The organism is Nostoc sp. PA-18-2419 (genome assembly GCF_005869855.1).
GTDB lineage: Bacteria > Cyanobacteriota > Cyanobacteriia > Cyanobacteriales > Nostocaceae > Nostoc.
Genome location: NZ_SZNH01000002.1, coordinates 346,027 through 403,697 on the forward strand (window position 1 = coordinate 346,027; position 57,671 = coordinate 403,697).

Genomic DNA, 57,671 nt, shown 5'->3' on the forward strand with positions numbered 1-57,671 from the left:
AATCTTGAGCAAAATCTGGCTCGGTTTCTAATAGTTCAGAGCGACCGAGAAGAATAAATTTGCAAGGTTGTTGCTGGGCTAATTTGATAGTACACTCAGCCGTAATCCCTTTTGCACCGCCGCTAACGACAAAAACAGATGATGGACTAAGCTGGGCTGTTTGGGTCATAAATCCTCTGATATTAATTCGTAATTCGTAATGACGCTCTCTACGAGATGCTCTTGCTAGCTTGCTTCTCTGTAAGAGTACGAAGACTCGCTAACGTAATTCGTAATTGAGAGATGCTGTAGAAACCTGGTTAAAAGTTGTTTTTTAGCTTTTCTGCGGTTGTTAAAAAAACGAACCGCAGAGAAAAGGGATGGAGGGATTAGACTACTTTTGGGTTGGCAATTAAAGTGACTCGTCCTTGGGAGCCGTAGGCAACTTCACCAATGTAAAGATTGGGGTCGTGAAGTTCGGCGATAATGTGGTTTACTGACTGTTGGGCGTCAATTCTCGGACTGAGGTCGATCGCCCGTGTAAATACTTTTGGCCATTCCCATCTCAGGGTTTTGGTTAATCCAAATAAACCAGCGCCGATCGCTCCGAAGTTGACTTTACGATCAAAACCGAAGGCGCCATCAAGATGAGCTACTGTACAGAAATAACTACGTCCATGACGTGCGGTTTCGTTGAGGGAGGGTTTGAGGTGTTTGGCTATCAAAAATACGTGCTTGACGATCGCCTTTTCCTGTTCGATGTAGGGAATTTTTCCAGTATTATTTGCGACAAAAATCGGATGTAGGTGGATGAAAGCCCCAATCGTACCGCAGTGAGTGGCGATCGCTTGTAGTTGTTGTTGGAGATGTTCTTCACTCAAGTTTGCCAAGGTGACGCGGGTTACTCCTGCGGGTAAGGGTGATTGTTGGGAAATCACCGATTGGGGAAAACTGATAACTACTACTTTGGAGCCTTGGGCGATTAGGGATTCAGTTAATTTGGCAGTAGTGAGGGAACCATCATCGGTGATTAAGGTGATGTGTCCCTCTGGTAACGTGAAATCCAAATAATCTGGTTTTGGTAAGGTTCTGAGTTTGGCGGGATAGCGCTGGATACTATACTCTAGTTCGGGTGGCTGTTGGACAAACTCAAACTCATACTTTTTTTTTTCACCTCCAGCTAGCTGCTGTAGGTAATCTACTATTTGACCGATAGTGCGGAGTTCTCCCAGTTCTTCGATATTCGGTTTGGGTAAGTTGGGGTACATTTCCTGCATCGCCCCTAAGATTTCTACCCGTTTGATGGAGTCAATCCCTAAGTCGGCTTCCATGTCCATTTCTAGTTCCAGCATCTCTACCGGGTAGCCGGTTTTATCGCTGGTGATGGCTAGTAGGGTTTGACCTAAGTCGGGAAATTCATTAGTTATTGCGGGTTCTAGTTGTGGGGTGAATGCAACAACTATGCTGACTTCCGGTGTAACTTCTGCTGGAGTCTCTGCTGCTTGTTGGACTTCCTGTACTGGAGTCTCTACTGGTTGTACTTCGTGAATTGCAATTTCTACACAAACACTTTTAGAAGCAAAGGATTGCAGATATTCTACAACTTGACCGATGGTGCGTTTTTCTGCCAGTTCTTCTAAGTTGGGCTTGGGTAAGTTGGGGTACATTTCTTGTAGCGCCCCCAGGATTTCTACCCGTTTGATGGAATCAATCCCTAAGTCCGCTTCCATGTCCATATCCATTTCCAGCATTTCGACTGGGTAACCAGTCTTGTCGCTGGTGATGACTAGGAGGTTTTTATCTAAGTCAACAATATCAATGGTTGCATTGGCGACTGGGGATAAGGGGTAATGGGGACTGAGGACTAAATCAACTACAGGTTCTACTACCTCGGGGGTGGAAACTACAAGGGCTTCGACTACAGGCTGTACTATCTGGGGAAGTAGTGGAGTTTCGACTACAGACTCTACAATTTGGGGAAGTACTGGAGTTTCGACTACAGACTCTACAATTTGGGGAAGTACTGGAGTTTCGACTACAGGCTCTACTACTTTGGGAGTGGAGAGGGGTGTTTGGATAAGTGTTGAGCCGTTTTTCGCTACTGGCTCAGTTACAGGTGAGGGTAAAGCTTCTACTATTTTGGTAGTAGGAGGTACTGGCGCCTCTTCGGTGACAGTTGTTTCTGTGGTGAAGGGAATAAAATCATGTCCTACCACGTTGCTCAACTTCTGTGTCAGTAGAGCCGCTCCGTCATCTGAGATGATTTGAGAATACTCTTGCTGTATGAGTTGAAAAAAGTTTTTAGTATATTCCAGTTGCTCTTGGAGATATTGCTCATGGATGCGTAGGGTTTCACCTTGTTGGGAGTGAAACTGCATCATGCTGCGCTCTAAGCTTTCCATGACAACTTGCTTGAGCTTGGTGGTTTCGGCTGTGGATTTACTTTCACTCAACAGAGAATTTTGTTGCTGCATCAGTTGGAAAAACGCTTTGGCGTATTCCATTTGATGGTTGAGATAAGTTCCGTGAACTTGTAAATTCTCAGATTGATTTTGCTGAAACTGTGTCAGGAGATATTCTAAACTTTTTAAAAGTTCTTGGTAATTTGTCAGTTTTTCAGGTGTTGATTGCATCTTAGATTCCTGGGCTGGTTGACTTAAAAGGGTCACAGGATTCATTTGTTGCTCTGGTTGGGTAGCGATCTCAGAAGTCACACCGTTCATTGATGGGGTGGTAATGGGTGTTTTTTTATGTCCGTTAGTCTCTGTAACTGGCAGAGTTAGAGCCACATCTAGGCTGGTAAATAAAGGAGCCGCTGTTTGAGAATATTCGGGGATGGGCTGATTTGGTTTGACTGAATTCTCAGATAAAACAGTAGGTAATGTAACCTTGTGCCCATTTTCCAAAGCTTGAGCGAAGGCGTTTTTCGTTTTTTCGGATCTGTAGTTGATGCCGTTTAAACGTACATTTAAAGCCTTCTTCTGCTCAGTTGCAGGTACGGTTTGGGGAAGATGGTAGGGGTCGAGGTCACTCAAAGCCATACCGATTACCCGTAACTGCACAACTGCTTCCCGCAAGGAGCGATCGCTATTCTTTTGGGTGCTAGGGTTCAAAGATACGGTAAGATGCGGGCGATCGCCAAGAATTTCTTTAACTAAGTTGGTCAAAATTCTCCGAGGGCCAAATTCTACAAAGCAAGTACCGCCAGCTGCATAGATGTTTTCAATTTCCTGTTTGAACAGCACGGAATTGGAAAGGTGCGTTTCCAGGACTTTTTGAATCGCTTGGGGTTCTTTGGGATACTGTTTACTGGTGACGTTGCTATAAACCGGGAGTTTCGGATTTTGGAATTTGACGGACTTGGTAGCGATGGCAAAGGATTTTTGAGCAAAGGCAATCAAGGGTGTGTGGAATGCTGCCGATACAGGCAACAATACAGCCGTATATCCTTTGTCTTGTAATGCTTGACGGACTTTGGCGATTTCTGCGGTGGGGCCAGCCAAGACAACTTGAGTCGGAGAATTTTGATTGGCGATGGTAACTTGCGGAAAATGTCTCACCACTGCTTCAACTTTGCTAATGTCTTCTTTGACAGCCAGCATACTACCTGCATCGTGGTCTGGATCTTCCGGTGCCGCCATTGCTTGACCCCTAGCTTTCACCAGAAACAAGTAATCTTCGGTACTCAAAACTCCCGCAGCCCACAAGGCTGTCAGTTCGCCAAAGCTGTGTCCAGCCACAAAATCTGACCGAAATCCAGCTTGTTGCAGTATAGTGTACATCCCTGCACTCAACACCCCGATGGCTGGTTGAGCGTATTCTGTGCGTTGTAGGGCAGCAATTTGGACATTTTTTTCTGCTTCCTCAAACACAGGATGCGGAAAAACAATTTCCGATAGCGGCTGCAAATTATCTTTGAGTAACAAGCTATCCATATAGCCATGCAAACGCTGCATGAGTGGGAAATTCATCGCTAATTCCCGTCCCATTTCCAAGTATTGGGAACCTTGACCGGAAAATAAGGCGACAACTTTACCAGCCAATTCCATACCAGAAGCGCGGTAATAAATCCCTTGGGGATGTTCCCAACCTGCTGCTGACCCTTTGTTTTTCAGCCAGTCAATGCTAATTTGCAGGAATTTGCAAGCTTCTTCGAGATTCTGGGCCACAAATCCAAATCTGGCAGCAGAGAGGGGAATCTCTAAAGTTTTGCACTCATTGACTAATTCTGCATAATGTCTGATCGCTTGGGGCGATTGCAATTTTGCTAAAATCTCTTCGGATTTTGCCAGCAATTCCGACGGCGTAGCAGCAAACACTAGCACTTCATGAGCGCCACTGTGTAAGCGATAGGCATGATTTTGGTCGGCTTGATGTTCTTCTAAGACGACGTGATAGTTGGTGCCACCGAAGCCAAAGGAACTCACACCTGCGCGTCTAGGTGCTTCGCCTTCAGCACGAATCCAAGGTCTGGTTTCGGTATTCAAATAAAAAGCAGAATTTTTAATGTTGAGTTTGGGGTTCGGCTGGGTAATGTTAATTGTCGGCGGTAATACTTTGTGATGTAGCGCCAAAGCTGTTTTAATCAAACTCGCTGCACCCGCAGCTGCTTTAGTGTGTCCGATTTGAGATTTCACACTACCCAAAGCGATATGCTGCTTTTTCAAGTCATGCAGAGCAAAGAAGTCCTGTAAAGAACCGAATTCTGTCGGATCTCCAGCCATTGTGCCGGTGCCATGTGCTTCCATCAAACCAACGGTAGCGGGAGAAAAGCCTGCATCTTCATAAGCACGTTCTAAGGCTTTGACTTGGCCTTCCTTGCGGGGAGCATATATGCTCTTGTAACGTCCATCGCTGGAGGTACCAATACCTTTAATCACGGCATAGATTTTATCGTTGTCCCGTTGGGCATCTTCTAGGCGTTTGAGGACAATCATGCAGATACCTTCACCCAGCATCATCCCATCAGATTGAGCATCGAAAGGTTTGACTTTTTCACTGGGAGAAACGGCTGGTGTTTTGCTGAAGGAGATGTAAGCCATGATGGTGTTATCGGTGTCAACACCACCAGTCAGCATCATGTCAGAACGATGCTCGACTAGTTCGCTGATTGCCATTTTTAAAGCACCAAAGGAACTCGCACAAGCAGCATCAACTACACAGTTCATCCCACCAAAGTTGAGACGATTGGCAATTCTACCCGCGACTACGTTAGCTAACATGCCGGGGAAGGCGTTTTCGTCCCATTTGACGTATGCACTTTTGATTTTCTCAACGATTTTTTGTGTATCTTCGTCAGATAAACCGCTACTTTTGAGGGCTTTTTCCCAAATCGGATATTCTAATCTGGCAGAAAGTGGCATTCCTAACTGCTTGGCCATAGCTACGCCTAAAATTACCCCAACCATCTCGCGGTTAAATTCGCGTTGTTCGCCATAGCCAGCATCTTCCATCGCCTCTTTTGCAACCACTAAACTTAATAGTTGCGATACATCTGTAACTTCTAAAATACTGGGGGGAATGCCGAATTCCATTGGGTTAAAATCTACCTCTGGAATAAATCCACCTCTTTTACAGTAAGTTTTATCTTCAGGAGTTCTGGGATTTGGATCGTAATAATCTTCGACGCTCCAGTGGGTGGCAGGAACATCAGTAATACAGTCAATTTTATTTACTATATTTTGCCAATATTCACGTAAATTCCTGGCTTGGGGTAATAGAGAAGCCATGCCAACAATGGCTATAGGATTGTGTTGTAATTGTCTGTTAATCTTGTGGATAGAAATTGATTTGTCTGAGTTCATTTTTTTTTCCTCTATAGACCTAATTACAGCCTGTTCGCAATTGTTAATCAGGCTCTCTAACTCTGCTAAGGCAGTATCAATTTGAGCAGACATAGGGCATAGTGAGTACTGTGGATTGTGTAGATACAGTAATTTCTGTTGCCTACTAATTAATCAAAATGTCTTGTTTTGTTAGCAGTTAGCTATCTTATCTGCGCTAAATGCTTTTCTCCAAATCAACACCACACGATATATACTGCCCTAATAAAGCCTTAGGTTTATAGGCAATTTTGGCACACAGCGATCGTGTAAAAATGTTATGCAGCGCTTGAGTTTTGAGATTGTAGCAATCGCTCAACTAATTTTGGATTTTAGATTTACAATTTGAGATTTATTTCTTTCATGAGAAGTCAGTCAAAATTCCAAATCCAAAATTGCCTTTGTAGAAATTGGTAAAATACTCTTGGAGTGTAATAGCTGCTTGAACAGGAAATTCAAACCATTGGTAATGGTTAATATTTTGAACAATAGAAACTGAAGAGTAGCTAAGAGAACAGAAACGCTTTTTTTGTCAACAAGAGTTTGATTATCTAGCCTTACAGCAGCAATGTAGCTAATATTAATGACAACGTTCTGTGTGTTGATAAATGTCATAGCCAGTTTCAACGTCCAGGATAATACATTCTATGGGATTCGACCCAGAAAAGTTGACAACTTCGTTACAGAAATCACCTTTAATCTGAATTTATCCAATGTAAAAAAGTAATAAAACTTTCAGAAGGTGATTGCCAAGCAGTTAGATTTAGTTATTTTTCCTCGAAATCTTAATTAAATAACTAATTTACCTCACAGTTTTTAAACATTGAATTAATAAAAACAATAGCATACTTTATATAAACTAAATGATTACTTTAAACTTTTTTTATAAACAAACAGGTTATTTTTGATATGTATTTTGCCGAATATACTGTAATTTAGTATAATTAAATATATTAAAAATATTTAAATACTTAAATTATCTACGATTGAAAGAAAAATTGCCTCTATGAATAACAGTATTAATTTGTTTTTTATCAAGTAAAAATTATTTAAATCCATCGAACAATGAAATAAATACAAATAATTTTTAGTAAAGTATCATAATTTAACCAATAGTTTTGATATTTTATAATATAAATGTAAATAAAAAACAAAATAGTTATTTATAGAGCAATTGTTAATTTTGAATATGTTGCACTGTAAACATAATTATGGCTGCACCAGATGGAAGTTAACAGCTTATTTAAATCAAAGAGAGGATAATCGTAGGTAGGGGTCGAATTCTTTGCTGGCTTTTTGTAGGGAAGGAGTAAAAGTCAGGAAACCGTAAAGGTGTAGTGGCTCACCAATCTATGCAGCTATTAACTAGACACACTATGATATAAGCGATCGCCTCATATAACTGATTACTACAATCAAATTAGAATATTATTAGCAAAATTGACAATAATGTTTGATATTACACAACATTACTAACAATAATTTATTAATAGTTTTGTAGCCTTATTACTATTTACTGATGCACAAAAGCTTTCTCTTGCAGCTTATTGTCATGTATACCTATGATGAGAAGAACTTAAGATGAGAAATATTATAGTGATAGAATCAAGATTTATTCCCAGTCAAATGGTTGACAAATAAAAAAGTATTAGGCATACTTAAAAGCAAGGTTATGCAAGTTTTTTGACTTTATTTATCAGCGCTTCATTATTCTTGAAATTGAAATTGTCTGGTTAGCGCTATTGTATTTTACGCTACTAGATTTGAGGAAAAATGACGATATAACTAAAGAAGCTTTCAAGTAACACAACCATAATAATTCAGAATTCAGAAGGAGCCAGTGTAGTTTTGGGTCTCTCCAAGTAAAGCAACTGCTGTTGAGAATAGTTAAATAATCAGGAAAGTATTTGATTAATCAATATATCAATCAGATTAAACTCTTTCTAAATTCTCAATTCTGACTCCTGAGTTTTAAATTCATCTTCCTAAAACAATTCATATAAAACCACTTAGACTTATCCGTCTACTTAGGGTAACAGCATCAACAACAACAAAGAAAAGCCGTCTGAAGTTAATTGGTGGAAGAGTCTATTGTTATCGACTGAATATAGCCATCAGAGCTATCCCCTAGTAAGAATTGGAAGGAAAATATGGCAGTAAATAAAGAAAGCCGATTATTCACAAAACCCGCAGGTCGATCGCAAGTAATCTTAGCAACTTCACTGGCGTTAGCAGCCGGATTAATCAGTTTATATAGTTTGGCAGCATTTTGGCCGAAAGCTAAAGTTGAAACGCAAGTAGCGAATACTCCGAAAGTTACTACCCCGACAAAACTTGCTGTCACCGCCTTAGGACGTTTGCAACCAGACGGTGAAGTTACCTCCTTGAATGCTCCCAACGCTAATAATGGTGTGCGAGTCGAAAAACTGTTAGTTAAAGAAGGAGATACAGTTAAGGCTGGGCAAATATTGGCATATCTAGAAACCTATGGCCGCGCTAAAACAGCTTTGCAACAGGCTGTAGACCAACTGCAAGTTAGTAAAGCTAAATTCGCACAGGTGAGGTCTGGAGGGAAAACCGGAGACATCGATGCTCAAAAAGCAGCAATCGCCGGTTTAGAGTCACAATATAAAGGAGACATTGCTACTCAAGACGCGTCAATTGCCCGCGTGCAGGCTCAGGTAAACAATGCTCAAGCCGAGAACGATCGCTATCAGCAGTTATATAAACAAGGTGCGATCGCAGCTTCGGTAGCAGATAGTAAAACGTTACAACTCAACACTACACAACAGCAACTCACAGAAGCCCAAGCCACCAAGCAACGTACCCAAGACACATACCAACAACAACTCAAGCAAGCACAAGCCCAACTTAAAAGTATTAGCGAAGTCCGTAGCGTAGATGTTCAAGTCGCCCAAACTGAAATCAACAGTGCAACGACTTCTGTTCAACAAGCAAAAGCAGACTTGGATTTAAGTTACATTAAATCTCCCATCAATGGCAAAATATTGAAAATTCATGCCAAAACCGGAGAAGTAATCAGCACTAACACAGGATTTGCTGAGATAGGTAAGACATCGCAAATGTATGTGATTGCAGAGGTGTATCAAACCGATGTTCAAAAAGTGCGTGTCGGACAAAAAGCCACTATCACTAGCACTGCATTTCCTGGAACATTAAAGGGAACCGTCAAAGAAATTGGTTGGCAAGTTGACAAACAAAGCATCTTTAGCCTCAACCCAGGCTCAGATACAGACCGCAGAATAGTTGAAGTAAAAATCTCCATTGATAATCCCGCAGACAGCGAACGAGTGGCTCGTTTTACTAACTTACAAGTGGATGTTGCCATTCATATTTAGTCAAAGCATTAGGCATTGGGAATTATGTTAATGACTAATAACTAATGACTAACAACAAATAACAAATAAATCCATGAATTTTAAAATTCCTTTAGCATGGCTACAGCTAGCCCAGCAAAAAGTTCGTTTATTAGTAGCTGTTGCTGGGATTGCTTTCATTGTACTGCTAATGTTTGTGCAACTTGGCTTTCAAGATGCTCTTTATTCTAGTGCAACCGCAGTGCATCAAAATCTCAAAGGAGATTTATTTTTAGTTAGTTCGCAATATAAATCTTTAACCTCAAATCAAAGCTTTTCGCGAACTCGTTTGTATCAAGCTTTGGGGTTTAATGGCGTAGAGTCAGTTAGCCCAATGTATTTACAATTTGCCAAACTAAAAAATCCGGTTACTGGTGAGAAATATTCAATATATGTTATTGGTTTCGACCCAGGTAAACCTGTAATGAATATTGCAGAAATTGAGCAAAATTTAGATAAACTCAAAATACCGGATGTCATGCTTTTTGACAGAAGTTCTCGCCCAGAGTTTGGTCCCATAGCTCAAAAATTTGATGCTGGAGATACAGACCAAACTATTGAAATATTTCCCTTTAATTCATTAATTGGCTATAAAGTAAGGATTGGTGGCTTATTCAGCTTGGGACCTTCCTTTGGGGTCGATGGTAACTTAGTTGTCAGTGACTCAACTTTCCTGAGGATAAATCCCAATACTCGTCCAGCAGATATGATAGATGTTGGTTTGATTACCCTTAAACCTGGAACTGATGCACAAGCAGTGCTAAAAGATTTGCAAGCAAGTTTGCCAAATGATGTGCAGATTTTTACACGCCAAGGGTTTATTGATTTTGAGAAGAAATATTGGTCTGCCAGAACACCTATTGGTTTTATACTTAACCTGATGTTGACAATGGCTTCTGTTGTTGGTGTAGTGATTGTCTATCAAATTCTTTACAGCAATATTGCTACACAGTTCGTTGCTTATGCCACATTAAAAGCTATAGGTTATCCCAATATATATCTATTAAATGTGGTATTTCAACAAGCTTTAATCTTAGCAGTTTTAGGTTATATTCCAGGCTTTATAACTTCTATCTTGTTATATGATTTTGCAATGGAAGCGACTAAATTGCCAATAGTTATGACAACTAACAATGCATTACTGGTCTTAACTTCAACAATTTTAATGTGTATAACTTCCGGAGCACTCGCTATCAATAAACTCCGCTTGGCAGACCCAGGAGATATTTTCTAAACAATTACTTTCTTCGGGGTCTGTCCGTAGCAGTTGCTCATGGGAGAGACACCCAAAAAAGACCGCACTGCCTTACTTTTGCGTCTACCGTATCTTTAGGAGGAAGCTACGCGTTGGCGCAGCCTAAGAAGAGAAACATCTCCTTTAGAAGAAGTTTTTATCAGCAAAAGCCGCTGCTCAAACTTTTCTCTATGTGAAATCGAACTAAGCCTTGAATCTAAAATCTCAAATCCAAAATTGGTATAACTTTTACTTTATGAACCTGAAAAATAAAACTCTCCTGATTACCGGAATTAATGAATTTGTTGGCTTGCGTGCAGCTGAGTTAGCCATAGCCCAGGGGATGAAAGTTCGTGGTTTGCAAAGTTCTACAGAGAACCAAAAAGCACAAAATTTAGGTGTTGAAGTGATTACTGGCAGTATCACTGATTCTACTGTTGGTCAAAAAGCTTGTCAGGGAATAGACATCGTTTTACATACAGAACAAATTGCTCAAGAAGCTGGTTCAATTAATCATTTTCGTGATGTCAATGTTGGTGGTGCTGTTAATATCGCTAAAGCCGCTAAACAGGCAGGTATTAAGACTTTTGTACATCTCTCCAGTGTAATGGTCTATGGTTTCAACTATCCTGATGCTGTTACAGAAACCGGGCTGCTTTCGGGCGAAAATAATCCTTATTGTCAAACGAAAATAGAAGCAGAAACAGCACTTTTAGAATTAAATACTCCGCCAGATTTTGGCATTATTATCATTCGAGCCGGTGATATTTACGGCCCTGGAAGTATTCCTTGGATTGTCAAACCAATTCTGATGATGCGCCAAAAATTATTCGCCTATGCCAATGATGGTAAAGGGGTAATTAATCATGTATATGTAGATAACTTAATTGATGGCATCTTTCTAGCGATAGAAAAACAGACTTACGGAGAAATATTTAATATCACCGACGGACAACAAACGTCTTGGAAAGAGTATTTTATGCGCTTAGCAGCAATGGAAAGTTTGCCAGCACCTCTTTCATTACCAAAGGATGAAATCAAATTATTTCTCAAGCTACGTGCTCAAGGACAAAAACTTTTTCGCAAAAAAGCTGATATTTTACCGGAATCTGTAGATTTTATGACTCGTCCTTACGCTTGTTCTATTGCTAAAGCCCAAAGTCTGTTAAATTACAAGCCAACAATTGACTTAGAAGAAGGTATGCAGCGTACACATGAATGGCTGCAAAAAACGGATATCCAAAATTTGATGAAATAATCGAGTAGGCAGTAAGTAGAGACGCGATTAATCGCGTCTGTACAAGAGTTACAAGAGATGCGATTAATTGCGTCTGTACAAAAGTTATAAGAGATGCAATTAATTGCATCTGTACAGGAGTTAGAAGTAGAGAAAATTAAGTAAGTACAATATGGCTTCTTGATTTGCTTAAAATTCTTCAGTTTTGGTATCAAATTATTCTGAATTTTGACTTTTGATTTTTTAATTTTGACTTTTAATGTTGCATTTGACTAACAATTAACTGCAACTTAACCTAAGATAATTTACAGATTGTGTAAATACTTGTTTGATATGAGTAGCAATCAACCACGATTGAGCATTGGATTACCTGTATACAATGGGGAAAAATTTCTTCAGGAAGCCATAGATTCACTCTTGGCTCAAACCTTTGAAGATTTTGAACTAATTATTTCAGATAATGCTTCTACAGATAAAACAGAAGAAATTTGTAGAGCATACGCCAAGCAAGACCAACGTATTCGTTACTACCGCAATGACCATAATATTGGTTGCGCTCGTAACTTTAATCGTGTTTTTGAATTGTCTTCAGGTGAGTATTTTAAATGGGCAGCTTATGATGACCTACACGCTCCTGATTTTATCAGTAAATGCGTTGAGGTACTGGATAAAGACCCTACAATTATTTTGTGCCACACTCAGGTATATTTTATTGATGAACAGGGAAAATTTCTCAAAAATTATGATATCAAACTCAAGGCAGATTCTCTCAAACCACAGGCTCGCTTTGACGAATTATTGACTAAACATTTATGTTATCAGTGCTATGGAGTAATTCGCGCTAACGTTCTGAAAAAGATACCGCCTATGGGTGGTTACGGTAATGCAGATGGAATTTTATTGCTAAGACTTGGTCTTCTGGGTAGGTTTTATGAAATTCCAGAATACTTGTTCTTTGCTAGAAGCCATCCGCAACAATCAATGAGTATGTTCTTTCCTAATTATTTATTGTTGACAAACAATAATCAAGCATCCTCATTGAGAGTGTTACCTGATTTTTATGCATACACAGTGTGGTTTGATTCAGCAAAGCAAGGAAAGATTTTATTACCACATTGGAGAATCTTATGGGAATATATCCTCTCAATCTGGCATAATTCCCTAAGTTTGTATGAGCGGTTATGTTGTCATAGAAGTTTATACCAGAAGTTAAAAGGTACAGAATATCTGTTAGTCAAAGATTTGCTAAAAGTGTTGCAAATGCTTGCAATAAATTGGCAACAAGCATCCTTTTAAAAACAGAAAGCTACACTGGGAAATTCTCAGTTATGATACCTGACTTCTGCTGTCAAAACTCACTGATAATGTTTACGAAGGGCTACACTTACACAGTTTTCTCTCACTGTCCAAATTCAATGCAGTTCAAGACTTATTGGTATTGATTTTGGCATGAATAAACATGAAAGTTTTGCATCTATCCATCTGGACTGAACGATATTGTCTCAAAATTACCTATTTCATTGCAAAATTATGCTGAAACTATCTCATTTACCTTACTTTTTGCTTGCTAGTTTACTAAGCATTAGCTTTGTAAAAACAGTGAACGCTGAGCCAACTGCAAAACTTACTGTTGTAGTTAATGGAATCGATCACCAAAAAGGCGAGATTTGCTTCCGAGTTTTCGGAGGTGAAAAAGGATTTCCCATGAGTAATACTAGTGAAGTTCAAAGTGGCTGCACTAAGATTACAGGCACTTCTGTAAAAAAAGAATTTTCTGGTTTAAAACCAGGAACTTATGCTGTTGCCGTAGTTGACGATCAAAATGGCGATCACAAACTCAATAAAGACTTTTTCGGTATTCCCACAGAAGGTTTTGGTATTTCTGAAAATCCAACTGTGTCAATACAAACAGGCACACCCAAGTTTCGTGATGCCAGTTTTGTAGTCAACAAAAATACCACTGTCAACATTAAGATGAAATACTCGCTGGATTCTTAAAAGGGATTGGGGACTGGGGACTAGGGACTACGGAATAATTATCCAATCCCCGATACCCAATCCCCAATCACTAATATCCATTCCCCTATTCCTGGAGAATTTAATGGAAGATTTGGCAATATTTCTGTCTAAGTCTTTGATGGGTTGGCTAGTTATTCAGGTGTGTTTAACGCTAATCTTTATTTGGTATCTGCGCTCATCTCCAAAAACTTTATTGTCAGATGAGCAGTTGCCTAAAACAGCAGTAATTCTTTGCTTGCGGGGAGCCGATCCGTTTTTACCTAGCTGTTTGCGATCGCTCATAAATCAGAACTACCCACATTATGATTTAAAGTTAATAATTGATAGTCAAGAAGATCCTGCTTGGAAAATTGCTAGTGAAACTATTATCGAGCAGGAAGCGACCAATGTTCAAATCAGTCCTTTGAGAATAGTACGCAATAATTGTAGTCTCAAAAGCAGTTCTTTAGTGCAGGGTGTCCGTGAGTTGGACGATTCCTATAAGGTGGTTGCTTTGGTAGATGCTGATACTATAGTTCATCGCAATTGGCTGCGAGAATTAGTCAGTCCTTTAGGCGATGCTAACGTCGGTGCAACAACTGGTAACCGTTGGTATATACCCACAGGTAAGTATTGGGGATCTTTAGTACGATACATAGGCAATGTATCCACAGTAGTGCAAATGTTTCTCTTCCAAATTCCTTGGGGTGGAACTTTGGCTGTGAAAACAGAAGTGCTTCACAAAACAGAACTTTTAGATAAGTGGGCACAAGCTTTAAGCGAAGATTTCATGATTCACGATGTCCTCAAAATACATGGTTTACAGGTGAAATTTGTACCTTCTTTATTAATAGTTAATCGTGAAGAAACTGATTTAGTCGGCTTACTAGACTCTCTCAAGCGCTTGATACTTTGTTCTCGACTGTATCACCCACGTTGGTTGGCTATAGTTGGTGAAGCGGTTTCTAGCATTGTATTTCCAACTACAGTTGTTATGTTAATTTTAGAGTCATTGTTGGAGGCTAAATGGGAAGCTGCAACTCTATTGTTTGTTTGCTATGGCGTCTATATTGTCGGATTACTTTTGCTGATGCTCGTCTTAGAATTATGTATACAGCAAGTAGTTCGCTTAAATGACCAAGCAATAGTCAAGTTATCAATCCCTACAATCTTTAAAATGTTAATTGGGATTCCGCTAACACAATGGGTTTATGGGTTAGCGATGCTCTCATCTTTGTGGATTTCAACACTTACTTGGCGTGGTGTCAGCTATCGGGTTCGAGGGGCTTGGAATATCCGCTTAGTCGAATATCGCCCTTATCAATGGTTGGATCAGCCTGTTGATAGTAAGGTTTCTCTTTGAGGCGATCGCTAGAAACCGATCTGCTTTGAAGTCTTGTTTTTTGCCTGCTTGAACTAGGGCATAAAACTTATCAGACTAAACATTCGGCGTTACTGAATTTATATTACTTTATTTTTAGTAAACTAGATTAACTATACCCTTTTTAAATACATATCTTTGCCTTATTAAGGGTTTAGCAAAATATATTCAGGGGAATTTTGAGCGATGAATTTGCATATTTGGAGTAAAGCTTCAGAATTCTGAATTTTTACTATTCATGAAAATTTGCTGCGTAAATTCTAAATTCCAAGCCAGCACTTTTGTGAGATAACTACTTTTTCATATGACTAAACAACGACTCCGCATTGCCCTATTTACTGGATTGTACGCTCCTTTCTTAACTGGAGTTTCTGTGGCAGTACATCAAAGAGTTCGTTGGTTGCTGCAACAGGGACATGAGGTTTTTTTGATTCATCCCCAAATTAACGATCGCTACCCAAAAAATGTTGGCGCTCGTCCAATGCCAGGATTAAATGAAATTCAATCTTTCCCTAACTTATCTACTTACGCATTCCCTACAAAACCATTAATATTCTACAAGTCTCTTCCCCAACCATTGCATTATCGACATTGGAGTGATACCAAGCTGCTAGAAAAATTTCAGCCCGATATTATAGTGGTTGAAGAAGCACCACAAATGAGAGGTTTATACTCATTTTTCTTGCAAGGTTATGGCCGCCCTGTGGGGGCACAATACGCTAAACGAACAGGTACACCAATCATATCGCTTTTCCATACTGATATTGTTGAGTACATAAAATATTACTTTGGAAAGAAATTCTTCAGTTTGATTCGTCCAATCATCCCCATTTTGGTGAAACAGTTCAGCAATTCATATGACTTGAATTTCTTTTCTTCTCAAGAACAACTGAATAAGTACAAGGATCTCAAATGCCAACGTGCTGAATATCTCGCTTATCAAGGTATAGATTGCGAAAAATTTCATCCGCGAAATATTTGTTATGACCCAATTCCCAACGACTCCCGACCAACTTTGTTGTTTGTCGGACGGATTACTGCCGAAAAGAATGTTAACCAACTGATTGATATATTTCCGCTCATTGCTGCCAAAATTCCTGATGTCCATCTGGTAATCGTTGGAAGTGGTCCCCAGGATGAAGAAATCCGTCAGCGTGCCCGAAAGTTTGCATCGGGCATTACCATCTGGGGTGAGTCCCACGGTACAGAACTTTTAGGTTGGTTTGCCAGAGCAGATGTTTTTGTTAACCCCTCGATTACCGAAAACTTCTGCACGACAAATAACGAAGCCCTAGCCTCTGGAACCCCTGTGGTTGCTGTTATTGCACCATCAACCTCAGAACAAGTGTTTCCTGGTCGCAACGGCTTCCTTGCTCAACCCAACAACCCAACAGACTTTGCCCAAAAGGTAATTGCGATTCTAGAAAATCCAGACTTGAAGGCAGATATGACAAGACTTGCTCGCCCTTCGATCATCGATTTTGATTGGTCGGCGTGTATGGAAAAATTTGAAGACAAACTCTATCAAATTGTTGAACGCTCAAAGAAAGTGAAGGCAGTATAAAGCCATTTTCTCAGTTAATTGAATTATAGATTTTCATAGAGGTACGGCATTGCCGTGCCTTTATTTTTTGATAAATAAATTTAATCCTATACAGATTACCAGAAGAATGTAACTATTAAAACCTTTGTTGTATCCGCGTTTCCAATCAATCTGATGTGGTGTCCGGTGAAAGAATTATCTTTAACATATTGTTAAAAGTTTGACAAAAAATATCAATTAGTTCTAAAGTAAGTTCTGAATTATAAAGAAAAAAGTTATCAACAAAAGTATTTTATGCTTGCAACCTTTCTAATCATGTTCCGGGAAGGGGTGGAAGCGGCTTTGATTGTTGGTATTATTGCCAGTTATCTCAAACAGACTGGACGTACCTATCTGATGAAAGCCGTCTGGATTGGAGTTATCCTTGCGACTCTACTGTGTTTGGCATTGGCAATAATTTTGCAAGCAACAAGTGGCGATTTTCCCCAGCAACAACAGGAATTATTTGCAGGCGTAATCTCACTCGTTGCAGTTGGGGTGCTTACGTGGATGGTTTTCTGGATGCGACGTGCTGCACGTTCGATAAAAGGTGAGTTGCACTCCCAAATTGAAACCGCAATTTCTCAAGGCGATCGCTGGGGTTTGGCGTTGGTTGGGATGTCGTTTTTTGCTGTCCTACGTGAAGGATTAGAAACAGTAGTCTTTCTGCTTGCTAGTTTTCAACAAAACTTAGGGTTTGGCGTACCATTGGGTGCGGTATTGGGATATGCAGGGGCGATCGCAGTTGGAGTAGGGATTTATCAAGGTGGTGTTCGCATCAATCTCGGACGATTTTTTAAATGGACGGGAGCTTTTATTATCTTGGTGGCTGCGGGACTTTTTGCAGGTGCAGTCCGGGCTTTTCACGAAGCTGGAATTTGGAATTCACTACAAAATACCGTTTTTGATGCCAGTCGAACTCTGCCGACACATGGAGTTATTGGTTCAGTGTTAGCGGGTATTTTTGGCTACAACGAGGCTCCTACCGTCGGTGAAGTGATCGCTTATTTTGGCTATTTGATTCCCACGATGCTGCTGTTCTTTTCTGGAAGTAAGGCAAGACAGAAAACTCCTGCAACCCATATTAGGTAAAAAGAGAAGCGTTTTGAGCTATTGGTTTGAAATCTGAAGTTTTAGTAATTTTACTTAGAAATGCAATCATGAAAAGTCAAATTAATTATAGTTGGAAGTGGATGTGTTTGCCTGCGATCGCTTGTTTAATTGCCTTAACCGCAACTGGTTGTAATTCCAACAAAGCTAGCGAAGAAAGCAATAATTCTTCCCAAGCACAAAATGTAAGCAACACAGATACCAAAAGTATTCCTGAAACTCCGGTGACAGTCACAGACAAAGGCTGCGAACCCAATCAACTTTCAGTTGCAGCGGGTAAAAATAGTTTTGTGATTACCAATAAAACTAACCAACCTCTAGAGTGGGAAATTTTATCTGGCGTCAAGGTTATTGGTGAGCGAGAAAATATTGCACCTGGGTTTGTGCAGAAACTCAAAGAACAGTTAGACCCAGGCGAGTATGAAATGACTTGTGGTTTACGCAGCAACCCCAAAGGCAAACTGATAGTCAAAGCAGCAGACAATGCCACCCAGGCAAGTACTACTGTTGACCAAAATAAACTAATTGGTGCTATAGCAGAGTACAAAGTCTACATTACCAAAGAAACTGACCAATTGGCAGACAAGACCAAAACCTTTACTGATGCAGTAATTGCAGGGGACCTTCCCAAAGCCCAGAAGCTATACGCACCCGCTCGTGTCTACTATGAACGGACAGAACCAATTGCCGAACTTTTCTCCGACCTTGACGGTAGTATAGATACCCGTCCTGATGACTTTGAAAAGAAAGAAGCTGACCCCAAATTTATCGGCTTTCATCGTTTAGAAAAAGCACTATTCCAAGATAAAACTACCAAGGGGATGAAACCTATAGCCGAAAAGTTGAGAAATGATTGCCTAGAGTTACAAAAACGCATCTCTACACTAACTATTGAGCCGAAGAATATGGTTGGTGGTGCTGCCGATTTGATTGAAGAAGTTGCTAAAACCAAGGTTTCTGGAGAAGAAGACCGCTACAGTGGCACTGATTTGTGGGATTTTAACTCTAATGTTGAAGGCTCTCAAAAGATTGTTGAATTGTTGCGTCCAGAAATTCAAAAAGCCAATCCAGAATTACTTAAGCGTGTGGATGATAATTTTGCCAAGGTAAATCAGGGATTAGCGAAGTACAAAGCTCCCGGAGGTGGTTTTGTTAGCTATGACAAACTTACTGAACCCGATAAAAAAGACTTAAAAGCAGCAATTACCGTCTTAGCCGAAGACCTCTCGCAACTTCGGGGAACCCTTGGCGTTGATTAAAATTTAGCACTAAGGAAGTAGAAAGATAAAAAGTAAAAGGTAAAAGAATAATCTTTTGCTTTTTACTTTTGACTTTTTTATACTCAATCTCCATAAGGAATGTAGATAATGTCATTTACTATAAAAAAGCCTGATTTACATATTACCTCCCGTATTAGTCGGCGTGACCTCTTAATTGGTATGGCCGCAGCCGGGGGAGTCGCAGCTTTAACAACACTTAGTTTTCGCACATTTTTAGCAAATAGCGAAGACACTACCCAAGAAAGCCAACCTTTCTTTGGCGTTCATCAAGCGGGTATTCTCACACCTGCACCTGCTTCGGCTTTAATGGTTAGCTTTGATGTGGTAGCTAGTAACAAAGAAGATTTAGTCAGACTATTTAAAACTCTGACCGAACGAATTGAGTTTTTAATGCTTGGAGGAACTCCTAAAACTGTAGATCCGAAACTTCCACCTCCCGACTCTGGTGTTTTAGGTACGAAAGTTTTTCCTGATAACCTCACTATCACAGCAGCAGTAGGAGCATCATTATTTGATAACCGCTATGGTTTAAATAATCTTAAACCAAAGCATTTAACAACTATGAATAGCTTTCGTAATGATGCTTTGGATGCTAATTTGTGCCATGGAGATTTACTGCTTCAGTTTTGTTCAAATACAGCAGAAACTAATATTCACGCACTACGTGATATTATTAAAAATTTTCCAGGTTTACTAAGTTTGCGCTGGAAAATGGAAGGGTTTCTTCCACCTCACACAATTAAAAAACTTGGCAAAGATACAGTACGTAATTTGTTAGGCTTCAAAGATGGTACAGCTAATCTGGATGTTACCAACAGTGGCTTAATGAATAAAGTTGTTTGGGTACAACCAAACACTGATGAACCTGCTTGGACTGCTGGTGGTACATATCAAGTTGTACGGGTGATTCGTAACTTTGTCGAACGTTGGGACAGAACGCCTTTGCAAGAACAACAGAAAATTATCGGGCGTGATAAAGATATTGGCGCACCTTTAGGAATGAAAAACGAGCATGATCTTCCCAACTATCAACAAGATGCCCAAGGTAAACAAATTCCTTTAGATGCTCATATTCGCCTTGCAAATCCTCGTAAGTCAGAATCAAGTTTAATACTACGTCGTGGCTTCAATTACTCGCGTGAATTTGACAAATCTGGACAGTTGGATATGGGATTGCTGTTTGTTTGTTTCCAGTCCAATTTGGAGAAGGGTTTTATTACAGTACAGGAACGCTTAAATGGAGAGCCTTTAGAAGAGTATATCAAGCCGATTGGCGGAGGATATTTCTTTGCGTTACCAGGAGTTTCGGCAAAGGATGGTTATCTCGGTCAATCTTTATTAGAAGCTTAAGTCCTTCTACTTATACAAATAAATTCAAAAATCAAAGCGGATTACTACATCTGTACAATCAATTTCATCTGGTTTTAGCAGTCTGCCACCCATGTAAAATTGGCATAGTAAATAATCCCCACGCTAAACCTGTAATCAACCCAAAAGGCGTAACCAGATAATTATTAAAACTCCACAAACCCAAAATCTGTGCAGCCAATTCTAAAGGATAAGCCATCATTAGCACACTAGCTAATGCTGCACCACTCCAACCATATTGACTTAGCCAGTAAAAACCTTTATCACCTGTTACCGCATACAACAGCCGAGTAATCAGCAAACCTATGACAGTACCATAGCAGCGCATACACACAGCCATAATATACGGGGATGCTAAATCTAAGCCCATAGTGGGTTGCGGACATACATAATTACCCATGAAGTAAATAATGTTGGCAATTCCCCCAAGCAAAGACACCCCAGACGCAGCCAAAAAGGGAGCCGTTACAGGGCCGACAACCATCCCCACTAGCATAATGTCAGCAATCAAACTGACCCAATTGAGATTTTTGGCAGATAGTAACTGCTGGGCGAAAACGGTTCTTTGCATAAAATATCCTTTTCTTATATTGTTTTTTATGCTTTTTTATGTTTTTTAAAATATTCACATATCTATTTTTTATCTTCACTAAGTAGGTAGATAAAAATATTTTAAACTCTACTAATCAAATCATGTTTTTCTAGATTTTATTGCCAAAATTAGGAAAATATCAACATTTTTTGGTTTATTATGTAATAAAAATTGAATTTTTGTGTAATAATTTACCATAACTGCATATTATTACTCATGAGAATAAATTACTAATCTATCTCGGGAAAGTTTTTAGAAGTTACTATAAGCAACTATGTTATTGTCGTTAAGAAATTGTTTGTTACTCAACAGCATTACTAGTAACGAAAATGACTAGCTCTCCAAATCCAGGAAATGACCAAGAACCAAGGAATCGTCGTTTGAATCTCCTCATTTTAAAACGTGCTGGTCTGGTTTTAGGAATTATTTCGCTTGGAGGAATTGCAGCTGGTGTTTGGTGGGCTAGAAATTATGTATATCAAGACCTAGCACCTTTAGTCGAACAAAATCTCGAACAATTACTTGGGCGTCCTATAAAATTAGGGAGAGTCGAAAGTTTTTCAGTTTCTAGTTTAAGATTTGCTTCTCTAGCAATTCCAGCAACTCCTACCGATGCAGACCAATTGACAGCAAAAGCTGTGGATGTGCAGTTTTCACTTTTAGAAGTTATTTTAACTAGAAAATTACCATTAAACGTTACATTAGTCCAGCCTAATATTTTTATCCAACAGGATCGAGATGGTCGCTGGGTTACAGCTCAAGTTAAGAGTGGAGAAGGCAAAGGTGCGATTCAAACCGAGTTACAAACACTTGAGATAGTTGATGGAAATGTGGAATTATTACCAGCCTCCGCACCAACTAAACCTAAAGGTTCTGTAGTCATAAATCAATTTGGTGCGATCGCTAAATTTTTACCTGAAAATAAAGGGGCTGGTTATGAAATAAATGGTCAACTCACTAGAGGAGGTGCAGTTAAAATCTCTGGTGAAACACAATTTAAACCTCAACTAACTAATCTCAAAGTTGTAGCACAAAGTTTACAAGCATCTGATATAACTCGTTTAATTGAGTTGCCAATTGCTTTGCAAGCTGGGCAAATAGATGCTGATTTAGGAGTTGAAATTCCATCAAATGCTTCGCAAATAGCTATTACTGGTACAGCTACTCCTAAGCAAGTGACTGCTCAAATTGAAAATCTTCCTCAAAAGTTTGTCAATTCTAATGGCAAAATAACATTTCAAGGTCAAACGATCGCCTTAAATAATCTAACTGCAAACTTTGGCAAAGTCCCCATTATCGCCAATGGAGCAGTCAATACCCAAACAGGTTTCAATATCTTAGCCCAGGTAAAACCAGTCACTGCTAAAAATCTCTTAGAGACGCTAAAAATAAATTCGCCAGTGGTAGCTACTGGTGAAGTGCAAGCAAATATTAAGTTACTGGGGTCACTTCAGCAGCCTGTTCTTAGCGGTAGTGCAAATAACACCAAACCAATTCAAGTTGACCGCATTCAATTCAAAACCGTCAACACTGATTTTCGGTTAAACGTATCTAAAAAGACATCTCAGATTACCGTCTCCAATCTCAAATTAGTCCCCGTAGCCGGTGGTGAAATTACTGGAGGCGGTCAAGCGGTGCTCAACGATAAAGTAAAATTTAATATTAAAGCTGACGGGATATCAGGAGATGTACTGGCACGCAGCTACGGCTTGACTCCTCCAATTAGCGTTGGCAATGTCTCGGCAAAGGCGGAAATTACTGGTTCATTGGGTAAACAACCTTTGGCACTTAACGTTTCCAGCGTTCAAGTGCGGCCTCCAGCCGGCGGGCAAATCCTGGGGAGTGGTCAAATTCAGCTTGCACCCCAAGGCAATGTCTTGTTTAACATTCAAGCCCAAAATTTACCAGGAGATGCCCTGGTTAACACAAACAATACTTCATCCTCGCTCAAAATTGGTACGATATCCGCAAATGCCAGAATTTCTGGTACTCTCGGCAATCTACGGACTACAGTGCAACTGCAAGCGCCTACTGCTAGCTATCCCACTAGCGGACAAGTTGTAATTGCTCAACAAGGGCAGAATATCCGATTGCCAAGTGCTGTTTTCAACGTGCTAGGCGGTAGAATCACAGCCACAGGTCGACTTGCACAACAACGCTGGCAAGCTTTTGTCAACGCCCAAAAGTTGCAATTAAATCGTTTGCAGCAGATACCACCCCAGTTCCAGGGAGTTCTCAGCAATGCGGCGTTGAATTTGTCAGGTACTACTACTTCTTTTCAACCATCAAACATTCAAGCCACAGGACAAGCAAACTTGAATGTGGCGGGAGGTACAGTTAACCTCAGGAATATTAACCTGGATGGCGGTCGCTGGCAAACAGTTGCTAATACTTCTCAAATTCAACTCAATCGATTCTCACCCCAACTGCGGGGACGGCTTAGTAGTAATGTCAAGTTGACAGGCACAACAGAATCCTTCCAGCTTGCAGATATTCGAGCCGCCGGACAAATTAGGGCTTCACAAGGGTTAGCACAGTTAGCACAACCAGTGACAGCACAATTTCTCTGGAATGGACAGCAGATTATAGTTGAACGGGCAACAACTCCAGGAGCGGTCGCTCGTGGGGCGATCGCTGTACAATTACCGCAAACGGGTACACCGCAAATTGCTGGCTTTGATTTCAATGTCATCGCCGAGAACTTTAACCTGAAAAATACAGGTTTTAAAGTTCCAGGAGATATAGCACTAGCAGGATTAGTAGATTTTAATGGGCAAGTTACAGGTACTCTAGAAACTCCCCAAGCCACGGGTAATATTCGCCTGCGGAATTTTAATGTTAGTAACTTGGCATTCGACCCAGTTTTAACTGGAGACGTGAATTTTCAAGGTGGACAAGGAGCTAGACTGCAACTAGCAGGTAAACAAGACAGAATAGCGGTAAATTTGGGTGCAGATTATCGCCCAACATCATTTTTAGTCAAACGCGGTGGAGCGGTTACCACAGGCACAACCGAGGGAGATAACTTAATTATCAACGCCCAACAATTCCCCATAGCACTTGTTGGAAGCTTTTTACCTGATAATAGATTGAAACCTTTAGCAGGGCAATTATCAGGAAATTTAGTTGTTAATCTCAATAATTATGCAATTGCTGGGGACGTAGCGATCGCCAATCCTCGTGTTGCCAGAGTCCGAGCAGACGAATTTCGCGGTAATATCAACTATGCCGATGGGGCTGCTAGTTTAACTAACGGTCAATTGCGGTTAGGAGGCAGCAATATAGCCTTAAGTGGAAATTTGCAAACCGGAAATGACCCCAAATTTCAAGTACAAGCTAATTTAAACCAAACTAGAATCGAGCAACTCTTACAAGCATTTAATATCTTCGACTTTCAAGACTTCGGTAGTGGTTTGGAATCTCCGACCTTAGCCGGAGCAGAAGCACTCAGCACCACACCTGTGAGTTTACCAAATGCAGATTTGCAAACCCAGTTAGAGTATTTCTCCAAGATTGAAACATCCTTAGCACAACAAAAGCAGGCAGATACCCAAAAAGTACCATCTCTACCCAGCCTTGCAGAATTAACAGGTGTTTTGAGTGGGGGAATTACAGCCAGTGGTTCCCTAAAATCTGGGCTGAATGCCGACTTTAATTTCCAAGGTGATAATTGGCAATGGGGTCAATACTCGATTAATCAAGTTATTGCTAGAGGCGGTTTTGCAAATGGTGTAGTCACACTCTCACCGTTAAGTGTTGGTATCAATCAAGGATTAGTCGCTTTTTCTGGAGAGTTAGGAACCGAACAACTGTCTGGAAATTTGAATATAGCAAGTCTACCCCTGTCGCTTTTACAGCCTTTTATCGCAAAATACCCAATAGATGTTACCGGTCAACTAAATGCTACAGCTAATTTGCAAGGTAGTTTCAAAGACCCTAAAGTTAACGGCTCAGCATCCCTAGCTAATGGGACTTTAAATAAGCAAGCCGTACAAACAGCACAGGTAAAGTTTGACTATAACAATGCTCGCGTCAATTTTGATACTGCGTTGCTGTTGACTGGAACCCAACCTCTTGCAATTACAGGTAGCATCCCCGCTCCCTTACCTTTTGTGGCAGTAAAACCAGATAGTAATCAAATCAGCATTAACGCCAAGGTAAATAATGAAGGCTTGTCACTGTTAAATGTATTTACTAACAATCAAGTTAGTTGGATAAATGGTGAAGGTGAAGTCGATGTTAACGTTCAAGGTACTTTAAACMAGCCAATTATTAATGGAACTGCCAGAGTTAACAATGCGACTTTTACTTCTCAAGCTTTATCCGATCCCTTAACAAATGTCACAGGAACATTGCTATTTGATGGTGATAGGGTAAATGTGCAAGGTATTCAAGGTAATTATAATCAAGGACTAGTGGCTGCATCCGGAATCTTACCGATTCTTACTCCTGAACAAGCTGCATCTAATCCATTGACTGTATCGATAGAAAAACAACTCAATTTTAAAGTTCCAGGATTATATCAAGGTGATGTCAGCGGTGATGCCGTAATTCGGGGAACAGCATTAAAACCGGTAATTGGCGGAGAGATTGAACTGAGTAATGGTCAAGTGATTATCGGAAAATCTGCTAGTGACAACTCAAAAGCCGCAGCTACACCAGAGCCTACTTCTATTACTCTGAATACACCAGAGGTTGACACTAATGCGGCAACTACATCAGAGGCTAGCAGTAATCCAGCAACTACACCAGAGGCTATACCCAAGTTACCTATAGAGTTTGCAAATTTAAAGTTGATTTTGGCCAAAAATGTTCGGGTTACGAGTCAGTCTCTATTTAGCTTTGTACCGGGAGGAGCGGCGTTGAGTCAACCTCTACTCAGCTTTGACGCCAAAGGCGACTTGACTATCAATGGTACTTTAGCCAACCCTCTCCCTCAAGGACTCATCCGTTTAACAGGAGGACGGTTCAGCTTATTCACAACTCAGTTTACCTTGGCGCGGGGCTACGAACAAACAGCACGGTTTACTCCCAGTCAAGGACTTGACCCTACCCTCGATGTTCGACTGGAGGCAATTGTACCTGAGGCATCGGCAACGAGCAATCGAATTTTGGAATCACCTTTGTCTGCGGAAATCAGCGATGCTTCTGTAAATAACTTTGGTACTTTACGTACTGTTCGCGTGCAAGCAAGAGCAACAGGAAAAGCTAGCGAATTAGCAGATAATTTAGAACTGACGAGTGAACCTAGCCGAAGTAGAGGAGAAATCGTTGCTTTACTGGGTGGCTCAATTCTAAATTCTTTGAGTCAACCAGGAGATTTAACACAAGGATTGACTAATTTTGCCAGTTCTACTATTTTAGGAAGTCTGCAAGGAACCATAACAGCGATCGGACGAAGTGTTGGTTTTAGCGAATTTCGGATATATCCTACCCCTACCACAAATGAAGAATCAAGGAGATCTTCGGTTCTTGATTTATCAGCAGAAGGTGTGTTTGATGTCAGTCGAAACTTTTCTGTTTCTTTATCACGGGCTTTTTCTACCAATGAGTCTTTCCGTTACAACGTGCTTTATCGTCTAAATGACGAAATTCTGATGCGCGGCTCAACTAATTTGGATGATGAAAGTCTATTCTCAGTCGAATATGAAACTCGATTTTAGTTGATGTGTATAGATGTTCCGGCAATTAACCATAATAAAAGGGGAGGTAGGATGATGTCTAAAATCAACTACATCCTTCCACATATTCAACTTCAGGTAGTTTACCAGACCGAAACTGAGTCACACGCTTGCCATCAGTCTCAAATACTACACGATATTTTTGGTCAGATTGCTCTTTTGGTACAAATGTCAAGTAGTGGCCACCTTGGACATATTTATGAGGAGTAACTTGAATTTGTCCTGGGTAGAGGGACTCGATCCGCGCTTCCGTATCGCCAATTTTTGCACCTTTTAAAGTAGTAATTTGGCTATTTTTCCAGACATCTACTCTAGAAATACGACCTTTTGTTAGCATAAATCTAAGATTTTTTGGTTCCGATTCTGGCTTCAGGTAATAGCAACTGTTATTCGGTGAATCTCCAACTAATTGAGTACCAGCAGCTTTCCTTGCTTGAGAGGCAGTCATTCCAACTTGAACCGAACCAATACCATTAATAGACAATTTTGATTTATTTGTAAGTTTTGTCTGGGCGATGACTGCTCCTACAGTTATAGATGAAAGAGCAAGAGTTAAGGTTGCAAGAGTTAATAATTTAGCTTTACTATTCATTTGCTGCAAATAAAAACGGGTAGATATTCATCTACAAGAGCTATGTTGTCAGTTTCGGATTTTTATTTGGTTATATGCAATCACTTTTGTGATTTTGGTATGAGTAGAGATATTTGTGTTGATATCTAACTGGACTGGAGTTTAGACTACTGCAACCTGAGTTACTCTTAAATCAGTGGCGACAAACGAGCTGTGAAACTAATCAAACACAGGCGCTTAAACTATATCGAAAAGCATTGCTTCCATTAAAATCGTTTTACCTCCTGCCTCCTGCCTTCTGCCTCCTGCCTCCTGCTATATCAAAATTTATACGATCGCATTCCATAAAAAAAATGAGAATGGTATGTGCCATCCTCATTTAATTTTTTGCTCATTTGTAGGTATTAGCCTAAAAAAGAGTTAACTATTACAGTTGTGGTACGTACTGCTGTTTCTCTGGTACTTCAGCGTACTCAGCCACAATTTGACGGAATTCTTCACCGTCAATGGTTTCTTTTTCGATGAGCAAATCTACTAAGCGATCAGTGACGGTACGATGGTCGCGGATAATCTTCTTAGAATTTTCGTAGCAATCTTCGACGATCGCTCTAACTTGAACATCTATCCGAGAAGCGATCGCTTCAGAATACTCAGATCGGGTTGTCCAGTCACGACCCAAGAACACTTCTCCCTGTTGACTTTCCAGCGACAGTGGCCCTAAATCAGACATCCCAAACCGAGTTACCATTTGCCGCGCCATTCCTGACAACTGTTGTAAATCTCCACCAGCGCCAGTGGTTACTTCCGCAGGGCCAAAAATCACCTCTTCGGCGGCGCGACCACCCAAAGCACCAGTAATCCTTGCTTTTAATTGGGAACGAGAAATTAACCCTTGTTCTTCGTCGGGAGTAAACCAGGTCAAACCTTGTGCTTGTCCGCGTGGAATCAAGGTAACTTTTTGCACTGGGTCATGGTCTTTTAACAAAGTCCCTACCAAAGCATGTCCAATTTCATGGTAGGCAATTAAGCGCTTGCTCTTGCTGTCTACCAATGGAGTACCTTCCATCCCAGCAACTACCCGATCCACTGCATCATCAATTTCGCGGATCGTGACACCTTCTTTGCGTCTTCTAGCGGTGAGAATTGCTGCTTCGTTGAGTAAGTTGGCTAAATCAGCACCAGTGAATCCGGGAGTGCGGCGAGCGATCGCTTCTAAGGATACGCTAGGATCTAGTTTCTTGTTGCGCGCGTGAACTTGTAAGATTTCCAAACGCCCTTTAATATCGGGTGAATCTACTGTTACTTGGCGGTCAAAGCGACCAGGACGCAACAACGCTGAGTCTAATACGTCGGGACGGTTGGTAGCAGCAATAATAATGATGCCTGTGTTACCTTCAAACCCATCCATCTCAGTCAGCAGTTGGTTGAGAGTTTGTTCTCTTTCGTCGTTACCGCCACCGATACCAGCACCCCGTTGTCTACCCACAGCGTCGATTTCATCGATGAAGATGATACAGGGAGCGTTATCTTTAGCTTTCTTGAACAAATCGCGGACGCGGGATGCACCCACACCAACGAACATTTCCACGAATTCCGAACCAGAAATACTGAAGAAAGGTACGCCTGCTTCGCCAGCGATCGCTTTTGCTAATAAAGTTTTACCAGTTCCAGGAGGCCCGACTAACAGCACTCCTTTGGGAATGCGTGCGCCCACAGCGGTAAATCTTTCTGGCTGTTTGAGGAAGGTGACAACTTCTTGGAGTTCTTCCTTGGCTTCTTCAATTCCAGCTACGTCATCAAATTTGACTCCGGTTTTTGCCTCCATTTGGAAGCGGGCGCGGGATTTGCCGAAGTTCATTGCTTGACCTGGGCCGCCAGGAAGGTTGCTAGAACGCCGGAACAAAAAGAATAATCCAGTAATCAATAAAATTGGAAATACCAGATTGCCCAATAATCCCCAAATTGCGCCATCATTCCGCATGGGGTGAGCATCAAAACTAATTCCCTTTTCTTTAAGCTTGCTAATTAACTCAGGGGCGTTAACGGGCAGATCCACCCGCCACCTTTGGATGTGATTTTCAATATCTGGGTCGCGGGCTTCTAAAATTGCTGTCCTACCGCCTTCATACAGATCCACACTGGTGACGCGATCGGCATCCAAGTATTCCAGGAAGCGACCATAGGTCATCCGAGTGTTGGCTGCATTTTTACTCATATCCGCAGGCGCACCTGCAAAAGCCCCTTGCCAGAAGAAAAAGCCAATTACCAAAGCAGGCAAGGTCCAGAGTACCAGGACTTTCCAAGAGAATTTCATCTTAATTTGCCTCTAGATGCCTATACAACTCATTAGCCTTCGCAACCGAATGGTCTATCATTCTGTCACTTTGAGGCCTTAAACGGATGTTCATAAATCCATTTTGTTTAATTTGACTTCTGATATGCACTGTCATACAAGCTCTAGGCTATTATGGCGATGCCAACAAGAATCTTAATTAAAGTTAACTTAATTTTAATACAATATTGCACGAGAAAAGAAAGAGGAAATGGAGTGGAAAGACAAAGAGATAACCACACAAGTCACCAGCGCCGACTTGTGGCGCTGGTGAACTATCTCCTAAGTGAGTCAGACGCTCTTGCTAGCTTGCTTAACAGCAGGGGTACACAGAACAAGGAGAACAACTCCTCACCAAACAAGACAGCAAACGTCTTTGGTAAGGCTTAACAGTCATCAGTTAACAGTCAATACTTCCAATGCCCTACTTAACTTCTGTAATTTGTAAAGTGTAAGGAAGATACTTGCCTTTCTCGTAAGAACCAACCCAAATTTGGTAAGTTCCAGCTAGCCACTCACCAACAATGCCAGCATTCTTACCATTAAAATCGTCATTGCACCAAGTGCCACCCGGTCCCTTAATAATTATGGTAGTGTCTTCAGGGCTTTGAACTTGTAGCTTGAGGTAGTCAAATTTACTTGTTAATACTAATGTGTGGTCTGTTGTTTCATCAACAAATCCAGTACAAGGACCGGTGACTGTTTCAGTTCTACCAGCTACTTGATTGGCAGATATTGAGCCACCACTCATCCCACGAACTGTTAGTGGGTCTGGGGAAAACTGAGGGCTAATAGTAAGATCTCCAAATATCGTTGGCGCTTCTTGGGCATCAGTTATGACATTAACTGAAGTGATGAAGAGCGTAACTATCATCAACGATAATCTCATCCCTCTTTTGAGCGCTTTTGTCGGCATTGTAATTAGGTTTGCTTCTAAGTGTTTTTGAAGACATGGATTTTACACACCAAGTTCCCAATATGAGGAGAATTGACTACCTGTTTGAGTTTAAAGAGGGAATGGGAGAGTGGGGAGTTACTAAGCCCGGTTGGGGCGGGGTGTGGGGTGTGGGGGAAGAGATAGCCCTAACAATCCAAGAGTTACAAGCCCCGTCATCAAAGACGATTGCATTGGTAGAGTTCTAAGCTCTAAAAACGTGCCATTTTTACACTCAGCTACACCCTACCCTCAACACCTTATTGCTGACATCTCCCTACTTCCCACTCTGTTATAATTGCTAATTGACTTGCGTTATTGCTGTACTTAAGCGCGGTCGATCCAAACCAATTTGATTGAGTAGTAACCAAGATTCGATGAGGTCAGGACCATGAACGTCTCCAGTTAAAGCTGCTCTGAGCGATCGCATTACTAAGCCTTTTTTGACTTTTTGCTCTTTGACGACTTGTTTAATGATGTCCTGAGCAGATTCCTGTGAGAGTTGTGGCTGGTTTTGCAAAGCTGTGACAATCCCCTCTAGGACAGCAGCAGAACCTTCTTGCTTAAGTTGTGTATTGGCTTCGTCGCTAAATTCAACTGTGTCGCTGAAAAACAATTGACTCATACCTACAGCATCTACCAATCGAGTCAAGCTTTGGCTAATTAAAGCTACTAGTTGTTCTAACCAAGGGCGAGTGCGTCCACCATCAAATTTATACCCAGCTGCTTGCCAATAGGGTATGAGTAAATCTGTGAGTTGCTCTACAGGCATATTGTGAATATATTGACTGTTTAACCAATCCAGCTTGTCCCAGTCAAATTTTGCACCTGCTTTATTTACCCGCTCAAAGCTAAATTCCTTGGCTGCTGTTTCTAAGGTAAATATTTCTTGAGTTGAATCTGGCGGCGACCAACCAAGTAATGTCATGTAATTCACCAAGCCTTCGGCGGTAAAACCCATTTGCTGAAAGTCAGAAATGGAAGTGACGCCATCCCGCTTGGAAAGCTTGCGTCCATCCTTGTTTAAAATCAGTGGCGAGTGGGCAAACTCTGGAATTTTTGCCCCTAAAGCTTCATACAACAAAATTTGCTTGGCTGTATTGGCGATGTGGTCTTCTCCGCGAATCACATGGGTGATTTGCATATCTATATCATCCACTACAACTACAAAGTTGTATAAAGGTTGACCGCTTTCCTCTTCTGAGGCGCGCGCGATCACCATATCACCACCTAAATCACTACCTCGCCAAGACATTTTTCCACGCACTAAGTCATTCCAGACAATTTCCCGCTCATCTTCGATTTTGAAGCGAATCACAGAAGAACGACCTTCTGCTTCAAAAGCGGCGCGTTGTTCTGGGGTGAGGTTGCGGTGACGATTGTCATAGCGGGGAGCTTCACCTCTAGCTTTCTGAGCTTCTCGCAGAGCCTCTAGTTCTTCGGCACTAGTGTAACAGCGATAAGCTAATCCTTCATCTAGCAGTTTTTGTACTGCTCGTTTATAAAGATCCAGGCGTTGGGATTGAAAAAATGGCCCTTCATCCCAGTTCAGTCCTAGCCAGCGCAGTCCTTCAAGGATATTTTCAGTGTATTCAGGACGCGATCGCTCTAGGTCTGTGTCTTCTATTCTGAGAATGAACTTTCCACCGTGGTGGCGGGCAAATAACCAGTTAAATACACCTGTTCTCGCTGAACCAATATGTAAATTTCCAGTCGGACTCGGCGCAAGACGTACTCTGACAGTCACAGTTAATTCTCTCTTTTACAAAGCATGAATAAATGTAGCTTATATTTAAACTCTAAGCCCTGAGTCCTTAGAGATACGATTCCTCACGTCTGTACTGAGTTATCACAATACCAAATGACTCAGTTAAATTCGTCTAACAGTCAGCAATTAACACTTAATGGTTAATGATTTTAAAACGGGACTGACGGGGCTCGAACCCGCAACTTCCGCCGTGACAGGGCGGTGCTCTAACCAATTGAACTACAGTCCCTTGATGGCAACTTTGCTATTATCGCTATTTTTTTTGTAATTGTCAAGTGTTTTTGAGCCAATGAGGAAATATTTTTGGTTGGTCTTTTCAAGGGTTGCTGACTGATAACTGTTAACAGTAAACAGTGGTATATTTTTTACTTATCAGTCCCTAGTTTGACCTGTAAATGGGTTAGTTCTTAAACAGACCCGGATAATACAACTTGAGGCTTTGATTCTAGATGTTGCAATATCCGGGATTGGATTTGTGTATACTGCTGCTTTAATAGCTGTTTACTCAAGTGGGGTTGAGAAGTGGGTGGTAGGTTCTGACTTTGTTCGACCCAAGTTTTTAACATTTGCCGTTGAGTTGGATCAATACGACTGCTGAGAACATTAGCACAGGAATGTGGTGCTTCTAGACTAAAGAAAATCAACGGGTAACGTTCATTTTCAGCCAATAAACTCACCAACTTACGATTTTGAAGATTTTGCATATCTAAGTAGCAGGGTAGCCACTTAGGGGCTAGTTCCCGATGATAGAGTACAGTCACCCACAACAGCATTGGGTGCGGAGATGTCATAAAAATAAATTGATTGTAACGGTTAGCAAGAGCATAGTTTTTGATTTCTAATTTTGGTAGCATCAACCACAGTGTTGCTAAAGATTTTTGTCCGGTGTCTACAAGCTGGGGAAAAACAATTTCTTGAATTGGTTTATTTTCAGGCCAGGAAAGTTGCCGAGTGGTTTGTTCCAATATGATTGTTAAGCCAGAATCTAAGGGACGGCTGAGGATAGATCTTGAAGCTAGAGTTGTAGGTAAACTCGGACAATTAGATTGTTCTAAACTATTAATAACTTGTAAAACTTGAGCAATATTTTGTGGGCGATCGCTTGCTTTTTTAGCCAGACAAGCCATGATTAAATTATTGAGTTTTTGAGTTAATCTCAGAGTGGGTTTTACATCTGCGATCATCTTTGGTGGTTCAAAGTGATGGGCTTTATACCAAGCACCAAAGTAGTCAGTTTCCGGTTGCCAAGGTTTTTTGCCTGTGAGCATTTCAAACATTATCACACCCAAGCTATAAATATCAGAACGACTATCTAATTTTTCCCCATCTAATTGTTCTGGAGAACAATAAGGCAAAGTTCCATTAAACCCTCTACTTGTACTAGCTGTTGATGTATAATCTAAAAATTTAGCAATACCAAAATCTAAAATTTTAACTAAATGACCCAATATTGGATCGGGAATAACTAATATATTTGCAGGTTTAATATCTCTATGAACTAACGGACAAATTTTCCCATCAATATTAATACCTTGATGGGCACACTGTAAACCCAAACAAATTTGTCGGCAGATAGTCAAAAACATCGGCAAGGATAACGGAATTAAATCCTTTAAACTCTTCCCGGATAAATATTCCATAACGTAGTATGGTTTTCCTTTGTCACTGACACCATAATCATACGCTCGCACAATATGTACGCTTTTTTGACTCAAAGCTGCACTCATTAAAGCTTCACGAGTAAAATCTTGTTGCATTTTGCTATCAATAACAGTTTGAGTCAAAAACTTGACAGCAACTGGTGTCCCGCCTAACAAAATATCATTTGCTAAAAAAACTTCCCCCATACCACCGCTGCCAATTAATTGCTTTAGTTGATAACGATTGGCAAGCAAGCCCGTACTAATTGGAGATGCAAATGGGCTTTGATTCACTTTAATAACCTCTGCTCCTTAGTATATTTATAATTAATAATACAAAAATAAAATATTATTGAAATTAGGCAATAGTTTTTAAATAATAAAAATTAAATATTAACGAAATGATAAAAACTTAAAAACCATTTCCCAAAATTTTGTCACTCTCTTCTTTAAAGTTTCTTTTTCAGATGTTTGCTTGGAAATTAACTTTCTTAAAATATTTACTTTTAGCTTTTCATACTCTATCTTCAGAAGATTTTTGGCTTCATTAGGTAAAATTGATTCATTTAATTGTTGACTGACATTTAACCAATCTATAAGTTGCTGCCGTTGGTTTGCAGTGAGACTTAAAGTTGTGACATGAGAACAACGGTTGGGTTCTTCTAAAGGGAAAAATAGTAAATGATAATAACCTACTTCTGCTAAACTACGTGCTATATTTTGCCCTTTATAATCTTTCAAATCCAAAAAATAAGGTAACCATTTTGTTAGAGAAGGCTCAGCATCATACAGCACTGTTACCCACAATAACATTGGATATATGTTTATTTTAGTGAGAAATTCTGTGCCATGTACTTTATCTAAAAATTTTACAATTTCTTGTTTAGGTAGCATTGCCCAAAAAGTTGGTATAGTTCTTTGAGGAGTATGTAATAAATGAGGAAATCCAATTGGTGCAACTGGTTTTTTTTTCGGCCATTTTTTTTGTAAACACTCTTTTTCTGATAAAAATGTAGCCGGAACTAATTGCACAGGTAATGATGTTTCGATACTTTCATTACTACTAATATTAGTATCTATAAGCTGGCTATTTACCTTTGCTAATTCGTTTAATATTTGGTTAATATCTTGAGGGCGCTCGCTTACTTCCTTAGCTAAACAACTCATTAAAACTTTTTGTAGTAGCTGGGGTATTTTTACTTGAGGATTTACTTCTTCAACTAGAGGTGGCATTTGGAAACGATGCGCTTGATACCAACTGCCAAATGAGTTACTTTTTGTCTGAAATGGATGTTTACCTGTTAGCATTTCAAACATTAATACTCCTAAACTATAAATATCAGAGCGGATATCTAACAGTTTGCGTCCTTCCATATGTTCTGGAGAACAATAAGGCAAACTGCCGATAAAAGAATCTGTTAGAGTCATGCCACTTCGCTCTGTTAAAAACTTGGCAATTCCAAAATCGAGGATTTTGACAATTTCTCCTTTTCCATCTTGATTCAGAAATATATTTTCTGGTTTGATATCCCTGTGAACAATCGGATAAATTTCTCCTTTAAGGCTAATACCTTGGTGGGCACATTGTAAACCCAAACAAATTTGATGAGTAATCTCTAAAAACTTGGATATTGTTAAAGGTTGGACTTTTAAAATCTGTTTGAGATTTTTGCCTTGAAGATATTCCATTACATAAAAGGGAATTTTATCCTCAGTCACACCGTAACTTAAAATGCGAACAATATGTTTACTTTTACGACCTAATTGAGCGCCAATAAAAATCTCTCTGGCAAAGCGTTGAGACATTTGCTGGTTAGCTAAACTGAGTGATAAAATTTTGACTGCGATCGCCATCCCACCTTTAGCAGTATCTTCTGCTAGATAAACTCTACCCATTCCTCCTTTACCAATCAAATCTCTGATTAAATAACGATTATTTAAAAATTGTCCAATGTAATTGTCTAACTCTACTTTTTGCTCTATCATATTCTCAATTTTTTTTGATTTCATAAAAATAAATTATTAAAAATATTATTGGCAAAGTATTTAAGTAGGTTTAATTAACTAGAAATTTTTATTATAAAAAATTGAGAATCATTCGAGTTCAGAACATAATAGTTTTAGAAGCTCCTCTAAAAACTTTTTCTTAAATATTGAGCGCTTATCTGCAAAAGTTCTTAAACATTATGTAACATATTTTTTAAGAAACACGGCTGAGAAATTACACTGAAAGTATAAATAAGCTAGATAAAATTACCCGGTATATTCCGTGAATACACAGTAATAACCAGGAAAAAGCAAATAGCAGTAAAAGTAATTACTTAAACTCTGTATGGTTAAGGATTGAGATTTGGCAGGAAACGGTGTAAAAATCTAATTAGTGGTGTTTCAATTTTGATTTTAAAAGCTAAGAATTCGGTGCGTTCGATGGAGTTAAAATTGTTGTCACTAACAAGAATTAATGAGCGCTGTCCATCAGTTAACTTAGGTCCAAAAGTTAAGCCTTCAATATTATCTAGAGCTACATCTAGAGTTCTCAAATCTAATAAGAGTTTTTTATGAACTGGTTTAATATTTTTGGAGTTAACTGCTAAAAGGCTATCAATCTTGTGAATATCATCAGCTCCATCTAAAGAAAATTGGAACAGATAAACAGCAAATCCTATACCAGTAAAAGACCGTTCTAAACTTAAGAAGTGTCCTTGATTATCAAGAGCAAGTAAATCAGGTAATCCACTAGCAAACTTACCCGTCAGATTCAAAAACGGTGCTACTGGTTGAGTTTGGTAAAGAAATTCCTGTTCTGGCTGCTTGCTGAATAAGTTATATTGCAAAATTCGACAAGGACTACCAATGTTAGGTTGAGCAGCTGAACCATCTTGAATTAGAGCATTTTCTGTAGCTGTGAATAGATGCTTTTGATCGGGTGTGATGGTGAGGCTTTCAAAAGCCAAATTGTTACGAATACCTTGTTGACGATTTTTATCTGGCAAAAACTTGTTTGGTATGGCAAGTGTTGTAATTTCTCTACCAGAAGAGAGTGAGAATTCTTTTATAAAAGGATTAATTAATTTATTAACATCGCCTTCAGAAGAAATAAATACAGAACCTTTATTAGTTAAAGCTATGCCTTCTGTATCAGTTTGACCAGGAAGAAATTTTTCACCATTTTCATTTAATAAGGTGGTAACATTAACAATAGTAATTCCATTTTTTTGTAAATAACCCTTACTTAAGTCAATTTTTAAAGTATAGAAACGGGTATTACCTTTTTGTCCCCGGTCATCAGAAATAGCATAATAAAGATTATTTTTGGCATCATAGGTGATTCCAGATAAACCTCCAACTTCAGTTTTTTTGAAAATTAATTTTTTTGGGAAAGTAACTTCTCCAATAAATTTTATACTACTGATTTCAACGGCGTTTGATGGTAAGTTTGTGAAGAAGAGACTAATAATTAGAATTGGGATGAAAAAGTAAATAATTTGTGGAAATACAAAAACTTTTTTAATTAACCGCATAGAAAGCTATTGCTAAATTATAAAATGGACTGGATAATCATATCCAAAATTATGTCCGAGAGTATTACCCACAGACAAATTTTGTCACAATTTCCTAGTACTCAGTAGTTTGTACCTTTTACTTTAGTAAAATTGGGAATGGAGAGTAGAAATTTCTAAATTATCTCAATGAGATACGAATTGCTCATTAGTCATTATTCATCGATTATTTCTTCTACACCCTCCATCTCCCCACTCCCTACTATGAATCATTAACTAAGCAAGTTGCCAAGCATATTCATCGTCAAAAAACTGAACCAGCCAGTCTTTGACTACCCTAGTGGCACGACAGTCATCTTCATTGTAGCTTTGGATACTTTCTAATAAAGTGCGATCGCCTGTTTTTAACCATTGCTCATACCAGTAAATACATTTAGCGCCATTAGCTTCTTTGTCACGCCACTCAAATCCTAACCAACGAGCGATCGCTTTCAGGGCATAGCTTTCTACAGGCAATGCGACACTTTGGGTTAATTGTTCGTATATATCGACAAATCTATTTAGTACAGGACGCACACTGGAGTAAGGAGTATTATAAAGCTTTGCCAGCCGTTTGACTGTATCAAACTCATAGACACAAAAATGATAAATTGGCGCTTGGGGATATTGCCAAACCAAATTTAAAAATTGCTGCCAAACTAATTCTTCGTCTTCTGGTTTATCTGCTAAAAAAGAATAAAATTTTTCTGTATTGGCAAGTCTATCAACCACTAAAACCCCCAACAGATAATTTAAATCCAAGTCTGGTTGCGCCTCAATATCAAAGTAAAGCTCTATCGGCGCTGTGAATGTAATATTTTCCTTTGGTAGGGGGTACGGTAAGATTAAAGGTCGTTTTTGGAGTACGGATTGAGCTTGCACTATCAGCTTTGGCGCTACTTCATTATCAAAACCAACCAGGTTTTCCAGAATGGTGGGACTAGTGTTGGCGAGAGATTCGAGTGTAGTTATGTCTAAGGCTTGCAGTTGAGCATAGCGAATGGGTGTTACGCCTGGTAACAGTGAGAGATGCTGCTGAGTTTGAGCGATCGCATAACATTGACTATACCAATGACAAAGATTGCACTTTTGCCGAGAAATAAACACCTCTGGTGGATTTGGTAAATTTAAAACTTGAATAAATTCCTCCAGAATTTGCTGCATCTGCGGCGTCCATTTAAACAAATCCACCGCATAACTAGTGTTTTTAGTTCGCAAAATCAGCAAAGCTGTTTCCGGTATAACTCCTTGGACTGTTGCCAACACTTGGGCATGAAATGCAGCCACAACTTGATATTCTTGTTTGGGACGCTTACCGAGTTCAATACTAGCCGGGACATACATCCAATCTCCAAAAAGAGATTGTCCTGGCTGTTTAACGAGTAAATTTGGACGACTCAGTAAGGTGTATCCTTCAGAATAAGTTGCTAACAACACTCCTTTATAGATGTACTCAACCCCTCGTTGCATCAATTCTAAAGTTGCCTTTTGTGCCGCTTTCCAGTTTCCAGATGGATAATCTGGCTGGTGATAAGTCAGCTGAGCTAAATTACTCAGTTGATGAGCGATTTTGTCCTGTTGTAGTTTAAAAAGCAGTTCATTAGGAGCATCACGCTGACTTTTGTCACCGTGAATATCTAAAAAAGGTCGGCGTTTACAGCGTTGGTATTGCAGTAGGAGTTCAGCATTAATTAGCATTTCTTTAAGTTAACAACAATTAGCACTCTCTGGGAGTAACTCAGATAATTAATAGTGGAGGGGCAGGTGAGGACGCTCTGACGCAGAGAATAAATAATGACCAATGACTAATAACTAATCCAAAATCTAAAATCCAAAATTGGTATGATCACTAGTTCTGTTGCACTAACCAGGTTGCATCGCCATCGAGAGCAATTTCCCGCTTTAGCAAATAAGGCTTATTTCAATTATGGGGGGCAAGGGCCGATGCCCCAAAAAGCAATGGATGCTATCAGCCAAACTGAAGCTCATATTCAGCGTATAGGCCCTTTTGGTTATGAGGTGTATCGCTGGAGCAAGCCACAAGTCGAAGCTGCAAGAGCTGCGATCGCTTCGGAGTTACAGGTACCAACTGATACAATAACTCTGACTGAGAATGTCACTGTTGGCTGTAATATCGCTATGTGGGGTATAGAGTGGCGTGCTGGCGACCACATACTGCTCTCAGACTGCGAACACCCAGGCGTGATTGCCACAGCCCAAGAAATTGGCAGGCGATTCGCTACAGAAGTTACTACTTGTCCCTTGAAGGCGACTTTAAATGAAGGCGACCCTGTAAAAGTTATTAGCGAACACTTGCGCCCCAATACCCGCCTAGTAGTCTTGAGTCATGTTTTATGGAATACAGGTCAAGTTTTACCTTTAGATAAAATTGCTGAATTATGCCGAAATAATCATTCTGCACTCTTAATAGATGCTGCCCAATCTGTTGGTTTGTTGCCTTTAAATTTGACAGAATTGGGGGTAGATTTTTATGCTTTTACTGGTCATAAATGGTTATGCGGCCCTGCTGGTGCAGGTGGTTTGTATGTACGACCAGAAGCGCGAGAAAGTCTCAAACCGACATTTATTGGCTATAGTGGCATTGTTGTCGATAGTCAAGCTCAGCCTGTGGATTGGCTTCCAGATGGGCGAAGATATGAAGTTTCTACCATAGCTTATTCTTTGTATGTCGGGTTAGAGTCAGCGATCGCTATTCATCAGCAATGGGGTACTTCACAGGAACGTTACGAGCAAATTTGTCACAACAGTGAGTACCTTTGGCGACAGTTAACAGCATTAGCTGATGTTAAATGTCTACGAACTTCTCCACCAGAAAGCGGTATAGTCTCTTTTCAACTTACAAATAACCAGCCCCAAGCTAGTGCCAAATTAGTGCAATTTTTAGAGTCCCAAAAAATTTTAACTCGGACAATTGCCAGCCCTAACTGTATCCGTGCTACTGTCCATTACTTTACTTTAGAATCGGAAATCGACCAATTAATTGAGGCAATTGAAAGTTTTTGCCAAACTAATTAAGAGTTAATAACTAACAATTAGGAGTTGGAATTATAACTCTAACTCCTAATGACCAATGAAAAACTTTAAACTTAAAAATGGAACGCCCAATTTTATATTTAGCCATAACCAATCACGGCTTTGGTCATGCTACTCGTATGGCTTCTGTGGCTGCAACAATTCAAAAGTTATGTCCAGAAGTTCTGCTAATTATAGTGACCACTGCGCCACGTTGGTTGTTAGAGTGCTATATAGAAAACGATTTTATCTATCGTCCCCGTGCATTTGATTTAGGCGTGGTGCAAGCTGATAGTTTGACAATGGATAAAGCAGCGACTTTAGAAAAGTTGCTAGATATTAAAAAGCATCAAAATTCGTTAATTGCCTCAGAAGTCAATTTTATCCGTCAAAATCGCGTTAATCTCATCTTGGCAGATATTCCCTTTCTTGCTCCTGGCTTTGCCAAAGCTGCAAATATTCCCTGCTGGATGATGGGTAATTTTGGCTGGGATTTTATCTACCGAGATTGGGGAAGTGAATGGAACGCAGTTGCAGACTGGATTAGTGATTGGTATTCAAAGTGCGATCGCCTGTTTCGTCTCCCTTTCCACGAATCAATGAAGGCTTTTAACAATATTACGGATGTTGGCTTAACAGGTGGTTCTCCCCATTATTCTCTTGATGATTTACGCTCTATTTGGGGAATAACTACACCAGTCGAAAAAACAATTTTATTGACTTTTGGTGGCTTGGGTTTACAGCAAATTCCCTACGATTGTCTGCGGGAATTTTCAGATTGGCAATTCATTATTTTTGATCGATTTGCCCCTGATTTACCAAATTTAATAAAAATTAATGACTGTAAATACCGCCCTGTAGATTTTATGCCCATTTGTGGGCGAGTGGTTTCCAAACCTGGTTACAGTACTTTTGCTGAAGCTACAAAATTAGGAGTACCCATTATTACTCTTCCCCGTGAAGACTTTGCTGAAGCAAGTTTTTTAATAGAAGGTGTAACTAATTACAACCAACATCAAATTGTCACCCCTGCCGAGTTTTTTGCAGGAACTTGGGATTTTTTGGATGAATTACCCCAAGCACCAAAGCAATCCCAACCAATTTCTAAGGATGGTAATGAGGCGATCGCTCAGGCTGTGATTAATTATTTACAATCAAGTTAAAATTAATATGCGAAATCCAACAACAGACAAAACGTTGGAATTAACTGCTCAAAATATGCATTTAGTGCTTGAAATACAAAAACAAGAACATCAAATTTTAATCACTCAGATGAATATATTATTTCTCACAAATACAGCATTATTAAGTTTAATAACAATATTTAGACTTGTAACAAGATTTAGTATCTTAATTTTTTATAAGTACTTTTATTTATCGTTAATTTTTTGCCACTAATCTGGGCTTAATTGCCACACAAATTTTTGCTCAACCCCAATATATAAAAACCAAGAAGACCAATAAAAAAGAAAAGCTAAAATTAATAGATGATTATTTGATGCATTCACCTTAAGAATACCATTTACAGATGTCAGTGATTTAAGAAATATTTATAATAAGAACTAGAAACAAGTAAATGATATTTTCCTAATTTTTAAATATGTTAGTGGTATTACTGCTATAATTGCCTTGATTGTCTTGTTACATCAAGTAACAGWTTATTTCATTCCTGGTCTTGAAAAACTATGAATAGCAAGCAAGACAATATTGCATCTTCTCAAAAGAGTCTAAAAATAGCAGAACTGAATTTAAGTAATATTACAGCTTTGTCTCACAATCTACCTAACGCAAGTATTATTCCTGATGTCATAAAAGAATCTATGAAATGCATTGTTAAGGTTCTTGAGAAAAAATACTCAGTCGAATGAGAAACAGGGGACAAAACAACAACAAAATTAAGTAGCATCAACTGCTAATTAGTTTTTATTGACATCAATATTATTTAAAATGAATCACTACCAAAAATTATTAAGAATTACTACTGCTGGCAAATCTTTTTACAATATTACTAATAAGATTGAAGCGATCGTTGCAGAGTCGGGTGTTGAAACTGGTCTTTGTACTTTATTTTTACGCCATACTTCAGCAAGTTTAGTTATCCAAGAAAATGCCGATCCTGATGTTCTTGTAGATCTAGCTAATTTTATGGCAAAACTCGTGCCAGAATCAGCTAAATATATCCATGATGCTGAAGGCGCTGATGACATGCCAGCTCACATCCGTACAGCTCTCACCCACACTTCTGAACATATCCCCATTAATCGTGGTCATTTAGTATTAGGAACTTGGCAGGGAATTTATATTTGGGAACACCGCCAACGTAGTCATTCAAGAGAATTAGTTGTCCACATTTCTGGATAGCAATTTCTCAAATTGAATTTCTTGAAGGTCTAACTTTGTACAGTTTAAATACTCTAAATTTACAATATTATTGTAAATTTAGCTTTAATACCTATTTGAGAAAAATATCAACAGCGACCAGATATATATGTGAAATATGTATGTATCAGTTTGTAAATTAAAAATTAAGTTTATTTATAAGAGTTTAAAAATTCAATTAATTGAATATAAACTAATATTTAGTGTCAGCTGGCTGGGCTATTTCAATTACTATGAAGCAAGAACTAACATCAACTCATACTTTACAAATTATTGATAAGATACTTGCCCAGCACCATATTAAACTTTTATCACTTAATCCGAAAAAAAAAATAATTACCAGTTTTGCAGAATTGGGAAATTTGATTACTGAACAAGACATTGACATTCAAATTATCACAACTCTTCATGAAACCTTGGAATGTATAGTTTGTACTCAGTTGCAAAACTTTCCAGAAAACATCTTCTGGGATTTTGATTTTATGGTAAGTAGTATGCTGAGACAGGCTTTAGTAGCAGATGAAGGTGCTGTTGATTTTTTAAAAACTTTTGGAAAAAAGATGGTTTCTCTGACAGAGATGTTTGGAATTAATACTGAAATTCGCTTCCGTTATGTTCATGATTTTATATATGGGTTCGAGTGGGCAAGATGGGTACAAAAAGACCGAGAAAATCGTGTAAWTATAGAGCCTTTTAGCTTAGTKTTTTTGGATTATTTACTCAATAAAGGTAAGGAACTGATACAACGTATTAGTCACGGTCAAATTACTTGTTATAAACTGTGTGACACAGGCTACCGCAATCCTTTCTCCTTTTCTCGTGAACCAGAAGATGAATATCGTCTGCTAACTTATCTTGCCCAGGAAGAACTAATTCCTGTAGCAGTGTGGAACTGGAATGCTAGCCCTGTATGGAATAAACCTTTCCAGGAAATGCGGCAGCAGGTAGCATTAAAATTAGACATTCAACCACAGAAACACTGAGCAGCAATTAAAAATTACAACTTAAAGATTAATTATGAAAATTGCTGATTTAATTACTTGGTTTGAAGCATGGGCAAATCCAGCTTGGTGTGAAAGCTGGGATAATTGTGGCTGGCAGATTGAGCCAGGAGTGTTAGAGAAAAAAGTACGAGTATTGGTGTGTTTGACACCAACTTTAGCAGTAATGCACGAAGCGATCGCCTTAAATGCTAATCTAATTTTTGCCCATCATCCTCTGATTTTTACACCTCCCAAGTCCTTACGCACTGGTGAGGCGATCGCAGAAATGATACGCTTAGCTTTTACTCATAATATTGGCGTTTACACCGCCCACACCAATTTTGACCAAGTAGAGGATGGTACTGCTGATGTCTTGGCTCAGATTTTACAACTTAAACAAGTTACTCCCATAGTACCCACCCAACCAGGATTAGGATATGGTCGTGTTGGTATGCTAGAGCCATTGATGACGCTACAGGAACTTCTGACGGTAATTCAAACCCGACTAGCTCCCCCGAATTTAATTTTTTCTCCAACAGCTAACTTACAGCAAACTATTTCACAAGTTGCCGTTTTGGGTGGTTCGGGAGCCAGTTTTATTTCAAAAGTCAGCAAAACAGGCGCCCAAGCTTACCTGACTTCTGACTGCAAATTTCATCAATTTCAAGAAAGCCGTGATCGCAATCTCATTTTAATCGACGCAGGACACTATGCTACCGAACGTCCTGCTTGTGATCGCTTAGTGCAAAAATTCCAATCCTTGAATTTAGACTGGGTGCAATTGAGTCAAAAAGATGAGGATTTTCGCCAGTTTTTTGCTTGATTTTATTGATTTGACTATTATTTTGGCTGCTTATATAAAAATTTTACTATATTTTAATATTCTTAGATGAATGACCTAATTTCTCACTCCAAGTGCTAACAATTTTTTGTAATTATTTATATACGTAGTTGAAAAGATAAATGCACCAAAAACTTATATTTTCAGTCATTCTTGTGATTTAAATCACTCTGTATGTGTAACTATAATCACATGCTGTTAAGGTTTCATATCAATTAGCCGCACAGGGAAATGTTGCACACTGGACATAATAAATTGCTTACTCTGGCTTAATCAACATGATTCGCACAATTGTTGAATCTGCTTTCCAAACTGGATATCTTAGTGTTGAATCTGAAGGTTTACTCCATCAAGTGCTGGCTAAAAAATGCTATCAGTCAGAGGATTTGTCAGCCCTAGCAGCCTTATATGACGCAGTTCGCACAGGTCAAGTAAAACGAGAAGCATCCTCGTCCAATATGTTAATGGAATTACCCCTACCGCATAAATCTTGTTAAGAATAACACAATAACACTGAGCCAGATGTGGTTCGACTTCTCTACGATATGCTACGCGTAGCTTTAAGAGCAGGGATACGCTCACCAACCGGAGGATGAAGCAGCAAAAGGGGAAGTATCACTAAATCTTTCTTCTGTGCCAAGAACTGCCTCTTCCTTGCCCATATCCATGTCTGGCTCATTTTCCTCTACCTTGCTCAAGCAAAGACCTGAAAACTCAAAACTATTTGGGTGTTGTTATTGAAAATCATCAAGGTCAGCTTGAGAATGAGTTAAGATCAAATACACAGGGGTAAAAGTAAAGCCAAATCCCCGGACTTCTTAATAATGCCAATGACTACAAGTAGGCAAATTAAACAACCGCAATCACCGCTTGTTTTTCAGTATTATTTATTACATAATGGTAGAAACCACTCACCAGCAAATATTAACTTTGTGAGAAAAAATCCTGATTTGTTTGACTTCTATGAAGCAGGCATTCCCTAAAATCAGCCCGAGAGAGATTGACATTGGTAGAGCAACCATTGGCTGACAAACCAAAATCTCCTAGATTCTGACAACTACAAGCAAATCTTGATATTGGTTCATCAGACGTACTTGTTCTTAACCGTGAAATTAACCTCTTAAAGGTGTAATCTAATGGGGTCAAACCCAGATTTTGACAGGTTTAACTACGTTGTTTAAAAAGGCAGAAGCAGTACATGCTACACCGCAAGATTTATCAACTGTGTTGCGACGGGCGGGAGGTATGTGTTTTCTTGCGGGACCAGCAACGCTGGATTGAACGGGCCCGCATCATAGACATAGAGGGAGATTTAGTAACCCTACGCTATGAAACAGAAGAAGAGGATGAAATTTGTTCTTGGGAAGAAATGGTTCGCCTCGAGAGCATTGGTGCTGTAACCCAAAAATTGGCTTCAGTGCCACGCGGGAATGTGGAACCTCTTCTGACAGAGGATTGTCCGGAAGCTGAACGCATCCGCAATCATTACACTGATTCAAATCCTGAATAAAGGGTCATTGCTCATTGGTCATTAGTCATTAGTCATTTGCAAACAATAAAGCACAAATGACAGCGGATAAATGACCATTGACTATTGACTATCACTTAACCGCTCAAAAGCAGGACAGTAACCTTCTAAAGTTACCTTAAAGTTATACAATGGGGAAGCAGGATTCCAACACCGCTGCCCCCTTTGATGTCGGCAATTACCGCAACAGTCTACATCTATCCATGTATAGCGATCGCTATTTTGATTAAGCAGTTCTCTTTGAGACAATCCCCGTAATACTAGTTCTTCCCCTTGCCAACGAGCCTCTACTAAACCAGTATCGGCAAACTGCTGCCAACGAGGATCGGCAGTGATTGCATCGGGTAGGGTGATTGTAATTACTGTTCCTAATTCCGTTAGTTCACCTTCATAATTTGTCTCTGGGGCTGCGGGCTGCAAAAATGTATCGCCAATTGGCAATTCCACCAAAGTCTCAGCCGCCGGAGAATGTATATGATAGCGGTTTTGTAACTCCTCTAAGCTTGTGAGGTCGGCTAAGTAGGCAGGAGAACCGTGGACAAAAATTACATGCTGAGGTCGCAAATTATGAATTAGCTGCGTAGTACCAGGACCATCGCTATGTTGAGCTAAGAGATAGCTTTCAACAGTGGTAGGTGCTAAATATTGTTTGTTAAGTTTTATATCAATTTTTTCCGGTACCAGGATCAACCAAGGGCCGGTATCTGGTTGACAGTGTTCGCGCAAATCAGCTGTAGAGTCAGTCAGGACAATACACGGTGATTTGCCAACAGTGGCACGTTCTTCTGGCTGTAAACGACGTACCCGCGGACGCACCCGTTCGTCCCAAAACAAAGGTTGATGGCGGGCAAAGTTTTGTACTGATGGGGGGAGGTAGGGTAGCAGTTCTAGGTACGCGTCGCAGCCAGTGGCGACGGTACCATCTACCCAAATATCTAAATCTCGTCCAGTGAAGTGGTGATGAGAACGCAAGAGCATCAACAGTTCTTGACCTAGCCCTAAAGCCGGAGTGGGCAAAATTACCGAACAACGCTCAGCAATTGCCCGATTAATTCGCTCTGCTAATTGATTTTCTTGGTTACGGCGGTGGGGATGGCGAGATGTGCCATAAGTGCCCTCAACTATCAACACATCCAAGTCTAAACCCCGTAGTTCTTCTAAACGCAAACCCTCTACCAGCCGAGAGTTAGATAAGAAAAAATCCCCTGTATATAGTAGCTTGTAAGTACGCTGTCGGGTGGTATAGGTGAGGAGAATTGCCACTGCCCCTGGTAGATGCCCTGCCGGAAATAATTCTGCCACCAGACCTTCTTGAAATTCCACAGGCGATCGCAACGGCAAAGCATGACAAAATTGCGAAATATTCTCAGGGTTTTGGTCTTGCCAATTCAGTGGTAGTAACTTGCTAGTTACTTCACTACCATAAATAGGTAACTTCGGAAAAGCTTCATGTAGTGCTAGTAAGCCTCTAGAGTGATCTGGGTGGGCATGACTAATTAAAACTAAATCTGCTGGTAGAGGCGGATTAGCTGCACGTACCGACTTGCTAAGCCCCTTGGTTAGTGATGAAATATTTTCCAAACCACAGTCCAACAGGATGCGATGTGGCCCCATTTTCACTAATAGACACACACCCTCATCGTGATGCTGAACACTATAGGGCAAACATACTAATTCACTACCCACTTCCCCAGCATCTACGCCAGACGATGCCGACAGATTATCCCTCATGCCCTCCTCCCCTCAAACCTCATCGTCATGGACATGTCCCAAAAGCCAAAAATTAGAGAAATTTTGGTTTTGTGACTTAGGGGTAAGTTTTATTTTGCGCCCCTACACCCTGAGAATACGGATTTTTGATTAGGGAGGACGCCTCCACCAAACCTGCACTAGTTTGGAAAAGTTGGATAACCAGAGAGCTACCAAACTAGGAGCTAAAAGAGTTTTGCCTCTGGCTTGTTTTCTGTATGAAAGTTATGAACGCTTTTAGCCAAATTACTTTACGGAAAGTTGCCTTGGCGTCTACAGCAGCAGACTTCTCTCAATGTGCGGAACCATTACCGTGATAGTTATCTGAATCATAGAATCCATTTTTCGTACCGAAAAATAGACACGAAACGGTAAATATAACTGTTAATCCAGCTAGAATCAGCTTTACATCCATTTGTTTGCTGCCCTTTACTCAAAGACTTTCCTATATTAATTTAGTGCTTCCGCAATCAAACGGAATCACTAGAAAATCTTTACTATGGTTATCTGGATTGGGCAATAGGTAAAATTACCGCAATCAGTTCAGATTGTAGAACTTTTCGGTCAAGCTGTCTATCCATCTAGATGTAAAGTAAAGCAATATGAGAACGGGCAATGGTCTACAGCCTGTAAAAATCCTCATCTAAAATCTGCTCAATCGAAAAAATTCAATTAATAATTGCAACACATCTTTAGGTAAAGACGCGATGAATCGCGTCTCTACAAATGGTCTATTTGTTGCATTCTTTTTTTCAATTGGTATTACGAATTACGGATTATCTTGTTCGTAACAACTGCACGAAAGTATTACTCACCGTGTTGTCTTTGGTGTCGGCGGCGTATTGAATCAATTCTTCCCGCAGTTTTTTGGCTGCATCTATCTCAAGTAAGGTTGCTAGCAAGAAATAAACACCACGAAATCGGGGGTCGCCCATTCTATCAACTAATAGTCCTTCGGCGGCATCAGTTTCGCCGAGAAAGTTTTGCACTAAGAAGAAATCCATGATTTTATCGTGGCGGAAGTACCATTCTTTCTGGGCTTCGCCTTTTTTATCTTGCCACTGACGGCTGACTACCATTTTGTATTTCTCGTCTGACAAAGACATGGCAACTTGGTATCAACAAGTAGTAGGCGATCTGCATTCACAAGTATCAAAGACTCTTGCATGAGTATCAAAGACTCTTGCATGAGTAGAAAAGACTCTCGCATGAGTAGAAAAGACTCTCACATGAGTAGAAAAGACTCTCGCATGAGTAGAAAAGACTCTCGCATGAGTAGAAAAGACTCTCGCATGAGTATAAAAGACTCTCGTGCGAGTATCAAAGACTCGTCCACGAGTATCAAAGACTCTCCCACGAGTATTAAAGACTCGTCCACGAGTATCAAAGACTCATTCACCAGTTGACAAAATAAAAAAGGGACAAGAAAAGGAATTAAATCTCCCTTTAACTTTTCCCCTTCGACTCTTCCGGTATCTTTGGCAAGATTTTCAACCTATGAACCAGAGTTAGTTTTAGTAGGTTTATTTTTAATAGCCTTAAAACGATCGCCTAACTGTTCGGCAAGACTTTTTAACCCTGGAGTTTTCTTAGCAGCAGTCTTGACGTAATCATAAACTGTCAAACTGCTGCCCATTGCTTCGCTGCCAACTGCCATTAAGGTATCATCTACTTGTTCTGTCAGTTGTCGCAATCCAATCAACAGTTCGGTAAGGTTAGCGGCTAGTTGATAATCCCGGATAAATTCATCGACATCAAAGCTGGCTGGTAAAATGTCTCGGTTTGACTGGGCAGCAGTCAGGCTAGTGTTGACAAAGGCTAGGCTTTTATCGCCCATCTTAAATAACTTGCGTCGTTCTTCTACACTCAGGGTTACGAGAAAAGGCATCTTTGCTTGGATAGTCGCAAAGGCTGCTTTGATTTCTTGGATATCTGCTGGGGAAAGGGAGGCGGTGATGTTTTGGTAAGCCATTGGATGTTTATTGTGGTAAATCTGTTTGTTATGATTCCCACTGGTAAATGCGATCGCACAATAGTTCTGGGGGCAAAAGCAATATGGTTGGGTTAAGGAGACGCGATAAATCGCCGTCTCTACAATTATTGGCGCGATGGTTTTTTGCCAAAGCCGTAGCGCAATGTATGCATAATCCAAGTTTGGAAGTTGTCAATGTAGCTAAATATCACTGGCACTACTACCAACGTCAACAGGGTGGAAGTTGTGAAGCCGCCCATAATGGCAATTCCCATTGGTTGACGGACTTCAGAACCAACGCCAATTCCCAATGCTAGGGGTAGAGTCCCGGCGATGGTTGCTAGGGAAGTCATGATAATCGGGCGCAGACGTGACACGCCAGCTTCTATTAAGGCTTGACGTTGGCTTTTGCCTTCTTGCATGTTGATGATGGTGTAATCTACTAACAGAATCGAGTTTTTGGTGACAATTCCTAACAGCAACACAACACCAATTAAGGCATATATTCCCAGGGGTTTTTGGGCAAGCATCAACGCTACCAATGTGCCACCTAAACAAAAGGGCAAAGCTGCCATAATCGATAACGGATGAAGGAAGTTGTTATATAGCAGCACCAGAATTGCATAGATACACATAACAGCTAGCCCCAATGCGCCGCCAAAGCGACCAAAAATGTCTTGCATAATTTTGGCGCTACCTGAAGGTTGCTGTACTACTTCTGGCGGTAAGTTTTGCATTGCCGGTAGTTTGTTGATTGTTTCTACTGCTTCTCCTAAAGAAATACCTTGTAAGTTGGCTTCTATAGCAACTTGACGGGAGCGATCGTAGCGGTTGATAGTAGCAGGGCCGCTACCAAAGCGAATATCTGCCACTGCTACCAGGGGAACTAATTTACCATTTTGGCTGGGGACTTGGAGATTTGTGATTGTGTTGATGTCAACCCGTGCTTTAGGATCGATTTGCACGCGAATCGGGATTTGCCGATCGCTCAAATTAAATTTTGCTAAATTTGCATCATTGTCGCCGATAGTACCAAGGGAAGCAGTCCGGGCAATTGCTTGCACTGTCACCCCCAAATCTGCTGCCCGTTGTGGGTTAGGAATGACTAAAATCTCTGGTTTCACCAAACTCACGGTTGAGGAAACTTCTACTAATCCTGGTATGCTTCGCATCTGCTTTTCTAGGGCATCAGCAGCTTGATTTAATGCTTGCGGATTTTCACTTCTGAGGACAATTGATAAAGCTTTGCGACTGTCACCTGGTGACTGACTTTGAAAACTAATTCTCGCTCCTGGTATTTGCGAAAATTTAGGGCGTACTTGTTCCTCAAACTGTTTTTGGGAAATACTCCTTTCTTCTCTGGGTTTGAGATTAATGGTCAGAGTTGCAGAATTTATTTCTTCGGTTGCTAGTACGCCTTCAACTACTGGATTTTGACGGATCAGGTCAGTAGCTTGTGTTACTACTTTGTTAACATCTGCCAAAGTAGAACCCGGAGCTAGTTCTATAGTTACATTAGAAATTCCGAAGTCACCATCATCAACGAAACCCTTGGGAATCAAAGGAACCAGCATCACACTGGCAAGGAAAAAAGCTAAGGCGATCGCCATTGTTGTCAATCTATGCCGTAACGCCCACTGGAGTAGCGATTTATAAGGTTGAAAGCCCCGATGTTTTTCTGTTGTGAGTTTTGTGCTACCTGGAAGTGTAAATTTGAAATTAAAGAATTTTATTGCTCCCCTGCCCCTCTGCCCCTCTGCCCCTCTGCCCCTCTGCCCTTGTTTCTCCTCTAAAAGATACGCCCCCATCATCGGCGTAATCATCCGCGCTACAAGAGTTGAAAAAATTGTAGAAACGGCAACGGTAACACCAAATGGTTGGAAAAATTGCCCCGGAATCCCACCCATAAAAGCAACGGGTAGAAATACGGCAACAATCGTCGCTGAACTTGCAACTACCGCCAATCCCACTTCGTCAGAAGAGTCAAACGCAGCCTCCCAAGCTGACTTGCCCATAGCCATGTGCCGTTCCATGTTTTCAATTTCCACCACGGCATCATCTACCAAATTGCCCACCGCCAGCGCTAATGCCAACAAAGTCATGTTATTGAGGGTGTAACCAAGAGCCTGCTGCACTGCAAAGGTGGGAATCATTGATAAGGGCAAAGCTACAGCAGTAATTAATGTTGCTTTCCAATTACGCAAAAACACTAAAATAACGATTACAGCCAGCACCGAAGCTTGAATCAATTCATCAATAGTGCTTTGGTAAGATTGACGGACAACATCGGCTCTGGTAAAAATTAAGTCCAGCTTCACATCTGGGGGGAGTGTTTTTTCCAGTTGTTTGACCGCTACTTTTACTCCTTGTTCCACAGTCACTAAAACGCTGCCAGTACTACGTAATACCTGAAAAGCTACTACAGGTTGATTGTTTAAATGGGCAGCTTGACGCACGTCGCCAAATTTATCTTCTACGGTTCCCAAGCTGGATAAAGGTACAGAACCACCTGCTGGTAAGAAGATTTCGTAGGTTTTCAAAATATCGACATTGGCGGCACTTCCAAGGGTGCGAATACTTTGTTCGCTACCACCGACCTCGGCACGTCCGCCAGGTAAATTAATATTTAAAGCGCGGATTTGGTCGTTTACCTGGGTGGCGGTGATACCTAGAGATTGTAAGCGGTCTGGATTGAGGTTAACGCGAATTTCGCGGTCAACTCCACCGATACGGTGAATTTGTGCTACACCAGGAACTCCTAATAAGGCGCGGCTAATGGTTTGGTCTACGAGGTTGCTTAATTCTTCTACGGAACGGTGGTCTGATCTAACGGCATAGGTAATGATCGGGCCGCCAGAAAATTCCAAGCGTTTCACAATTGGGTCGTTGATGTCTTGGGGTAAGTTTTGGCGAATTTGAGCGATCGCATTGCGGACATCATTAGTGGCGCGATCGCTATTTGTACCCAAAATAAAATTGATTGTCGTACTGGAATTTCCATCGGTCACAGTGGAAACCATATAATCAATATTGCCCAACCCAGCGACGGCATCTTCAATTTTTTTTGTCACTTGGGATTCGAGTTCCGTCGGGCCTGCACCTGGTTGGGTGACTTTTACTGAAACTGCTGGCACATCAATATTTGGGTTGGTATCAATTCCCAAAGACATGAAGGAAAACCAACCTAATATCGTCAAAATCAAAAATAAAACTATCGTCGGAACAGGTTTTTTAATCGACCAAGCAGAGATATTAAAAGACATTAGGAAATTTTTAGATTAGTCATTAGTCATTTGTTAACAGTCAACAGCCAACAGTCCTTTTACTTTGCAACCCACACTTTGTCGCCATCTTTGAGATACGCTGCACCGTCAACTATCACACGTTCGCCTAACTGCAACCCACTGTTGATTTCCACTTTGTCACCATTAGCAGGATTTCCTAACTCTACTTTCTGGGCACGGACTGTATCCTCACCCGATAAGGTGAATACAATTACACTGGAGTCTGTTTGGGACTGCACTGCTTTTTGCGGTACTATCATGCTCATGGCTGAGTTGGTGGTGATTGCCGCTTGAGCAAACATCCCTGGTTTAAGTGAAGTTGTTGGTGGCAAGTCAATTTTGACTATAGCTTCACGTCTTTGATCGTTTACTAGTGGTTGTATTTCCCTGACTCGTCCTTGCGATCGCACGCGTGGATCGGCATCAGAAGTAATTTGCACAGACGTACCAACTTTTACCTGTATTAGTTGAGTTTCCGGCACTTTCGCCTGAAGTTCTAGTTTTTCATCCCGGATAATCGAAAATAGCTTTTGTGTACCACCAATCACAGTGCCAACTTGGGTTTGTGGCGGTACTCCAGTGACATCGCCAACTCTAGCAAGTTTCTCGGCGATGACTCCAGAAACCGGCGCCCGCACTACAGTTTGTTCTAACTGAGTTTGTAGTTGTTGCACTCTAGCAGCACTACTTTTGACATCTGCTTTGGCTTTGTTGATCGTAGCTTGAGCGTTAGCAATGTTCGATTGGGCGCTTTTAGTACTGGCTTGGGCACTACGCACATTTTCTTGCCCAAGATTTACAACTTCTATAGCAGTTTTTACGGCGTAAGAACGAGTATCAAGTTCTTGCTTGCTAATCGTTCCAGAGTCGGCAAGTTTTTGATAGCGTTGATAATTCTTGGCTGCTTCCTCTAATCTCGCCTTGGCTTGAGCTAAATCTGCTTGTTTTTGCTTGACTATTGCTTGACTTGATGCCACATCTGCTTGTCTGGATATCAAATCTGCTTGTCGCGATTTAACATCTGCTTGTTTTGATTCCACATCTGCTTTTGCTTGGCTAATTTGGTTTTGGAGTACAGAATCATCTAATATCGCTAGCACTTGACCTTTTTTGACAAAAGCTCCTTCTTTGACATCTTCAGGGATGCTTTTGACTTGTAGACCGTTTGTCTGAGGTAGCACGGGAATTAAATCATGAGCTGCTACGGTACCAGTCGTTTTTAAGGTACGAATGACACGCGCCTTTTCTACTGTGGCGATGGTAACTGTCATTGCTGGGTTTACTTTTTTCACCCCGACTGCGCTTTGCTGACGAGCTGGCAGACGAGTGAATACAGCCATACTACCAAAAGCGATCGCTATCCCTAAACCAGTACCCAAGAATAATGGCTTCAACCATGCTCTAGTTTGTTTTTGAGCTAATTTGTTAGCAAAGCTACCATCTTCAGAGGTTACAGGTTCTTCCACCTCAAGTTTTGAAACACTTTCATCGCTCACACTGCTACCTCCGCTTTCTAAGTATGCTTACACTATTAGTAATTTCTTAAGAAAACTTGAAATTTCTTTCCTTCATCTTAAAATGACCCATTTTTCAATCAATATCTTTTGCAAGCACTAGTATATAATATGACAAAATAATTAATTAAATTAATAGCAATTATTATCAATAATTTAAATCCTAAATGTAAAATTTAATACATTTATTCTGATATTGTCTCTTTACTCTCGAAGTCTACTAAGGCAAGTTTGCAAAACTGAAAATTCTGTGCGTCCCCGTTTTTGGATATTTTTGTATCAGTCCTAATCGACCCATTTTTGCTTGGTAGAGTTATTAGGTCACACACTAGATGTATTTAGATCACTGCGATCGGCACTTAAAAATGAAAAATTGATAGATAAAGCTAATTTAGATTTATCTAATTAAAATTAAAAAGATTAATGTAGTTTGCTATACTAGCTAGTTATTTTACCACGCAATCTTTATTCTTTCTGAAACCTTTATCTTGGCAAAAAGCAGTACTATATCCTGCAATATAGGATATGTCAAGGTAGCATCTACACCCACACCTGAGTTACAAAAGAGCAAACTGCACTGTCTAAAATTTGACCAAGGGCATTGGGCATGGAGCATTCATTGGTTATTAATTCTTCTCCCTAACTCCCTTATCCCCCTCATCTGCTTTACTTCTAGTTCCTAACCCCTTTTATCAATCAGTAACTAATTGGTAGATCCCAAAATAAATAGATATGTTTAATGCCACTGAAATTTTAATTGATGCCTTTGTAAATCAAATTCGAGAAGGTTACCGTCGCACCTATGGCTGCTTCAAAAATGATTATCAGGACATCATTGCTTGGGCTGGTAACATGGCTTTGGAAAACATTGCTAATAGCGACGCCCTTTATCATAATGTTGAACACACCGTCTTAGTTACCCTGGTAGGACAGGAAATTTTGCGTGGCAAACATATTAGAGAAGGTGGTGTTTCCAGTGAAGATTGGCTGCATTTCATCATCTCCTTAGTCAGCCATGATATTGGCTACGTTAAAGGAGTTTGCCGACAAGACCGAGAAACAGCAGGCTTATATGCCACAGGTAAGAACGGCAAAATGATTTCTTTGGCTCCTGGGGCTTCTGATGCCAGTCTGACACCGTATCATGTTGATAGAGCAAAGCTATTTATTGATGAGCGTTTTGGCGGTCACAAGTTAATAGATGCGGAGGCAATTAAAAGCAATATTGAATTGACTCGATTTCCGGTACCTGCGGCAGAGGATCACCAAGACACAAAGTGCTTTGCCGGGTTAGTACGTGCTGCTGATTTGATTGGGCAATTAAGCGACCCKCGTTACTTAAAGAAAATTAATTCTTTATTCTACGAGTTTGAAGAAACAGGCATGAATAAAGTCCTGGCTTATAAAACTCCTGCTGATTTACGGAAGAACTACGCAAAGTTTTACTGGAATGGGGTATATCCTTATATCCAAGAAGGACTGCATTATCTGTCACTGACACAACAGGGAAAACAAATTTTGGCTAATCTCTACTCAAATGTATTTGTTGTCGAACACGAAAGGCAACAAGAAGAACAGCAGCGGTATTTAGAGGAGTTAAGAGTTAAGAGTTAGGAGAGACGCGATTAATCGCCTCTGTACAAGAGTTAAGAATTATTAAGCATGACTTATGATAAACATGAAAGTTTGATAAATCAGAACTCAAAACTCCTAACTCATAACTTATAACTCCTAACTACTATGGATTGGTGGCGACGACTGAAGAAAAATCCCTTGGCACGATTTGGGGCAATTTTGCTGTTAATTTTCTACATAGCAGTAATTGCAGCCGATTTCGTTGCGCCTTATGACCCCTATGCCTCACAGCCTAATGGTTCATTGCTGCCACCAACTAAGGTGTATTGGCTTTCTCAATCGGGGCAGTTTATTGGGCCTCATGTTTATCCGACGACTCAGGGAGAAACGAATTTAGAAACAGGCGATCGCGAACTGATTGTAGACTTTAAAAAACCTTCACCCTTGCGTTTATTTGTTTCTGGTGCAGAATACCGATTGTTCGAGCTAAGTTTGCCACTACCCCCCAAATGGGATGAAGTTACAATTATTCCCGGTATCCCCTTGAATTGGCATTTATTTGGCACAACAACTGGGGCAAAATTTAACCTTTTGGGTACTGATGACCAAGGCCGCGACCAACTCAGTCGCTTGTTGTATGGCGGCCGCATCAGTATGTTTATCGGGATTTTTGGTGTTGCTATTTCCTTTCCTCTCGGTTTGCTGATAGGTGGAATTTCCGGCTACTTCGGAGGTTGGACAGATAGCATTATCATGCGCTTGGCAGAAGTGCTAATGACTTTCCCTAGTATTTATCTTTTAGTCACCTTGGGGGCAGTTTTGCCACCTGGTTTAAGCAGTACCCAGCGGTTTTTGTTGATTGTGTTGATTACTTCGGTTATTGACTGGGCTGGCTTAGCACGGGTAATTCGCGGACAGGTACTATCAATAAAAGAGCGAGAATTTGTCCAAGCCGCACGGGCAATGGGCGGTAACCGACTTTATATTATTGTCCGCCATATTTTGCCGCAAACGGCTACCTATGTAATTATCTCTGCTACTCTGGCAGTTCCCAGCTTTATTGGTGCAGAAGCGATATTGAGTCTGATTGGTTTGGGTATTCAACAACCAGACCCCTCTTGGGGAAATATGCTTTCTCTGGCTAGTAATGCTTCAATTATGGTTTTGCAACCTTGGTTAATTTGGCCGCCGGCTGTCTTGATTATCTTGACAGTCCTAGCATTCAACTTACTTGGTGATGGCTTGCGAGATGCACTCGACCCGCGTAGTCTAAGAAGATAAGTTGTCAGAATAACAAATGCTGTCGCTGAAATAGTAAATGTTGTCGCCGAAATAACAAATGCTGTCGTCTGAAATAGTAAATGCTGTCGTCAAAATAGTTTTTGTTG

General features: G+C 40.3%; 40 protein-coding genes, 1 tRNA gene and 2 pseudogenes (2 of these 43 only partly in view). 25 read left to right on the forward strand and 18 right to left on the reverse strand.

What is annotated here, in order from left to right; genetic code table 11:
• The 3 genes and pseudogenes from FCR06_RS03360 to FCR06_RS03370 all read right to left on the reverse strand — a co-directional run.
• On the reverse strand, positions 1-169 hold the 5' portion of the coding sequence (locus tag FCR06_RS03360) for an SDR family NAD(P)-dependent oxidoreductase (protein ID WP_138497436.1). The gene continues 1,547 nt to the left of window position 1, outside the view; 169 of the gene's 1,716 nt are visible here — the first part of the coding sequence; it begins with the start codon at positions 167-169; its stop codon lies beyond the left edge, outside the window.
• Positions 170-1,169: 1,000 nt separating this feature from the next.
• Positions 1,170-5,876, reverse strand: a pseudogene (locus FCR06_RS03365) (beta-ketoacyl synthase N-terminal-like domain-containing protein); the annotation flags it as partial.
• 300 nt (positions 5,877-6,176) lie between these two features.
• Positions 6,177-6,416: a hypothetical protein gene (locus tag FCR06_RS03370; RefSeq protein WP_317616792.1), complete on the reverse strand. Its 240-nt coding sequence runs from the start codon at positions 6,414-6,416 to the stop codon at positions 6,177-6,179.
• A 1,535-nt stretch (positions 6,417-7,951) separates the two neighbouring features.
• Between FCR06_RS03370 and FCR06_RS03375 the strand changes: the two genes are divergently transcribed.
• The 10 genes from FCR06_RS03375 to efeB all read left to right on the forward strand — a co-directional run bounded on the left by FCR06_RS03375 (position 7,952) and on the right by efeB (position 20,350).
• Positions 7,952-9,160, forward strand: a complete 1,209-nt coding sequence (locus FCR06_RS03375; RefSeq protein WP_138497438.1) for an ABC exporter membrane fusion protein — start codon at positions 7,952-7,954, stop codon at positions 9,158-9,160.
• Positions 9,161-9,233: 73 nt separating this feature from the next.
• Positions 9,234-10,412: an ABC transporter permease DevC gene (devC, locus tag FCR06_RS03380; protein WP_138497439.1), complete on the forward strand. Its 1,179-nt coding sequence runs from the start codon at positions 9,234-9,236 to the stop codon at positions 10,410-10,412.
• Positions 10,413-10,668: 256 nt separating this feature from the next.
• Positions 10,669-11,670: an NAD-dependent epimerase/dehydratase family protein gene (locus FCR06_RS03385; protein ID WP_138497440.1), complete on the forward strand. Its 1,002-nt coding sequence runs from the start codon at positions 10,669-10,671 to the stop codon at positions 11,668-11,670.
• Positions 11,671-11,982: 312 nt separating this feature from the next.
• Complete coding sequence (locus FCR06_RS03390; protein ID WP_138497441.1) at positions 11,983-12,945, forward strand: glycosyltransferase family 2 protein; 963 nt, start codon at positions 11,983-11,985, stop codon at positions 12,943-12,945.
• A 234-nt stretch (positions 12,946-13,179) separates the two neighbouring features.
• A complete protein-coding gene (locus tag FCR06_RS03395; RefSeq protein WP_189523308.1) occupies positions 13,180-13,647 on the forward strand; it encodes a DUF2141 domain-containing protein in 468 nt (155 codons plus the stop codon).
• 103 nt (positions 13,648-13,750) lie between these two features.
• Positions 13,751-15,010, forward strand: coding sequence for a glycosyltransferase (locus tag FCR06_RS03400; RefSeq protein WP_138497442.1), 1,260 nt, complete (start codon positions 13,751-13,753; stop codon positions 15,008-15,010).
• A 322-nt stretch (positions 15,011-15,332) separates the two neighbouring features.
• Positions 15,333-16,592 carry a glycosyltransferase gene (locus FCR06_RS03405; protein WP_138497443.1) on the forward strand — a complete coding sequence of 420 codons (1,260 nt, stop codon included), beginning with the start codon at positions 15,333-15,335 and terminating at the stop codon, positions 16,590-16,592.
• Positions 16,593-16,865: 273 nt separating this feature from the next.
• Positions 16,866-17,702 (forward strand): iron uptake transporter permease EfeU, encoded by an 837-nt coding sequence (gene efeU, locus FCR06_RS03410; protein ID WP_138497444.1) that lies wholly within the window; start codon positions 16,866-16,868, stop codon positions 17,700-17,702.
• A gap of 68 nt (positions 17,703-17,770) precedes the next feature.
• A complete protein-coding gene (gene efeO / locus FCR06_RS03415) occupies positions 17,771-18,979 on the forward strand; it encodes an iron uptake system protein EfeO (protein ID WP_317616793.1) in 1,209 nt (402 codons plus the stop codon).
• A 108-nt stretch (positions 18,980-19,087) separates the two neighbouring features.
• Positions 19,088-20,350 (forward strand): iron uptake transporter deferrochelatase/peroxidase subunit, encoded by a 1,263-nt coding sequence (gene efeB, locus FCR06_RS03420; RefSeq protein ID WP_138497445.1) that lies wholly within the window; start codon positions 19,088-19,090, stop codon positions 20,348-20,350.
• Positions 20,351-20,414: 64 nt separating this feature from the next.
• Here efeB and FCR06_RS03425 read toward each other — a convergent pair whose 3' ends face one another.
• Entirely contained in the window at positions 20,415-20,939 is a 525-nt protein-coding gene (locus FCR06_RS03425; RefSeq protein WP_138497446.1) for a DUF2085 domain-containing protein, read from the reverse strand.
• A gap of 350 nt (positions 20,940-21,289) precedes the next feature.
• Here FCR06_RS03425 and FCR06_RS03430 point away from each other — a divergent pair, with 350 nt between their 5' ends.
• The gene (locus FCR06_RS03430) at positions 21,290-26,623 is read left to right on the forward strand and encodes a translocation/assembly module TamB domain-containing protein (RefSeq protein WP_138497447.1); all 5,334 of its coding nucleotides are present in this window, start codon (positions 21,290-21,292) and stop codon (positions 26,621-26,623) included.
• A gap of 64 nt (positions 26,624-26,687) precedes the next feature.
• Here the strand turns inward: FCR06_RS03430 and FCR06_RS03435 are convergent, their stop codons facing one another.
• A complete protein-coding gene (locus tag FCR06_RS03435; protein WP_138497448.1) occupies positions 26,688-27,233 on the reverse strand; it encodes a hypothetical protein in 546 nt (181 codons plus the stop codon).
• A 406-nt stretch (positions 27,234-27,639) separates the two neighbouring features.
• Positions 27,640-29,526: an ATP-dependent zinc metalloprotease FtsH2 gene (gene ftsH2, locus FCR06_RS03440; RefSeq protein WP_138497449.1), complete on the reverse strand. Its 1,887-nt coding sequence runs from the start codon at positions 29,524-29,526 to the stop codon at positions 27,640-27,642.
• A gap of 234 nt (positions 29,527-29,760) precedes the next feature.
• On the opposite strand from ftsH2, the gene FCR06_RS32380 reads away from it, so the two are divergent.
• On the forward strand, positions 29,761-29,934 hold the full coding sequence (locus tag FCR06_RS32380) for a hypothetical protein (RefSeq protein ID WP_189523309.1): 174 nt from the start codon (positions 29,761-29,763) through the stop codon (positions 29,932-29,934).
• A 34-nt stretch (positions 29,935-29,968) separates the two neighbouring features.
• On the opposite strand, the gene FCR06_RS03445 is transcribed toward FCR06_RS32380, so the two are convergent.
• Complete coding sequence (locus FCR06_RS03445; RefSeq protein ID WP_138497450.1) at positions 29,969-30,460, reverse strand: hypothetical protein; 492 nt, start codon at positions 30,458-30,460, stop codon at positions 29,969-29,971.
• Between the two features lie 35 nt (positions 30,461-30,495).
• Between FCR06_RS03445 and FCR06_RS03450 the strand changes: the two genes are divergently transcribed.
• Positions 30,496-30,687: a hypothetical protein gene (locus tag FCR06_RS03450; protein ID WP_138497451.1), complete on the forward strand. Its 192-nt coding sequence runs from the start codon at positions 30,496-30,498 to the stop codon at positions 30,685-30,687.
• Positions 30,688-30,779: 92 nt separating this feature from the next.
• Here FCR06_RS03450 and gltX read toward each other — a convergent pair whose 3' ends face one another.
• The 6 genes from gltX to FCR06_RS03480 all read right to left on the reverse strand — a co-directional run bounded on the left by gltX (position 30,780) and on the right by FCR06_RS03480 (position 39,123).
• A complete protein-coding gene (gene gltX, locus FCR06_RS03455; protein WP_138497452.1) occupies positions 30,780-32,225 on the reverse strand; it encodes a glutamate--tRNA ligase in 1,446 nt (481 codons plus the stop codon).
• A gap of 176 nt (positions 32,226-32,401) precedes the next feature.
• A tRNA-Asp gene (locus tag FCR06_RS03460) sits at positions 32,402-32,475 on the reverse strand.
• A 178-nt stretch (positions 32,476-32,653) separates the two neighbouring features.
• Entirely contained in the window at positions 32,654-34,180 is a 1,527-nt protein-coding gene (locus FCR06_RS03465; RefSeq protein ID WP_138497453.1) for a serine/threonine protein kinase, read from the reverse strand.
• Between the two features lie 99 nt (positions 34,181-34,279).
• Positions 34,280-35,896: a serine/threonine protein kinase gene (locus tag FCR06_RS03470; RefSeq protein ID WP_223280023.1), complete on the reverse strand. Its 1,617-nt coding sequence runs from the start codon at positions 35,894-35,896 to the stop codon at positions 34,280-34,282.
• 326 nt (positions 35,897-36,222) lie between these two features.
• Entirely contained in the window at positions 36,223-37,407 is a 1,185-nt protein-coding gene (locus tag FCR06_RS03475; RefSeq protein ID WP_138497454.1) for an esterase-like activity of phytase family protein, read from the reverse strand.
• 255 nt (positions 37,408-37,662) lie between these two features.
• Complete coding sequence (locus FCR06_RS03480) at positions 37,663-39,123, reverse strand: TM0106 family RecB-like putative nuclease (protein ID WP_138497455.1); 1,461 nt, start codon at positions 39,121-39,123, stop codon at positions 37,663-37,665.
• Positions 39,124-39,267: 144 nt separating this feature from the next.
• On the opposite strand from FCR06_RS03480, the gene FCR06_RS03485 reads away from it, so the two are divergent.
• The 9 genes from FCR06_RS03485 (at position 39,268) to FCR06_RS03520 (ending at position 46,171) form a co-directional block, all read left to right on the forward strand.
• Positions 39,268-40,461 carry an aminotransferase class V-fold PLP-dependent enzyme gene (locus FCR06_RS03485; RefSeq protein WP_138497456.1) on the forward strand — a complete coding sequence of 398 codons (1,194 nt, stop codon included), beginning with the start codon at positions 39,268-39,270 and terminating at the stop codon, positions 40,459-40,461.
• A 77-nt stretch (positions 40,462-40,538) separates the two neighbouring features.
• Positions 40,539-41,621: a glycosyl transferase gene (locus tag FCR06_RS03490; protein ID WP_138497457.1), complete on the forward strand. Its 1,083-nt coding sequence runs from the start codon at positions 40,539-40,541 to the stop codon at positions 41,619-41,621.
• A 522-nt stretch (positions 41,622-42,143) separates the two neighbouring features.
• Positions 42,144-42,326 carry a hypothetical protein gene (locus FCR06_RS03495; RefSeq protein ID WP_138497458.1) on the forward strand — a complete coding sequence of 61 codons (183 nt, stop codon included), beginning with the start codon at positions 42,144-42,146 and terminating at the stop codon, positions 42,324-42,326.
• Positions 42,327-42,405: 79 nt separating this feature from the next.
• Complete coding sequence (locus tag FCR06_RS03500; protein ID WP_138497459.1) at positions 42,406-42,819, forward strand: secondary thiamine-phosphate synthase enzyme YjbQ; 414 nt, start codon at positions 42,406-42,408, stop codon at positions 42,817-42,819.
• 251 nt (positions 42,820-43,070) lie between these two features.
• Positions 43,071-43,820 (forward strand): hypothetical protein, encoded by a 750-nt coding sequence (locus FCR06_RS03505; protein WP_138497460.1) that lies wholly within the window; start codon positions 43,071-43,073, stop codon positions 43,818-43,820.
• Between the two features lie 34 nt (positions 43,821-43,854).
• Positions 43,855-44,643 (forward strand): Nif3-like dinuclear metal center hexameric protein, encoded by a 789-nt coding sequence (locus tag FCR06_RS03510; RefSeq protein WP_138497461.1) that lies wholly within the window; start codon positions 43,855-43,857, stop codon positions 44,641-44,643.
• Between the two features lie 296 nt (positions 44,644-44,939).
• Positions 44,940-45,158 (forward strand): hypothetical protein, encoded by a 219-nt coding sequence (locus FCR06_RS03515; protein ID WP_138497462.1) that lies wholly within the window; start codon positions 44,940-44,942, stop codon positions 45,156-45,158.
• 327 nt (positions 45,159-45,485) lie between these two features.
• Positions 45,486-45,644: a hypothetical protein gene (locus FCR06_RS32385; protein ID WP_223280024.1), complete on the forward strand. Its 159-nt coding sequence runs from the start codon at positions 45,486-45,488 to the stop codon at positions 45,642-45,644.
• Positions 45,645-45,859: 215 nt separating this feature from the next.
• Positions 45,860-46,171, forward strand: a complete 312-nt coding sequence (locus FCR06_RS03520; protein ID WP_138497463.1) for a DUF6679 family protein — start codon at positions 45,860-45,862, stop codon at positions 46,169-46,171.
• Between the two features lie 81 nt (positions 46,172-46,252).
• Here the strand turns inward: FCR06_RS03520 and FCR06_RS03525 are convergent, their stop codons facing one another.
• The 5 genes and pseudogenes from FCR06_RS03525 to FCR06_RS03545 form a co-directional block, all read right to left on the reverse strand.
• Positions 46,253-47,920, reverse strand: a complete 1,668-nt coding sequence (locus FCR06_RS03525; RefSeq protein ID WP_138497464.1) for an MBL fold metallo-hydrolase — start codon at positions 47,918-47,920, stop codon at positions 46,253-46,255.
• A 794-nt stretch (positions 47,921-48,714) separates the two neighbouring features.
• Positions 48,715-49,056, reverse strand: a pseudogene (locus FCR06_RS03530) (PBS lyase); the annotation flags it as partial.
• A gap of 377 nt (positions 49,057-49,433) precedes the next feature.
• A complete protein-coding gene (locus FCR06_RS03535; protein WP_138497538.1) occupies positions 49,434-49,910 on the reverse strand; it encodes a hypothetical protein in 477 nt (158 codons plus the stop codon).
• Between the two features lie 125 nt (positions 49,911-50,035).
• Entirely contained in the window at positions 50,036-53,173 is a 3,138-nt protein-coding gene (locus tag FCR06_RS03540) for an efflux RND transporter permease subunit (RefSeq protein ID WP_138497465.1), read from the reverse strand.
• Between the two features lie 59 nt (positions 53,174-53,232).
• A complete protein-coding gene (locus tag FCR06_RS03545) occupies positions 53,233-54,690 on the reverse strand; it encodes an efflux RND transporter periplasmic adaptor subunit (protein WP_138497466.1) in 1,458 nt (485 codons plus the stop codon).
• A gap of 750 nt (positions 54,691-55,440) precedes the next feature.
• Between FCR06_RS03545 and FCR06_RS03550 the strand changes: the two genes are divergently transcribed.
• The 3 genes from FCR06_RS03550 to FCR06_RS32390 all read left to right on the forward strand — a co-directional run.
• On the forward strand, positions 55,441-56,322 hold the full coding sequence (locus tag FCR06_RS03550) for an Npun_R2479 family HD domain-containing metalloprotein (RefSeq protein ID WP_138497467.1): 882 nt from the start codon (positions 55,441-55,443) through the stop codon (positions 56,320-56,322).
• Between the two features lie 126 nt (positions 56,323-56,448).
• Complete coding sequence (locus FCR06_RS03555) at positions 56,449-57,564, forward strand: ABC transporter permease (RefSeq protein ID WP_138497468.1); 1,116 nt, start codon at positions 56,449-56,451, stop codon at positions 57,562-57,564.
• A 58-nt stretch (positions 57,565-57,622) separates the two neighbouring features.
• Positions 57,623-57,671 carry the start of a hypothetical protein gene (locus FCR06_RS32390; protein WP_189523310.1) on the forward strand. It continues 119 nt past the right edge of the window, so 49 of the gene's 168 nt are visible here — the first part of the coding sequence; it begins with the start codon at positions 57,623-57,625; its stop codon lies off the right edge, out of view.

Coding starts and splice junctions, on each gene's coding strand:
- FCR06_RS03395 (WP_189523308.1), top strand. CDS start 13,180: ATGCTGAAACTATCTCATTTACCTTACTTTTTGCTTGCTAGTTTACTA.
- FCR06_RS03525 (WP_138497464.1), bottom strand. CDS start 47,920: ATGAGGGATAATCTGTCGGCATCGTCTGGCGTAGATGCTGGGGAAGTG.
- FCR06_RS03480 (WP_138497455.1), bottom strand. CDS start 39,123: ATGCTAATTAATGCTGAACTCCTACTGCAATACCAACGCTGTAAACGC.
- FCR06_RS03400 (WP_138497442.1), top strand. CDS start 13,751: ATGGAAGATTTGGCAATATTTCTGTCTAAGTCTTTGATGGGTTGGCTA.
- FCR06_RS03405 (WP_138497443.1), top strand. CDS start 15,333: ATGACTAAACAACGACTCCGCATTGCCCTATTTACTGGATTGTACGCT.
- FCR06_RS03535 (WP_138497538.1), bottom strand. CDS start 49,910: ATGGCTTACCAAAACATCACCGCCTCCCTTTCCCCAGCAGATATCCAA.
- ftsH2 (WP_138497449.1), bottom strand. CDS start 29,526: ATGAAATTCTCTTGGAAAGTCCTGGTACTCTGGACCTTGCCTGCTTTG.
- efeB (WP_138497445.1), top strand. CDS start 19,088: ATGTCATTTACTATAAAAAAGCCTGATTTACATATTACCTCCCGTATT.
- FCR06_RS03450 (WP_138497451.1), top strand. CDS start 30,496: ATGGATTTTACACACCAAGTTCCCAATATGAGGAGAATTGACTACCTG.
- FCR06_RS03475 (WP_138497454.1), bottom strand. CDS start 37,407: ATGCGGTTAATTAAAAAAGTTTTTGTATTTCCACAAATTATTTACTTT.
- FCR06_RS03485 (WP_138497456.1), top strand. CDS start 39,268: ATGATCACTAGTTCTGTTGCACTAACCAGGTTGCATCGCCATCGAGAG.
- FCR06_RS03375 (WP_138497438.1), top strand. CDS start 7,952: ATGGCAGTAAATAAAGAAAGCCGATTATTCACAAAACCCGCAGGTCGA.
- FCR06_RS03495 (WP_138497458.1), top strand. CDS start 42,144: ATGAATAGCAAGCAAGACAATATTGCATCTTCTCAAAAGAGTCTAAAA.
- FCR06_RS03425 (WP_138497446.1), bottom strand. CDS start 20,939: ATGCAAAGAACCGTTTTCGCCCAGCAGTTACTATCTGCCAAAAATCTC.
- FCR06_RS03510 (WP_138497461.1), top strand. CDS start 43,855: ATGAAAATTGCTGATTTAATTACTTGGTTTGAAGCATGGGCAAATCCA.
- FCR06_RS03540 (WP_138497465.1), bottom strand. CDS start 53,173: ATGTCTTTTAATATCTCTGCTTGGTCGATTAAAAAACCTGTTCCGACG.
- FCR06_RS03390 (WP_138497441.1), top strand. CDS start 11,983: ATGAGTAGCAATCAACCACGATTGAGCATTGGATTACCTGTATACAAT.
- efeU (WP_138497444.1), top strand. CDS start 16,866: ATGCTTGCAACCTTTCTAATCATGTTCCGGGAAGGGGTGGAAGCGGCT.
- FCR06_RS03500 (WP_138497459.1), top strand. CDS start 42,406: ATGAATCACTACCAAAAATTATTAAGAATTACTACTGCTGGCAAATCT.
- FCR06_RS03555 (WP_138497468.1), top strand. CDS start 56,449: ATGGATTGGTGGCGACGACTGAAGAAAAATCCCTTGGCACGATTTGGG.
- FCR06_RS32385 (WP_223280024.1), top strand. CDS start 45,486: ATGCCAATGACTACAAGTAGGCAAATTAAACAACCGCAATCACCGCTT.
- efeO (WP_317616793.1), top strand. CDS start 17,771: ATGAAAAGTCAAATTAATTATAGTTGGAAGTGGATGTGTTTGCCTGCG.
- FCR06_RS03520 (WP_138497463.1), top strand. CDS start 45,860: ATGCTACACCGCAAGATTTATCAACTGTGTTGCGACGGGCGGGAGGTA.
- FCR06_RS03385 (WP_138497440.1), top strand. CDS start 10,669: ATGAACCTGAAAAATAAAACTCTCCTGATTACCGGAATTAATGAATTT.
- FCR06_RS03370 (WP_317616792.1), bottom strand. CDS start 6,416: ATGACATTTATCAACACACAGAACGTTGTCATTAATATTAGCTACATT.
- FCR06_RS03445 (WP_138497450.1), bottom strand. CDS start 30,460: ATGCCGACAAAAGCGCTCAAAAGAGGGATGAGATTATCGTTGATGATA.
- FCR06_RS03490 (WP_138497457.1), top strand. CDS start 40,539: ATGGAACGCCCAATTTTATATTTAGCCATAACCAATCACGGCTTTGGT.
- FCR06_RS03435 (WP_138497448.1), bottom strand. CDS start 27,233: ATGAATAGTAAAGCTAAATTATTAACTCTTGCAACCTTAACTCTTGCT.
- FCR06_RS03470 (WP_223280023.1), bottom strand. CDS start 35,896: ATGAAATCAAAAAAAATTGAGAATATGATAGAGCAAAAAGTAGAGTTA.
- devC (WP_138497439.1), top strand. CDS start 9,234: ATGAATTTTAAAATTCCTTTAGCATGGCTACAGCTAGCCCAGCAAAAA.
- FCR06_RS03515 (WP_138497462.1), top strand. CDS start 44,940: ATGATTCGCACAATTGTTGAATCTGCTTTCCAAACTGGATATCTTAGT.